The sequence below is a fragment of the Ornithinibacillus caprae genome, assembly GCF_009728145.1.
Lineage (GTDB): Bacteria > Bacillota > Bacilli > Bacillales > Amphibacillaceae > Ornithinibacillus > Ornithinibacillus caprae.
The window spans coordinates 1-46,292 of sequence record NZ_WOCA01000023.1; the positions used below are offsets into that span (position 1 = coordinate 1).

Genomic DNA, 46,292 nt, shown 5'->3' on the forward strand with positions numbered 1-46,292 from the left:
ATATAGATTACTATAATAACAAGCGAATTAAGGCAAAATTGAAGGGCATGAGCCCGATAAAATATCGAACTCATGCCCAACCAGCTGCCTAGTGAAATATTCTGTCTAACTTTATGGGGTCACTTCATAATTGATCGCCTTTTTCATTGTTAGTTATCTTTTTTAATTAGAATATTATGTTAATATTTAAATATGGATATATTTAGCTAATTAGCAACCGGTGTACGTTTACTAATTGATTTTGGTTTTAATAAACTAAAACTTCATCGTATTTTCGCGCAACCTGTGATCCGAGGAACCTTGCTTCTTCAATGGTGTTGGAGAAGGTAGGGATGATAAAAGAAGGCTAATTAAAGATGGGTGGCGGGATTCTTTATTATACAGAGTTTTGGAATACGAGTGGAAAAGATAATAACCTATATTTATTCCTAGCATAGCAGGTTAATAGAAGAGTTAAGAGAAATATATTTTATAGTGAAAAATCTTCGCTGTAAATGGGGGTGGTATTAATTAAAAATATTTTTAATTTGAACACGGTGTATATTATTGCAGTAATAATTGCCCTTGGTTCTTTACTCATACCTAAGGGAATTGAATTGTATAATCTTCAGGTACAGGGAATCAGTTATGTAGCTAATGACGTGGAAAAATATCATAATAATGCACATCCTGTGGAGGGGGAATATGCGGTTACGATTGATTTAAGTGATTTGGCGAGTAACGAAGGAAAAGTGCTGTTTGACGACGGGGAAAACAAAATATACTTGTCTGAAGTCATCGTACATAGTGAAGCGGAGTACGAATTTTTCTTTAGGTCACGTGGAAGGTATAGTTTAGGTGGTGCTTCGTTAGTTTCAGGAGTTACACACACATATTATAATGGTGGATTTAATAGTAGTTTGCAAGCTGAAGTAAAAGCATCATATAAAGGTGAAACTCATGAATTAAGTCCTTCTGGCTCTTCAGGCTTAAATTACCGTGATGGGGATGAGTTTGGGTTTTATTTGGATTTTACAGACGATATTATTCTTGATTTGAAAGAAGAAGTAATGGTTGATGTAACAGTTACAAACCTATTTGTTAATTTATGGGCAAAGAAAACAAGATAATTATGTTCAACTACCCGGGTGTAAGAGTTGTAAGGAAATAGAAAATGGGGAAGTATATGAAATTTGTTCTTATATTTGGACCTCAAGTAGTTGGAAAAATGACTGTTGGACTGCAATTATCTAAAATAACAGGCTTAAAACTTTTTCATAATCACTTGACGATTGATTTGATTAGTCATTTTTTTGATTATGGAACAAAAGAAGGGAAAAGACTGGTAAGTTTGTTTCTATGAGAAATATTTGAAGAAGTTTCAAATAATAATTTGTATGGAATTATTTTTCTTGTGGTTGGGCATTTGATAATGGATTTGAGAAAAGGGGAGAATTATGTGGGAACAATTGCTTGTAGACACAGAAAGAGGACGATTCGAAGTATTTGTTTCGGGGAGAGGTGAGCCTTTATGTGTTACTCATTTATATAGTGAGTTTAATGAGCTGGGGAGCTATTTCGCTGATATGTTTACGGATTCATTTCGTGTTTATCTTGTAAATCTAAAGGAAGCTGGTAATTCGAGTAAGGCCAAAAAGAACGATGAGTTAAGTATGTCAGAAACGGTAAATGATTTAGAAGCAATACGGGAAGCTTTAGATATAAAGATGTGGAATTTTGCAGGTCATTCAACAGGTGGAATGTTGGGATTGGTCTATGGCTTCAATCATCCACATTCATTGAACCGATTGCTAGTAGGAGGGGCTACCGCAACAAATGAATATATGGAACACGAAGACAGCATTTATAGTCAAAAGAATCAAAAAAATAAAAGACTAAAAGAGATATTTTCCATTCTTAAATCAAGTGAGTCTACGCGAACGGATAGAATAAAGGTAAGTAGAGAATGGACTGAAATGTCATTATATGACCCGAATCGATTTGATGAGTATTTTTCTAAACCAAGTAGTGGTAGGGTGGTTCAAAAACGATTGGATTATTACTCATATGAGGAACTACCAAATTACGATATTAGAGATAATATTACTAAAATTAAAACTCCAACAATCGTTTATTGTGGAAAGTATGATTCGCAATGTCCACTTGTTTATTCACAACAAATCCATCAACTCGTACCAAAATCAAAACTCTATGTTTTTGAAAAAAGTAATCATTCACCGTTCAGGGAGGAGAAAGAGCTTTTCAATGAGTTAATCAAGGATTATATCAACTTGGTTTGATTTTGTCTGAAATAGGGCAAATTGAAGAGACACAATATATTAAACTTATAGCTGGTGATAAGGTATTATGTGTTACGATTGATGGTAATTATCTGATGGAAGCCTTAACAGTTATACTAGAGGACAAGGTAAGTTTAAGCTTTAATGGTTCAATGAAACCTATTTTGATTGTTCCAGTTGGAAAATGACTCTCATCTGCAGCTTATTTCACCTGTAAGGAGCATAAGTAAGAGTATTTTTATGAGTTGCTTTAGTTGATAGCAATTCCATGATATAAGCGGATAGTTTGAATGTAGATTGATAACAGTATCTTCTGATTAGGAAGTAGGGTTATTTGGCAAGTTTCGATTGACTTAAAACAATTAATATTAGAGCGTGTTAAACGAAATGGTGTTTAACACGTTTTTTAATCTTAAAATATATTGAAACTTTTCCATTAGCAACGTGATCTAATGGTTAGAGAAAGGTGGGAAAGCATGTATCGATTAAAGCTAATAAAAAAAGCTAAATCTGGTGATACGGAAGCATTCGAGGAACTTCTAATGCTGTACAGTGCCCAATTATATCGTACAGCGTATCTTTATGCAGGTAATCATGAAGATGCTTTGGATATTGTCCAGGAAACTAGTTATAAAGCATACATAGCAATTAAAACGCTAAAAAAGAATAAGTATTTTTCTACATGGATAACAAAAATACTTATCAATTCCGCTTATGAGTATATAAAAAAGAGAAAAAGGGATATACCAATTGAGAATGTTGAACAACTATTAAAGAAGCAAGAGGAGTTTAATATTGAACAAATAGATTTATTCAGAGCAATTAATGAATTGCGAGAAACGTACCGTAATGCAATCATCTTATTTTACTTTCATGATCTTCCAATTAAAGAAATAGCAAGTATCATGGACATCCCTGAGAATACGGTGAAAACTTATCTCCATAGGGGAAAAGAACAATTAAAAACCATTTTAAAAGGGGCTGAGTATGATGAAAGAAAAATTATTACAGGAGGCTTATGAGCAAATTGAAGTTCCAAGAGAGGATGTCCAGCAAGCAATTCGGAATGGGGTACAAATGGGGGCAAAAAGTGGTAAAAGTAAGAGACCTTTATTTAGAATTTCAACTATTGCAGTTGCTTTACTTGTTGCATCTTTCGTTACCTTAAGTGTTGCTTTTCCTTCATTTGCAGAAAAAATACCATTTATGGACAATATTTATGAATTTTTCCGTGGTAATAATCAGGAGTTTGTATTTGAAGAATATGGGGATAAATCAACCGATATAAATCTAACTAAAGAGAGTAAAGGAGTACGTGTGACAATAACAGATGCTGTATATGATAGGGAAAGCATTACAATTGCATATAAAATAAAGAGTGATCATGATTTAGGTGATGATGCTGTTTTGAGTGGTGTAGAGTTAGAAATAGAAGAGATTATTAATCCCTTAAATGTTGGACAAATGCTTCCTAACAAAATTGGCGAGAATGAATATGCGGGTATACTAATTGCGACATTGGTGACCGGGCAAGAAGCAGATCAAGTTCATGTTAAATGGAAAGGAGATATAGTTCGATCTATTGAAAATCCAGAAATTTCCGTCTCGGGAGATTGGTCTTTTCAATTTACCCTAGATGCTCTTGAAAGTAAAACAAGTAGATTCACAGATGGAACATATCAAGTATATGAAAATGGATTTGGTATTGAATTAACTAGAATGACAACTACTCCAATCTCGTGGGATTTTCATTTTGCTGGGTGGGTAGATAAAAATCTAGACGGATTTGCAAAAGAAAAATGGGAAAGAGTTCTGTATGATTATAAAATATATGATGACTTAGGGAAAGAATATGAAGTGATATTTATGTCTAGTTATGGTGATAATAACGAATTTGGAGATAGAATCCGGACCACAATGGTTGATAAGAATGCATCTTCGTTAACAATTATACCAATGGTTGAAATTTATGACATAGATTGGAATTTGTTGGAAGAATCATTTGATCTTGAACCAATTAATGTTCCTTTAGATAAGTAACCAGTTTGATCATTTACGTTTTGTTTGCTAAATCAACCGATGTTGTAACTTACTAAGGGGTATTATTAACCATTAATTTAAGTTATTGCTTATCACTACTTTATTATGTGCTTCCAATGTTCGGGAAGTTCATGTGTTTCTAAGTGCTCATGCTCAAATAGTACCGCTTTTGCCCCTATTTCATAGGTTAGTCTATCTTTTCCAACGGATATGTGTGGACCAACAACAGGGATAATTTCAAGCGTAACTAAAAAACTAAACGAACGGTAACCGTTTACTCTTTTTACGTCCGTGATATCGACCATATAAGTATAAATAGTCGGTAAACGAGTGAACATTTTGGAGTAATAATCATCAATGAATTGATTGATATTGGGTAAGAGTAAACTGATAAACATATCATGATACAATTCTTCTCTTGATTCTTTTGGAGGAACAGGCATGTTGTCTGCCGAACCACTTGAAATTGGTATCAATAGTAAAGTGACGATAAATAAAAATATCAATATAAATCTCTTCAATGATATTCGCTCCTTTTATGCTTTATCATTCCTTAGAAATAAGCATTTGATGTATGTTATATGTTTAATAGATACAATTTTATTTGATTAAACAGCAATAATTTTAATAATCGAAACAAAAACACTTGCAACCATTACTGCAAGTGTTCTTGGCACTACATGATTCACTTTAAGTATCGATCTAGAAATTTTTTAATTGCTCGATAACCTGTTATTCTATTTTCTCGTTTGGTAAACCCGTGTCCTTCATCATCAAAAACAATATATTCAACTGGTACACCGTTTTTCTGAACAGATTCCACAATTTCATCTGATTCAGCCTTAAGAACACGAGGATCATTGGCACCTTGTAGCACGATTAGTGGCTTTGTAATTTTCTCTGCATGAAATAATGGAGAAATGCTGCGGATGTATGCTGTATCGGTAAATGGATTGCCGATTTTCTTGTAAAGTACATCGCGAACAGCTTCCCACCAGGATGGAATATTTTTAAGGGTTCGTTCCCAGTTGGAAACACCGAAAACATCAACTCCGACCTTAAATGCGTCTGGCTGGAAGGCCAATGCAGCAAGCGTCATATAGCCACCGTAACTTCCACCAATTATTCCGATTCGCTCTTCGTCAATTTTTCCTGTTGATACTAAAAACTTTTTCGACTCGACACAGTCTGCTAGATCAACTTCTCCATGCTTTAGATCAGCAGCTTTAAAGAATGTTTTTCCATAACCAGAGCTACCTCTGTTGTTAACTGCTAAAACCGCGTATCCATGATTCACTAGGTATTGGAACACCGGGTTGTAATTGACCATGGACTGGCCGCCTGGACCCCCATGTACCCAAACAAGAGCAGGTGCTTTTTCTCCTTCTTTTACATGTGGTTCGTAATATATTGCCGGAATAGAAAGGTCATCAAATGATGGAAAATGGACTACTTTGGCTTCAACAAGGTCATGTTGGTCAATTTCTGGATTTAGTGTATCGGTTAGACATGTTAATTCATTGCTTGCAATGTCAAATACATATAAATTTGATGGAGAATTAGAACTGTTTAATAGAAAAGCGATCAGTTTTTCACTTCTAGAAATTGTCACACCACTAATTTGACCATCTGGAAGTCCTGGTATCTCCACTGGTTTTCCCGTCTTTGTATCTAGTATTTTCATTTCTATTTTTCCGTTGTTGTTTATAAGATAAATGAGATACGTATAGTTTGGAGAGAATTTTGCCATTAAAATATCCCATTCTTCTACAGCGACTTTTTCCGCCGATTTAGTGTCTACATCGATTCGTTTTAAGTGAAGAAATTCATTATCCTCGTCTGTTACAAAGTAGAGATAGGACGAATCCCCATCAAACATTAGTGGATTATATTGGATATCGCCTTCATGTTTCGAAAGGTGTTCTACTCCGTGCTCAGCAGAAAATAGATACATATCCGAATTATTCGCTGTATTTGGCTTATGTAGTGCAATATATTTTTTGTCAGGAGATATTGCTTCAACCTGATAGCCTTCTTCATTTTGAAATAGCATTTTTGGAGTGAATGTTTCAATGTCCATTTCATAAAGATCCATGTAACGATCATCCCGTTTATTGGATTGGTAGAAAAAGCTTTTTCGGTCAGCACTCCAGCCTTCGAACATTACTTTTTCCTTTTCTCCAGGCGTTAAATCTTTTGTTTGTCCATCTTTATCTCGTACATACAGATGTGTGATTTCATTTCCTCCTTGATCACTTTGATATAAAAAGCGATGATCTTCTGGATAATAGGATATCGGGAAAATTGCGTCTGTCGTTGAATTTGTAAGTTTGTGGGATTCCGTTCCATCTCTTTTGATGGAGTAGGCATTGTACACCCCTGATTTATCACTACCATATAGAATGGACCCATCATTATGTGTAATGGATACACCTGCAAGACTTTCCGTATTCATAAACTGCTCAATCGTATACTTTGCCATCACAAAACCCTCTTTCTATTGATCTTCCTAACTATATTCTATTTCGAGTGCCTAAATACCTTTTTTATAGAAGAAATTCAACACGAATGTCGGTGCCTGTCACTTGTCGAATTTCGACAAGTGACAGGCACCGACATGACACATGACATGAATAGAATAGGAACACTTCTGTGGGTTTTCATATGATGTATTAATTAAATCGATGGAGGTGTTTACACTGATTCATACTGTAAGGCCTGGTGAAACGTTGAACCAAATAGCACTGGACTATCGTGTGGACTTAGCTACAATCCTACGGGCGAATCCTGGAATGAACCCTAATGTTATTTATCCAGGTCAATCTATAGAAATTCCAAGTTACCCTTCTCCAGATACAATTCCATACGAGATTGACATATCGATCAATAATCGATCATTAAGGTTATTAAGAAATGGAGTATTGCAAAAACAATATCCAATTGCGGTTGGTAGGATCCTACATGAAACCCCTGTTGGGGAATATATCATCATCAATAAAGCTCCCAATCCAGGTGGACCGTTTGGTACAATGTGGATGAGCTTATCCAAACAGCATTATGGAATTCATGGCACAAATGATCCTAGTTCAATTGGAAAAGCTGTATCGAGAGGATGCGTCCGAATGTATAACCAGGATGTTGAAGAACTAGCTAGTATTGTACCAATAGGAACTAGGGTAAGAATTCATCCGTAAAGATAAAAATCAAGGCGCAATCCACTGTTGAATTGCGCCTAATCAAGTATTTTTTCACTAAACTATCCCACTATCAATCGTTCTGTTGGATAATGATAATTTACATCTTCCAATCTTCTATGGAATATGAAAACAAATGATAGAATTCCAATTCTTCCTATAAACATGAGAGAAATAATAACAATTTTTCCTATAGAACTTAGCTCAGGAGTAATCCCCATTGATAATCCCGTCGTTCCGAATGCGGAGCTAACTTCAAACATAATTTCCATTAATGAAAAGGTTTCTGAGCGTGTTAGAATGACGACAGCTGTAAACCATAATACAATTGCTAAGAAGCTTACCACAACCGATCTCCGAATATCATCCTCATGAATCTCACGTTTAAATACTTTAATATGTTTACGTCCTTTTGAGTAGGACCAGATAAGTAAAATAATCACGGCAAACGTAGTTGTCCTTATACCACCACCAACAGAGCTTGGGGAAGCACCAATAAACATTAGAAAACATAGTGTTAATAACGTTGGAATTGAAAACTCACTAACATCCATGGTAGCTAGTCCACCATTTCTAGTTGTTGAAGATTGGAAAAATGCATAGAAAAATGATTCATGCCAGCTTTTATCAGCAAAAAAATAGTTTGCTTCAAAGATTAAAATGACGATCGTTCCAAATGCCATTAGTGAAAAAAATGTGATCGTTGTTAGCTTTGTGTACAATGAAAAATGTCCTCTATACTTACTTTTTTCTTTTATAAAATCCTTTACTTCAATGAGTACTGGAAAACCAATTGCACCTAGTGTCAATAAAATAATATTAATCATTTGCACAAAATAATCTTGTGCAAATGGAATTAAGGAGCTACCAGTAATATCAAATCCGGCATTTGTTGTTGCGCTCACTGCGGCAAATAATCCTTGTAAATATGCTTCCTGCCATGTTGGGAAATAGTGAAGGAAATAGGTACCTAAAATAATAGCTCCAACGAATTCGATCAATAGAATGATCGTTAAGATTTGCTTCATTAAATATACTAGTCCCGACAAATGCGATTGGTTTTGATCCGTACGAATTAGTGTACGCTCCTTTAGTCCAATCTTTTTACCAATTAGTAACCAAAAAAACGTACCGAGTGTCATAATTCCAATCCCACCGAATTGAAGGATAAATAGTAAAATAAACGTTCCAGGTGTGCTGAACGTATCTACAGTAGAAACAACCGTAAGTCCGGTAACACTTATGGCACTAACAGCTGTAAACACAATATCTAAAAATGACCAGTCTACACCAGGATTTGTTGTAATTGGTAAACTCAATAGACATATTGAAAGAATGACGGCAACTACATAAAATAAAACGATAATTTGTGCAGGACTTAATGGGTCCTTTTTTAAAAAACGTAACATGTATTTTTCTCCTTAATTCCTTTTCTATAATCCTTTTTCTTCAAACCGTTTAAGGTTATTATTTTTCCCCATAACTACGAGTATATCTTCTTGATTAACCATATCATTTGGGGAAGGGGAGATATTTACTTTTTCTCCACGCTTAATTGCAAGTATGGTACAACCATACTTGGCTCGGATATCCAAATCAACAATTGTTTTATTAGATATCTTTTTCGTAGCTACTAATTCTATAATGCTGTATTCTTTCGACAAACCGATATGATCTATGATTTTATCTGAATCTAATTGATTAGCAATTCGAATTCCCATCTCTTGTTCTGGTTGAATGATCCGATCTGCTCCAACTTTTTTAAGCACTTTTTTGTGTTGAAGGTTTTGGGCTTTTACCCAGACCTTCTTTACTCCCATATCTTTTAATATTAATGTACAAAGGATACTGGGCTGTATATTATCTCCAATAGCAATAATTGCATGGTCAAAGTTTCTTACTCCAAAAGATTTAAGAGCATTCTCATCCGTTGCATCAGCTAGTACAACATGTGAAGCAAACTCAGACATTTCTTTAACATGATCGGGATCATTATCAATGGCTAATACATCATGACCTATATTATGTAATTGACTACATACACTGCTACCAAATCGTCCTAGCCCAATAACTACAAATTGTTTTTTCATACTATCCCCTTATTTCTACTCCGTACACCATGAAAAAAGACCATCATAAAAAGAGTGGTCTTTGGCTCCTCTTAGACCTTCTCTCAAATAAATAAACGCTTACGAGGTTAGCTGTCGGATTAGGGACCTGAGAGTATCCCCTCTTATTTTCATAAGATTCACCCCAAGATAGATGCTCTATCCTAATTGGTTCCCCCGTTCAATCATTGATTCAGCGATAAAAGGTGATTGGAATTCATTTTGTAAATCTTAATCTACTCCTGTTAAATTAAATTGTCAATATTATTTTTGTAAAATCTTTGACAGAAAATAGTAATATTATATGGATACATAATAGAATTTTTCTTAGAGAAAATATATAAGGATGTTATTGAAATGGAGGGTAATAAATGGAAGAGCAAACCTTACATCAACAAATACAACAAGCGAGTCAACAAATTGCAGATGCTCAGCAGGCTTTTGCAAATGCTCAAGGTAACAATGTGGAATTACTAAAACATGCTAATGAGCAATTACAACATGCGGAACAAGCCTTACAAGATGCTAATAAGCTATCTGGAGAAGAGGCTACTAGGAATCCTCAGTTCCAACAAGCCTATCAACGATTACATGATACACGTCAACAAATGCAAGAAGCGAAGCAAAAATATAACTTTTAAACTAAACATACTAAGAGTTTAAAAACCAACTCAAACTAACGAGTTGGTTTTCAGTTTAATTTGTTGGTGATCCAGGTGGATAATAATATGGTGGAACCTTTAACCAACCTCGTTTACGCATGAGTGTTTTTAACGTGGTACCTAGTGTGACCCATTCTGAATAAAATTGTAGCCACATAATGGAAACATCGTTACGAATTGCATCAGCTTGTCCTTTCGCACATGTTTGCATACACGTAAGCAACTTAAACGCTATTCCGTTTGTAATCTCATCATCTGTTAACTTAACACCTAACGGAATCTCTTTGGAATTAGATTTTGGTTTAGCAGAAGCTACTTCAGGTAAGGGAATCCCTTCATCCCTCATAAAAGTAGTTATTCGTTTGACTTGCGATTCACATGTTTTGATAACATCATTAAGTAACTCAATAACTTCGTCGTCCGTACTAGTATTTAAACCAATTTCCTCATAGCGAATAAATTCCTCTATAACAGAAACATATTTCCAGCAGTCCCCGATTTCAATGACATTTAACGGGGATTTTGGTTCATTTGTATTATCTAATGTTGTCTTAAGTATGTTCCATACCGCCTCAAAAGGGTTTGGCATGCTAATCACCTCCTTATGTATAATCTTTCCTTATCATTTGCAAATAATGTAATTGTATGTTGGATTAAAAGAGCACAATTTAGGGGAGAAATGTGCTAGATTGCTTTTCATTATTCGGGTAAGCTTTTGAATACGTCTTTCATTAGAAATTCATTTTCAATAGTCGCTTCTTCCATTTCGATAATATCACGTGTTAGATAATAATTAACTTTTGAGAAGGGATCGTCTTCTACATATTGCTTTGCTAGCTCATAGGAAGGTGCATCAATAATCATGATTGCCGTATCATCCTTACATGGACCGCAAAAGGGGAGTACTTCTCGGTCCTTTAATTCTCTTAAATACAACGCGTGTAAGCGCATTAATTCCTTCGTCATCAATGATTTTTGTTTATTAGATAAACGTACAAAATATTTTTTCATCGTTCTTCTCCTTCAATTTGATTTTTGATCGTTCTCCTTAGTTCTTAATAAGGTAACAAATCTCATGGCATCATCAGTGCATATTTTTAAACCCTTCTCCCAAAAATCTTCCTTTGTAATATCTTCATGTAAATGTTTTTTGACTAATGCTTCAACTGGCATACTTCCAGAATCACGAAGTAATTGAAGGTAATTTTTTTCAAATTCTTTTCCGGTATCTTTTGCTTTTGCATATAAACTCATGGAAAACAAATATCCGAATGTATAAGGAAAGTTATAGAAGGGAAAAGTTGTTAGATAGAAATGTGGAACCCATGCCCATGAATGGATCGATTGATTTATAATGGATCCTTTATATGCCTCATTTATCGATTCGTTCATCAGTTCATTTAACCGCTTAGCTGGTACGTAACCACTTTTTTTCTCTTCAAGAAACCGTGTTTCAAATAAAAAACGTGAATGGATATTCATAAAATTCATGACACTTCGTTTTAACTTTTCATCGAGTAAGAATAATTCCTCTTCAAATGATTCGGCTTTTTTCATTGCAGCATCTAACACGATCATCTCAGAGAAGGTTGATGCAGTTTCAGCCATATTCAATGGATACTGTTTATTTATTGCGCTAATGGAGTTCATCGCATAGTTGTGGAATGCATGTCCTAATTCGTGCGCTAGCGTTAAAATATCAGTAATTCTACCACCATATGTCATGAAAATTCTTGATTCCTTTGATAACGGAAAGCTAGCACAGAATCCACCAGCTTGCTTATTTGGACGATCCTTTGCTTCAACCCACCCTTGATGAAAAGCGTGTCTTGAAAAGTTCTCAAGCTGTGAACCAAATTGGCTAAAATGTTCTAAAATAAAGTCTACACCATCTTGATAGCTCATCCGTTGTTTAGTTTGCTTCATTGGTGCCCAAAAGTTATGGGCTTGCATCTTTTCTGTATCAAATTGTTTAGCCTTTTGGTTGAGGTATTCTACAAAAGGTTTCTTATAATGATCGACGGCTTTCCACATCGCGTTTAGCGTTTCTCTTTGCATCTGATTATTTAGCAATGCTTCATCTAAAGTATTTTCAATTCCACGCTTCTTGTAAACTTCTATGCGAAAACCTGCAATGTGATTGAGTATTTTAGCTAGTATATCTTCATGCTTAGACCAGGTATCTTCAAGTGCATCGTGAGACTGTTTGCGAATTTGTTCATCTGGATGTGATCGTAGGTTAATTGCTTGCCCAATGGAAAGTTTTTTAACACCATGATCTATTAAGATAGGAACTTTAATTTTTCCAATATATGTTTTGTAAAAACTTCCCCAGGCATGGTAGCCATCCACTTGTAAATCGGAAATAATGTTTTCATTTTTTAGGGGAAGTTGATATCTAGCTTTTTTTCTCCATTGATCTAGAATAAATGTGTATTTTTTTAATGATGATTCTTGGAGTTTTTCCCATAGATGTTCATCAATGTCAGCGAGTGATTGCTGTGCCTTTTGTAAGGAATTCTCATAACGAGCACGGATCGTGTTGACTTTTTCTTGGAGTGTAATTGCGTGTTGGTCGTTGGAATTTTGTGCGATTAAGCAAGTAAGGAAAGACTTGGCTTGTGAAAGATTTGTACGAATATGAATGTGATGATCGATTATATTAGTGATCATTGTTGCGACATCATCCATTTCTATAGGTATCGATAATTCCTTTGTTACTTCCTCAAATGCAGCTGTCAGTTTGTCTAGTTTATTTATGTGGTTGCGAAACTGTGGTGAATGACTACCGCCATGGAATATGCTTTCTAAACTCCATTTTTCTTGATACGTAAGTTCTACCATTCATTTTCCCCCTTTAAAAAATAGTATTCCATATAAAGCGAACGTATGTTTGTGTTAGTTTAATATAATATTTCTTAATTGTCAAACAGAGTCTAGATGGAATGGGTATTTGTTTAAAAAATATACCGAAAGTAATGACTCTGCCTAGTCACGATCGACATCTATACATAGGCTATAGTGAAGCCAGTAAAACGATGGTTAATCTATGTAAAGGAGAATTCATATGTACGGAACGAATATGCCTATGTATAGAGATGATGATCCACGGTTATTTGCCACAGGAGGTGCTCTTGGTCCTCTAGCTACCGGACTTATTGGAGCAGGGTTAGGTTATTACATTGGTAGTCAGCCGGGGTACGGACCAGGGTTTGGTCCAGGGTACGGTGCAGGTTATGGATATGGACCTGGTGTTGCACCAGGCGGATTCGGTCAACCAGGTGTTCCAGGTTATGGATTTCACGGAGGATATGGACCTTATTATCCACCTCACGGCCAGCCCGGACCCGGATTTTATAGATAACTTAAATATGATTTGATTCGAGTGGTGCCTGTCACTTGTCGAAAATCGACAAGTGACAGGCACCTGTAATGTGTTGTATAGTAGTAATTGATTGATCAATCAATTATGAGGGGTGGTATTATGGCAAGGGCTCGTTCAAGTAAGAAAAGAGAAGATATATTTCAGGCGGGGTTAAAGCTTTTTTCACAGCATGGTTATTCGAAGACAACCATTAAGGATGTTGCAGAAGAGGCAGGTGTAAGCTTTGGAACAGTATTTACTTATTTTGAAACAAAAGATCAGTTATTTCATGCCTGTGTAACGGAACCATTAGTTGAATTTCGTGAGCATATTATGGAAATTCGTAACCGATTAGAAACATTGACACTCCAACAGTTAAAGCAGATTATTGACCAACATGTGGATATGTTTTTTGAAAAGGAAAGGGAAATAAGGGTCATTCAATATGTGATTGGACAACCGGAACGTTTTCAAGAAATGGAAGAGTTGGACAGTTTTGCAAATGAATTTACCCAGTTCATCCAAGATATTGTGGTAATTGGGATGAAGAAAGGTTTTCTACCTAATAGTAATCCAGAAGAAGTAGGGCATGGATATTTGGCATTTTTAATGGGGGCTCGATTAACCTATACTGACCATAAGAATGTACAGTTAACCAATGGATTCAAAAATCAAGCACTTCGACTATTTGGAATTGGTGTGTAATGGGGAGAAGAAGCGTATGAATTCATTTTTTCAGTTGCACCGTTCCATTAAGATTAGGTTGTATTTACAATTTTCTACTCATCTAGTAACGATGACCATTATCCCATACCTTGCTATTTATTTCAGTCATCTTGTTGGGACAACGATTACTGGTATTCTAGTTATATGTGTGATCTGCTCTGGTTTACTCGGGGGGTTAGTTGGAGGGCATTTAGCAGATCAAATAGGTCGTAAAAAACTATTAGTTCTATCTGAGTTTGGACTGGGTATTTCTTATTTGGCTATTGCATTTGTCAATTCTTCATGGGTTGTACTTCCTTACGTTAGCTTTGTGTTTTTTCTAATAAATATGTTTTGTAATGGGATGTATATACCAGTTTCGACGGCTATGATTCATGATCTAGTAAAGAAGAATGAAAGGAAATTTGTTTTTACGGCTATATATTGGCTATCCAATTTAGCAACTGCATTTGGGACTATTATCGGAGCATTCATCTTTCAGGACTATCATTTTTATTTATTCATCATTGTTGCAATCACTTCCATAATTTCTTCTGCGATTACATATCTATTTATTGGTGAAACGTTTACGAAAAAAGATGTGAATCGAGTCTCAACTAGCACTACATCCATTTGGTCCAGTTATCGAAGGGTTCTACATGATCGTACCTATGTTATCTTTCTTATTGCTACCTTACTGGTACTTTCCCTAGAAAGTCATTTAACAAACTATATTGCTGTTTACCTTAAGGAAAGCGTTAAAGAATCTTCTTTATTTGGCCATTTTACTGTTGATGGTGTTAATATGGTTGGTATTCTACATGCTGAAAATACACTCGTTATTGTTTTTACAGTTGGTATGATCACACGGCTGGTGAGGAATATGTCAGATCAACTCCGACTGATTGTGGGAATGCTATTATATGTTGTTGGATATTCGTTTCTAAGTTATGTAACGGCACCAATTTGGTTGATTGGCATTATGTTATTCATTTCTATTGGTGAATTAATGTACATTCCCATTCGCCAAAGTTTATTAGCAGATCTGGCCGATAAAAATTATCGTAGTTCCTATTTAGCGTTAAATAGCTTTATTGGGCAGGGGACGATGATTATTGCAGGAGCCGCAATTACGATTGGGGGAAAGGTACCAGCTTATGTAATGAGCGGAGGCTTTTTCTTGCTTGGTTTAATCGGGGTATTATTAATGGTTAATGTTATGAATCTGCGAACGCGGGAAGATTCAAGAGAAAAAATGATTGATTAATCAATTATTTAATCCGTTGTCTATGCAATACAATTGTAATATCCCTATAATCGAGCTGTTATTTTATCATGATATAGTAGGGGATATCTATTTATATACTTGATAGAATGGAAGCTACAAACTATCAAAGAATGATAATAGGGAGCGGGGAAAAAAGTTGACTAAAAAATTAACTGCAATTACCTTAGCTACTACGGTTGTAATTGGAAGTGTATGTTTTAGCAATGTAAGCTATGCAGAACCGAATAATGACTTAAAAAGCATTCAAGATCAGCGCGAGAATATTAAAGAAGATTTGTCAGAAGCGGAAAAGAAGGTAGCTAACGTTTTATCCGAGTTAGAAGAATTAAATAAAGAATATGACAAGGCAAATCAAGCATTACTTGAAAATGAAGCACAAATTGAGAATACAGAACAAAAAATCTCTGATACGATCGATGAGGTGGAAGCTCTTCAGGAAGAGATACGAGAGTTAGAAGCTGATATCGAAAAACGTTCGGACCTATTAAAAGAAAGAATGTCTTCCTACCAAAGGGCAGGCGGTTCGATTAGTTATTTAGAGGTTATTTTCGGCGCGAAAAGCTTTGGAGATTTGATTAGCCGCGTGTCTACAGTAACTAAAATTGCAGAGTCTGATGTATCTTTAATGGAACAGCTCGAGAAGGATATGAACAAAGTTGCTGATAATCAGGAGCTTGCATTTGAAAAGCTTGATGATTTAAACAAGATGAAGAGCGAACAGGAAGAAACATTGGCACTTATTAGTGAACAAAAAGTAGAAATTGAGAATAGTAGAGAAACGCTAGATCAAAAACAGCGTGAATTAAACATATTGGTTAAGGAATTAGAATCGAAGGATACTAACCTTGCTTCACTAGAAGCGGAAGCCAAACGAAGCATCGAAGCAGCAAAAAGAGAAGAACAAGCAAGAAAAGCAGCAGAGCGTGAAAAAGCAAAAGCAACTACAAATCAATCAAATCAAGGTTCTTCTGGAAAATTAGTTCAAACTTCTAAGGAAGAAAAGTCATTTACAGTCACTTCTACCGCCTATACTATTGATAGTGCCGGGGGAAGTGGAGTAACTGCTACGGGAATTAATTTACGTAAAAACCCCAATAAGAAAGTGATTGCAGTTGATCCTAACGTAATCCCATTAGGATCTGTCGTATATGTTGAAGGGTATGGCTATGCAATTGCCGGAGATACGGGTAGTGCAATTAAAGGCAAAAAGATTGATGTGTTCGTGTCATCCCAAAAAGAAGCAATAAAATGGGGCGTACGACGGGTTAAAGTAACGATACAATAATAATCGAATGGTGTATTATCTTGTCGACATTCAATTAAAATAAAAAAAGGGTATATATTTTTCTTTATTAGTGGTATACTAGTTATTAACTAATTGATGTTCGTGCTAGCGATACAAGATTTATGGGAAAGCTTTCTAGTGATTATCTTCGTCTTGAATTAATATCTTGAACAGAAATAGTAATAAATGTGCACAAAGCACCATGGAGGTATTTTATATGAACACAGGTTCAGTAAAATGGTTTAACGCAGAAAAAGGTTTTGGATTTATCGAAGTTGAAGGTGGAGACGACGTATTCGTACATTTCTCTGCAATTCAAGGCGAAGGTTTCAAAACTTTAGAAGAAGGTCAAAAAGTTACTTTCGAAATCACTGAAGGTAACCGTGGACCACAAGCAGCTAACGTTGAAAAAGCGTAAGTAATGCTATAAAAAAAGGCTGTCGAGAAATTCTCGACAGCCTTTTTTAGTTTCTTTGAAATAGGGGAGTAATTATCTTTTTGTTGCTTGATATTGCCACTTTTTATTATTGGTGGGGCAAGTAACCGTAATTCCAGCATTGGTTCACCTGATTGAGTAGGGGCAGACTGTACATTTACACGGCAAACGCTAGAGCCTATAACGGCAAATCACGCTTTTTAAAGAAAGTAATTGCTCCAATATATAGTACAATTGCAATGACCCCAAGTACTCCCATCCCAATATAAGCAAAGGCATCACCAGCAAATAATCGATCTGGTTCAAATAGTCCAAAAATGGATAGGTTTCCAATCCAGCTCACATTTTCAGCTGTATTACCAAGCATATCTAATACGACAAAAGCGATAGGAATACCTGCACCAAGGCCTAAGCTATACTTTGACTCATTGGAAATGGACGAAGCAAAAAAGCAAACGCCACTAATTGCAAAATAAAGAATTAATGCATACATATTTAGCATGATAAATTTACCTATTTCTAACTCACCTGGAAACATAGAAGATGCCACAAGGATTTGTACAACCGTAATCACCATGAATACTGATGCAATCGAAAGAAGGCTAAATAGAGCCTGAGTCATAACAATTTTCCCACGTGAATTCGATGTGGAAAGTAAATATGCCATACTCCCTTTATCTACATGACTTGCAATCAGTCGATGATTAACAATGATGGTAATGATTAGTGGAAATAAATATAAGAGCATCGAGTACAGAAACCCTGAAATATGAGTTAACAGTGTCGTTCCAATGGTAAATCCGAGGGTATCTAAAAGTTCTTTCGGCATCATTTCCATCATTTCTGCCATTGTTTCGGTATTTTCCGGATCAAACATTGTTACCAACATGACAGCATAGAACGAATAAATCACCGTAATGAGTATCCATATAAACCGATTAGCTTTCAAATTAGCTTTAAACAATGTCCATGACATGTTTGTTCCCCTCCTTGCCATAATAGCGCATAAATATTTCCTCTAGACTCTGTGTTGCAGCGTCCATGCTAATTACGTTACATTCTGCTAACGTTTTTACCAAGTTGTTATAATCCCCGCTAACAACAATCTCTACTTTGTTTCTGTCTTTCTTTTCATAATTCAATCCACTCGCGTTAATGGTAGCCATATCTTGTTCGTTGCCAAACGTAATTGTAAAGCGTTTTTGCAAGGTGGTCTTTAAGGTTGTGATGTTCTCAACTGCAACTAGTCTTCCATCACGAATAATTGCAACTCGCTCACAGGTGTTATCAATTTCATCAAAAATATGGGATGACATAAGAATGGTTTTCCCGCGACTTCTTTCCTCGTTGATCAGATCGACAAACTTTTTCTGCATTAGCGGATCTAACCCACTCGTTGGCTCATCAAGAATAATTACCTCTGGATCATGCATAAATGCAGCAATTAAACCTACTTTTTGTTTCATTCCTTTTGACATTTTACGAATCTTTCTATCGCTCTCTAATTCAAAACGTTCTGTAAGACTGTCTTGAAGCTTCTTATTATGAATGCCTCGCATTTCTGCAATAAACTTTAGAAACTGATTCCCTGTCATATTATCGAAAAAAGCGATCTCTCCTGGAACATAGCCTAGTTTTCGTTGAATCTCTGCAGCGTTTGTTCGACAATCTAACCCTGCTATCGAAGCACTACCGCTTGTGGGATTAATGAATCCCAATAAATGACGCATCGTAGTTGTTTTTCCTGCCCCGTTTGGACCAAGAAAACCAAACACCTCTCCATGATTCACTTGAAAACTTACATCAAAAATCCCTTTGCCATTAGCGTATTTCTTCGTAAGCGATTTTGTTTGAATCATCGTATTCCCTCCACCCTATATAAAGTTTTATAACAAAAATCAACTTCTGTTACATATTATCAAATTACATCTTCTCTGTCTATACTTTTTGTAACAATACATTTGATTTGTTACATAATTTTGTTTTAAAATACTATGGAGGTGTTTATCAGATGAATGGATATGAAAAAAGAAGAAACGAGAAAAAAAAGCAGATTATTCATGCGTTAACAGATCTTGTGGGAACGCGTAACTTGAGAGAAATTGGAGTACGGGAAATTGCAGAGCGAGCTGGCGTATCTCCAGCATCAATTTATAATTTTTTTGGTAGCAAAGAAGAGTTAGCGAAACAAGTATTTTATGAAGCAACAGAAGAAATCATTAAGGAGTTTCAGGAGCTTTTTGAAGATGTAGACATACCTTTTAATGAAAAAATCAATAAAACGTTAACTATATCATCAAAAAATCAAGAAATGCTGAATAGTGAAGGATTGAAAAACTTCATGTTTGAAGATTCTGACTTTAAACAATATATTGAAGAGCTATCTAAAGAAAAAATTATTCCAATGTTTATGAAATTAATTGAACAAGGAAAAGTAGAAGGTGTAATTAAACAAGGGGTTTCTGCAAAGGCTATTATCATGTATATGAACTCTTTAACTACGATGATGAGTAATCCTGAGATAAGAGAAAACCTAGACGTGGAATTACGAAAAGAAATGACATATTTATTTATGTATGGAATATTTGGCAGTGAACCAACAGAATAAAGGTGGCTTTTAGATCCCCCTGAAGTCACCTCTATTTCTTGTGGGAGAGATAAGTTGAACTACTAAGGCTTTCAGCAAGCTTTTTTAACTCGTTTGCTCGATTAGTCAAAAAAGCTTGCATATATTTTTTCAAAAACAGTTTGTCAGCGATGATACCAATAACGCCAAAGGGGGATCTATATTCAAACGTATCAATCATCCATGTTCCATCTTGATCTTCTATAAATTGGTGCTTGTGTGTAAAAGAATGAAATGCTCCTGATACCATGATATCGATAAACTCAGTCGGGGCTTCCATATGAATTACTTTAGCTGTTAATCTTTGTTTCACACCTAAGTGTGTAGCTTCCCATGTGACAATATCTCCTTCTACTAATAAACCAGATGTCACTCCAGCTACTGCTCTCTCTTTCGTCTTAGATGTTGTCCGTGTGTGAACTTCTACGTTTCTAGCAAGATCAAAGCATAGGTTGATAGGTGCTTGTATAAATTTTTTATGTATAATAATAGGCATGCATATACTCCTTAAAAGTAATTCGACTAAAATCTTATTAGTTAACTGTTAACTTAAGAGTCTGGTCACTTACGTCCTCCTATGAAGACATACTAGCATATTCTCCGTTGAAAATATAATATCCTCACTTGTCGGTGCCTGTCACTTGTCGAATTTCGACAAGTGACAGGCACCGACGAGAGGTTAGACACATTATTTTCAAGATTTAGGAAGTTTAGTTGGTAAGTTTTGGGGTACAATTTAATTGTAACGTGATACAAATAAATCCAATTTAGATGGAGGGAATCGTATGGAATTACAAGGTAAAATTGCTGTTGTAACAGGCGGAGCTTCGGGGATTGGACTAGCAACAGTAAAGACTTTTGTTGAAAAAGGGGCAAAAGTTGTAATTGCTGATTTTGATGAACAAAATGGAATGCAAGCAGAAAGTGCATTGAGGGAAACTGGAGCTGATGTTTTATTTGTAAAGGTGGATGTTTCGATTGAGGAGGCAGTTGAAAGCTTAATTGCTGAGACAGTTAAAACGTACGGAAAAATTGATATTATCGTAAACAATGCTGGTGTTGGTATTTTAGGTGAAGCACACGAAATGACTTATGAGGAGTATCAAAAGGTAATTTCCATTAACCAAGATGGTGTATTTTTTGGTGCTAAGTATGCGATCCGTGAGATGCTTAAAACCGGTGGTGGTGTCATCATAAACACGTCATCTATTTTAGGGTCAGTTGGTGAACCAGGTGCTTTCCCATATAATGCTTCAAAAGGTGCTGTTAATTTAATGACCAAATCGTTAGCATTACAGTATGCAAACAGAGGAATACGAGTAAATGCGGTAGCACCAGGCTATGTAGAATCTGGGATGGTAAATAAGGAAGCGCTAGGTGATTTTTATGATAACTTGGTAGCCAAACATCCCGTTGGGCGTCTGGGTAATCCAGAAGAAATCGCACATGCTGTTGTTTTCCTATGTGAAAATGAGTTTGTAACAGGTACTACCATTCTGGTTGATGGTGGATACACTGCTCAATAATACGAAACGAAAAATGGAGAAAAATTTGTTTTGGACAAGTTTTCTCCATTTTTTTATACACAGAAAATGGGGTAAACATCTTTAAAATGAAAGCATAAATATTTCCCTACCATATAAAATAACGTAAACTGTCCTTACGATTAGAAGTGAGGGAAAAATATGAACCATGTTTACAGTGATGTTATTCAATTTCGAGGTAACCATTTTCAATATGGATATATGCAGGGAGGGTTGTTAAAGAATTCACCTATTTTGCCAAATCGAGAGAAACAATGGGGACCGAAACGAAGGTATCATTTTACCATTGATGAACTAGAAGTGAAGAAAGCAATACGTACTTTTGCTCCTGGAATTTGGGATGAGATCGAGGGATTGGCGGATGCATTGCAGTGGAGGATGCATGATGCGATACGTGAGTTTGGTGGTTATTATTTAGAATATGGACGAAGTGGTTGTTCGATTTTTACAGGAATGGATTATATGATTCGAAATTATGATAACCATCCACTATCTTATGAGGGCAGATATATGTTGTATCAACCATCGGATCAAGGATATGCGATGATTGGCCCATCTATGCAGATTACGGGTAGAATAGATGGAATGAACGAAAAAGGGCTTGCGATGGGGTATAATTTTGTGAATCGGAAGAAATCAGGTAGTGGATTCATATGTAACATGATCGGTAGACTCGTCTTGGAATCCTGTGCCAGTGTGGAAGAGGCTGTTGCTCTGTTAAAGGAAATACCTCATCGTCATTCGTTTAGTTATGTGTTATTAGATAAGCAGGGTCTTTCCTATGTAGTGGAAGCTTCACCTCGAGCAGTAGATGTACATCAAAGCAATGCATGTACTAATCATTTTGAAAAATTAACTGGAGAAAATCGTTATCGAATGGATGAATCTCAATTTAGACAGCAAACTATACGGGAACATCAAGAAAATACAACTGATGCATATAAGGCTTTTCAGATCATGAACAATACAGATAAAGGAGTTTTTTCTCCAAAATATGGTGCATGGGCTGGAACACTGCATTCCTCTGGATACTTTCCAAAGGATATGAGAGCTTGGTTTGCTATTGGTGGAGATCAATATCCGGTGAATATAGATTTCGGAAGATGGCTTACAGGAGAAAAGCTGCTTGTGAAAAAAATAAAGGGGAAGCTAAATACGGAAGCTTCCTTTGTAAATATGGAAAGGGTAAGAAATTAAGGGAGGTAAGTTTACAGTCGCTATCGGCTGTTATAACTTATCTTTTTTTCTTAAGTGAGAGCTAAGGTATTGACAAGGATAAAAAAACACCTTAATATTATATTTAATTAAAGATACTTTAATTCAGAATAAATTAATTAAAAATAATATAGGAGTGATCGTGATGAAGAAAACTGCAGGAATCCATCATATAACTGCAATTGTTGGACATCCACAAGAAAATATTGATTTTTACGCTGGTGTGTTGGGACTCCGCATGGTGAAGAAGACAGTCAACTTTGATGACCCTGGCACCTATCATTTATATTTTGGTGATGAAGGAGGAAGGCCTGGTACGATTATTACATTTTTCCCATGGGCAAATGCGTATCCAGGTAGAATTGGTGATGGACAGGTTGGAGTGACTTCTTATGTTGTACCAACTGGAGCACTTTCTTTTTGGGAAAATCGACTGGAGAAGTTCCAGGTGAATTATGAAAAACTTGAACGGTTTGGAGAAACCTATGTAGTGTTTAGTGATCCTCATGGTCTAAGTCTAGAATTGGTTGAAAGAGAATCTGGTGAACAGAATAATTGGACGTTTGATGGGATAACTACAGATGTCGCAATTAAGGGTTTTGCTGGGGCTACACTATTTTCTTCTGAACCAATGAAAACAGCAGATCTACTAGAAAATATGGGTCTGCAAAAAGTAGGCGAAGAGAATGATTTAATTCGATATCAGTCTGATGGTGAAATAGGAAATGTGATTGATATAAAACGTAGCCATACTGGGCGCGGGCATATGGGAGTAGGAACGGTACACCATATTGCTTGGCGAGCAGAAGATGATGATGACCAATTAGATTGGCAAGACTATGTAGATAGCTTAGGCTTCGGAGTAACAGCAGTGAGGGATAGAAATTACTTTAATGCCATCTATTTTAGAGAGCATGGAGAGATTTTATTTGAAATTGCAACGGACCCACCAGGATTTGCTGTTGATGAGTCTTTCGAAACCATGGGACAGGAGTTAAAATTACCACCGCAATATGAGCAATACCGTGAACAGCTTAATCGGACACTTATACCGGTTGAAGTAAGAAAACTAATGAAATAGAATGGAGGGGTTTTTTGATTCCTATTGATCCACGAGGAAAATCAGCTAAGGAAAATTATAAATTATTAATTGGAAGTATTATTCCTAGGCCAATTGCGTTTGTTACTAGTTTGGCAGAGGATGGCATAGTTAATGGGGCTCCATTTAGTTTTTTTAATGTTGTTTCATCAAATCCACCGATGATCTCAATTTCTGTACAGAGAAGAGAAGGAGAGATAAAAGACACGGCTCGCAACATTTTGGAGAAACACGAATTTGTTATACACATTGTAGATGTTCAAAATGTGCAAACGGTTAATACGACAGCTGCGTCACTAGCTGCAAATGAGAGTGAAATTGAAATGGCTAATATGACAACGGTAGAGAGTGACGTTATTACTGTTCCAGGAGTAAAAGAGGCAAAAGTTCGAATGGAGTTTAAGCTGGAAAAACATATCGAATTAGGTGAAGGGGATTATATTGATACGGACTTCATAATTGGAAAAATTGTGAAGTATCATATGGATGACTCGGTTTATAATGCTGAAACAGGTAGGATTAATTATGATGCACTTGGTGCAGTGAGCAGACTAGCAGGATTCGACTATGCAAAAATAGGTGACATCTTTTCCATCGAACGACCAAAATAACAGTAGTGGTTTCCTTTATTCCCCAGGTGCCTGTCACTTGTCGAATTTCGACAAGTGACAGGCACTTTTTTTTACTCGGAATGAAACTTTCCTAGTACTTTGTAGGCTGATTGAAAGGTTGCTGCTGCTAGTTTGTATTTTCGATTTCTAAAATAATAATCGGCTAGAATGTTTAAATAAAAAGATTTTTCGTAGTAAAAATGCTTCTTGTCTAGAAATGGAATGACTTGTTTTGTAATTAAGTCTTCAAAAGAAGCTTGTTCCCCATTAATTAAGTGAGAATATACGTTAAATTCATGGACATATATGGAATCTTCTGGACTCAGTGGTTTAGAAACCTCTAAACCTTTTTCCAACCATACTCTAGCATGATGTAAATCTCCAAGTTCATAATACTCTTTCATGAGACTAGAGATTGGAATAATCTTTTTATGTGCGGGATAATTCTCCCGTAAACGGTAGCTTTTTTGATAATATTCAATTGCTTTGTCTTTTTGTTCCATTAAAGAATATAGCTTTCCAACATTCTGGTGACATAATGCAAGTATATTGTTGTCGTTTATATTTTCGGCAATGGTAGTAGCTAATTCATAGCTTTCCAGAGCCTTCATGTATTCGTTCGCCCGTTGGTAAGAGATTCCGAGTAAGATATGACAATTAGCACATCTTTTTAGGTGATAAATGCTTCGATAATATTCTAAAGCGTCTAGTGTATATACGATCGCAATGTATGTTTTTCTAATTTTGCTAGCAGTTGCTGCAATCAGAAAATATAAGTCTTTTTCCTCTGCTTCAGGGAAGTTGACTTTTTCAAGAGAAATATTTTTTTCGGCCTCGAGATAAAGGTCGAGAGCTTCTGCAAAGGATAAATTGATGTAATGATAATCTCCTGATGCCTTTAACCAATAGTAATATTCTTTTCCTTCAAAGTTCCCTGATAGTTTATGGAGAAAATCATATTGTTGCTCTGCCTTTGTTTTATCTTTAATTAGTATAAAATAGATTAGCTTATGTATTTCGAATAGATTTCTTAACCGATGATCGGCGATGTAATCGATATTGTTCGTAATTTTTTCATAAAGGTCTTTTGCCTCTGCTGTTTCTCTATTTAGCAGATGTTTAAACCAAGTTTCACACAAATGATTCATTTTATCATCTTCGATAACAAGAGGATCAATTCCAAGTCTTTCACAAAGTAATTCTCGAACTTCTTTAGTGACATTTACGTTTCCAGCTTCTATTTTTGATAAATAGGAAACCGATATTATTCCTCTTGATAGCTCTTCCTGTGTCATATTAGCTTTTAATCGATAGTATTTAATTTTTTCTCCGAAACCGTTTGCCATTTAAACAAAACCCCCTACACACATAGTATAAATTGAATAGGCTATTTTTACCATAAAAAAATCTATTGTCGGGATAGTTGTCGGTGCCTGTCACTTGTCGAAATTCGACAAGTGACAGGCACCGCTCGAATTTTAAAAAAATTTTTTAAGATGGATAAGTGTTGATGGGGCAATGGAGTATGCGTTTACATAGCTAACAGATTTGTTTGATAATTTTAAAAGAATCGAAAAACTGTATAGACAAAATATTTTCACGGTGTTATATTAATTAACATTATTTATAATTATTAAACATTTTGGATCATTAGAGGAGGGGTATTATGTTAAGCAATCCGCTTATCGCAACAGTATTTATTTTTGCATTAATCGCTTTTGGGGAATGGCTTTCTATTAAGTCTAAAGCAAGAGTACCTATGCTCTTAACGGCGATGGTAGGTTTTCTAGTCTTAACGTGGACTGGAATATTCCCGACTGACATTATGGAGAAGTCAACATTTGGAGCATTAGGAGCGATTTTAATTGGCCCAGCTATTTTACATATGGGTACAATGATTCCCTTCTCTTTATTGAAGAGTCAAATAAAAGCAGTATTTATTGCTTTGGGTGGTTTGGTTGTTTCAGGGGTATTAATATTAGCCGTTATCACCTTGATTTTTGACTATCCAACTGCAGTCGCTGGTGTTGGCCCTATCACTGGTGGAATAATCGCACTCATTATTACGACGGAAAGATTAACAGAAATTGGTTTAGCTAGTTTAGTCATTGTTCCAGCACTAGTTGTCGCGTTCCAGGGAGTAATCGGAATGCCTCTTGCGTTAAATTTAATGAGAAGATACGCGCTTAAACTACAAAAAGATATCGATGCTGGTTCATTTGTACCAATGGCAACCGATGAGGAATTAAATGGAAAAGAAATAGCTGCTACGAAAGAGAGCCCATTAAAGTCTAGTCAGACATTAAAATTATTCTTTGTTTTTGCTGGGGCTGCTGTTGGAGTCGCACTTGGTGAAGTAACACCAATTCATTACACATTATGGTGCCTTGCGTTTGGGATCGTTGGTCTCAAGCTTAAATTATTTGAACCAAAATCTCTTGAAAAATCAAATTCCTTTACAATAACGATGGTTGTCATCATTTTCGTTGCAGTTGGTTCCATGGCAGGTGTGACTCCGCAACAAGCATGGAGTAACTTACCAAGTGTTGTATTAATTCTTTTAATTGGTACATTTGGTCTTTCTCTTGGAGGTTATATCATGTCCAAGATCGTTAAATGGCACCCATTCAAGGGAATGCCTGTTGCTTTAACTGCTTTATTTGGATTCCCAGGAGACTACATCCTTTGTGAGGAAGTGGCTAGGAGTATCGGACGAGATAAAAAGGAAGAAAAAATAATTTTTAATGAGTTATTATCACCGATGCTAATTGGAGGCTTCACAACTGTAACGATAGCTTCTGTTGTAATAGCTGGAATATTAGTAGGAACATTATAATAGTTTATTGTAAACAATAGGAGGAAAGAATGATGGTAAAACAATTAATTAAAAATGGATTAGTAGTAGATGGAAATGGTGGAGAGCCGAAGAAAGATCATGTGGTAGTAACAGAGAATGATCAAATTGTTTACGTAGGACCTGAAAGTGGTTATTCCGTAACAGGGAAGGAAATTGTTGTCGATGCTGCTGATGGGACTATTTTGCCAGGCATGATTGATACCCATGTTCATATGATGCTGGAATATTCTCCAGTATCACAGCGTCTAGAAACTCCGTTTTCTTTCATGTACTATCAAGCTGCTGAATACTTGAAAAATACGTTACAAGCAGGGGTTACTTCGGTAAGAGATGCACTTGGAACAGATTTAGGGGTGAAAAAAGCAGTAGAAGAAGGCTTGATCCCTGGACCGAGATTACAGCTAAGTATCAATGCATTGACGATCACGGGAGGTCATGGAGATGGCTACCAAGTATCGGGTAATGAATTAGATTTGATGCCTTCTGGATATCCAGGAATGCCAAGTGGAAAATGTGATGGGGTTGCTGAAGTACGTAAGAAAACGCGCGAAATGCTACGTGCGGGTGCGGAAGTAATTAAAGTGCATGCTACAGGTGGAGTGTTAAGTGCGACAGACCATCCAGAATTCACCCAATTCTCTCTTGATGAATTAAAAGCAATTGTGGAAGAGGGACGCTTCCGTAAAGGTGTGAAGGTTATGGCACACGCCCAAGGTGCAGAAGGAATTAAAAATGCGGTCCGTGCAGGTATTCATTCGATTGAGCATGGTATTTTCATAGATGATGAAGCAGTTGAATTAATGCTAGAGAATGGTACCTATTTGGTACCAACATTACTAGCACCTGTTGCGGTATTAGAAACAGCTGAGGAAACCGGCATGCCTGACACTGCTGTGCAAAAATCAAAAGAAGTTATTGAAGCACATAAGGCAAGCTTTACGAAAGCATACAAAGCTGGTGTTAAAATTGCTATGGGTACCGATGCTGGTGTAATGAAGCACGGAACGAACTTAAGAGAATTAGGATTAATGGTGGATGCAGGGATGGCACCAATGGATTCCATTGTTGCTACCACCAAAACAGCAGCAGAATGTCTTGGCTGGGATGACAAGGTAGGAACGCTAGAACAAGGAAAACTAGCAGACATCATCGTTGTAAAAGGAAATCCACTAGAAGACATCTACTCCCTAGCAAACAACGACAACATCCAAGTTGTCATCAAAAATGGTAAGGTAGAGAAGAATATACTATAGTGGTGCCTGTCACTCCTCGGATTTTGTAGAACTTTGTCGGTGCCTGTCACTTGTCGAATGGGGAAGGTGAGATGGTGAAGCATTTGTTTTTATTTGGTGGGGTACCTCCGTTTACGTGTAGGATGGCTAAGGAGTTTGCAAAATTAGTAGAGAGATCAAAGAATCCATCTGTTACCATATTAACCGTTGAGAGAGAAGGCTGGGAGGATTATATTCCTAACTATACTCAATTACTTAAAAAGGAAGGAATTCATCGGTTTCATTTATGCCCACTACCCTCTACTCCAATTGTAGAAGTAATGGATCATGTGCGATCTAGTTCTGGAATTATTATCGGTGGTGGAAATACGAATCGATATGCAGATTATATTGTAGATACGCCCATTGCCAAAGTAATTGTAGAACGGCATGAACAAGGGATTCCGGTAGCTGGTTTTTCTGCTGGTGCCTTAATCAGTCCCAATCAATGTGTAATATCTGCCAAGGATAATGATAGCAAGGTATATCAGGAAAGAGAGGGACTAGGCTTACTTTCCAATGTGTTAATCGCTGTCCATTTTAGTCAGTGGCATGAAGAACAGCATCTTCGTGATGCAGTTCAACAGCATCGTAGGTTTAGAAACTATGGAATCGACGAACATACCTGTGCTTATTTTGTTAATGAAGAGCTTCGTGGTGTAGAGGGCGAAGGGGTCTATACGATACAAGGTCAACAATTAAATCGCTTGAATTAATCGTGTGAGCAACACAGAAGGGAACTAGTAATCGCTAGTTCCCTTCCTATTATGTAGAAAAGATTTCGTGGCAAGCAATGCAATGATTAGTATTAATTCAGCTAAGTTTGTCACTGCATTACTTTCAATGGGAAGCTTAACCGCACTGGCTATACCCATTAGTAAAACTGCATTGAATAACCAGATCCATTTTTGTTTTCTCCAAATAATAATAGAAGTAATGGCTAGAACAGTAGATACAATGATGATCATGAACGGTGAATCACCTGAAGGGTCAATATTTTCATAATTTATCACACCGTATTGCCATGATGGTTTAAGGGAGATTTTGAATACCACTGTGACAAGCTCTAGCAGGATCAACCCTATAGTAAATAAAAGAAATGAATATTTTACCCATTGTTTTTTTACCCAATTAACATGGGAGTTGATCAATAGATCCCAGGCAAATATAACAAGGAGAGGGGTTGCGAAAGCATGTAACCAATATCTTGCTAGATGAAGAATTTCCAGCATAGTTCCTTCACCTACATAACGTCCAAGCGCAAGAATACCGTTGTCATAAAGGAGACCAATAATTACAATGAAAATGGTATAAGCACGTATCGGCCATTGCTCTCTAATCGCAATTCGTATTCCAAAAATGAATATACAAATATAAATTGCAAAAAAAGAAATATATATAAACGCATCCACCCAAATCATACCCTTCATAAATAGATAACATTAGGATACCCTTATTTACCAGGATCATAATGGAATAAACATATATAATAGAAGAAACACAACCCATTCGACAAAATTCGGGAAGTGACAGGCACCAGTTAATATATTACAATGAAGTTATTATTGTTTTGTAAAGGAGTCTTTAACGTTGAAAATTGGTATAGACAAAATTGGATTTTATACACCGCATTTATACGTTGATATGAACAAATTAGCAGTTGAGCGAAATGTTGAACCGGAGAAATTTACAATTGGAATTGGACAGGAGAAAATGGCTATTCCTCCTATTACACAGGATTCGGTTACATTAGCGGCCAATGCTGCCTTGGAAATTTTGGATGATAACGATAAAGAACAAATTGACTTTGTCATTTTTGGTACAGAGTCTGGTATTGATCATTCGAAATCTGCTGGGGTTTATGTTCACGAGTTATTAGATATCAATCCATATGCACGTAGTATTGAAGTAAAGCAAGCTTGCTATGGAGCAACTGCTGCGATACAAATGGCAAAGGGACACATTGCATTACATCCTACTAGTAAGGTATTAGTATTAGGTTCTGATATTGCTAGATATGGGTTAAACACTGGTGGAGAGGCAACTCAAGGTGCTGGTGCAGTAGCAATGCTGATTAGTGCAGATCCGAAAGTAATGGTACTTGAGGACAAAACGGCATACTTAACAAAAGACATTATGGATTTCTGGCGTCCAGTGTATTCTGATAAAGCATTTGTAGATGGGAAATTCTCGAATGAACAATATATTGCATTCTTCCAACAAGTTTGGGAGCGATATAAAAAACAAACTGGCCTAGGACTTAGTGATTTTGAAGCAATTTGCTATCACTTACCATATACAAAAATGGGGCTTAAAGCATTACGTACCGTTTTAGATGAAACAACAGAAGAGGTACAAGAACGCTTAACTACCAATTATAAGGTCAGCACAACCTATAATCGAAACGTGGGAAATATATATACTGGTTCTCTATATTTAAGCTTACTTTCATTATTAGAGCTAAAAGAGGATCTACCAGAAGGTTCACGTATAGGGTTGTATAGCTATGGTTCAGGTGCAGTTGGCGAGCTATTCTCTGGGATTTTACAACCAAATTATAGAGAGCACTTATATGTAGAAAGACATAAGCAGTTATTTGATGATAGAACTGAGGTAACTGTTGCTGAGTATGAAGAGATTTTTCAACATACATTACCGACAGATGGATCTAATATTGAGTTGGATATAGGAAAAGACCCAGCTGCCATTTGTGTTTCTGGAATTACCGAGCATATGAGGCAGTATGTGAATAAGCATCGATAATAGGTAGCGTGTAGAATTTTTTCTACACGTTTTCTCTTGAAAAAAAGAAAATAGTGCAATTAAGGCATGGTGAATTTCTTCGTTTTATAAAATATTCTGATATTTTTATTTACTTATGTTTGCAAAAAGGATAATATAATAGTGTTAGGAAATTTAAGAGATAAGGAAGGTGATATTGTGTGTCAAACTAATTTTATATTTTTGAACAAGAAACTTACGATGTCCAATATAAACCTTCTGTCATGGAGTAATTAAAGACGAATATATAATTCTAAAGACCATCGTAATAAGATGGTCTTTTTTGTGTTTTCCCCTTGATGGAAGATTCACTTTATGATGCTTGAAGGTTTAGGTCTGTAATCCTAACTATTCTTGTTCGGAAACAATAGGAGGAAAAAAACAGATGATGAGGCTTTCGTTAATGAGAGATTTTCTTGCATTTGAAGGATCTAAAGCGTTGATCAGTTCAATTTTAGAAAAATGGGGGGGGAACGCTAACACGGTTCAATTAATTAGAGCAAGTAATAATTTTAGTTATGCATTTCAGGATCAACATGAAAGGTTTATTTTAAGAATAACACCTGAAGGTAATTGGTCTAGCTTAGAGGAGGAATGCAGCTTTCTACATTTTTTGTTGAATCAATCAATCTGTGTGAATAGACCAATCCTATCCAAAAACGGAAATACAGTAGAGGAATTTCATACAAAATTTGGCGTTCTTCATGCAGTGGTATTTAATTTTATACCAGGAGATAGTTTCGAGATTGAAGATATTTCTACGAATCATTTCTTCTTATGGGGAGAGTCATTAGGTGCGATTCACCAAGCTTCTAGGAATTATTTACCTTGTGGGAAAGTGAAGACTATACAATATGATCTGCTACAAGAGGTAGAGGAACTAATCCCAAACAATGATGTAGAAGCGATTAACGAGTTAGAACACTTAAAAGTTTGGTTGGATTCTTTAGAAATGAATTCAGATAATTATGGGAGGATTCATTTCGATTTTGAGTTAGATAATTTAATTTGGAATGACGACAAAGTCTCGGTAATCGATTTTGAAAGTGGTTTGGAAGGTTGGTATGTTGCTGATATTGCTTTTGCATTACGTGATTTATTTACAGAGCAAATAGACTTATCAAATCCGCAATTTAAGATGTTTATGAGTGGTTATAGAAGCAAGGTGAATATATCTGACGAGGAATTACGTAGAATACCGATGTTTTTAAGACTGCACGATTTAGTTCTGTATGCAACGTTACTCCGATCAATGGACATTGAAAAACATGCACATAATCCTGATTGGGTAAATGGACTTTATGATAAGTTGACGTATAAGGTAGAGGGTTATAAAGAAAAATGGAAAAAACTTCATAGATAATGTGATGAGGGTGTCGTAGTATTTCTAGCGACATCCTCATTTTTTTGGGGGGTTATTTTCAATACATACCAATGGTTTATCCTAGCCAAACTAGATGCTATGGAGGTGTGATACATGGGAAAAAATAAAAAGAAAGACAGCAGCTTTAGTGATGAGCAAGCAGTTAGAAAAAACTTATCACGTGAATTTGATCATGAATTTGCCAATGAACCACTAACCCCAAATGAAAAATACAATAATAAAAAAACGAAAAAACGTCAGTAGCTTTTGTCGGTGCCTGTCACTTGTCGAATTTCGACAAGTGACAGGCACCTTCCTTTTTTGGGGAAGGAATATCTGTTATGTATGGCGAAAGTATTTAAGAGAATCTGTAAAGGGGAGTGTATCATGCCATTTAAATTATCGAATAAAAACACGACAGCTTTAGCAGTTACGGTATACAACGAGGATTTTGCTGTGGTAAAGGAAAAAAGAAACATAGAGGGCTATAACGAAGAAGAATACGTTCATTACATGGATGTATCTGAAAAAATCGAAACGGACTCGGTAATCGTAAAAGGTTTAACCATTCAAGAACTAAACTTTGATTATGACTTAGTAGAAAAGAAAAAGTTACTTAAGAAATATATTGATCGAACGGTTTATCTGGTAGATCGCGAAAAAGACACAAAGCAGGAATATCGTTTACTCAGTGTGGATGATGGGCTTGTCCTAGAAGACTCGAAAACGAATGAGATCATTCTTGATCCAAAAGAGGAATTAATTTTGCCCAAATTACCAGATGGATTAATTGTTAAACCATCATTAATATGGAAGGTTAAACCATCAAAAACTGACCTCGTTGACGTTACCTATACTACCGGTGGACTGAAGTGGCATTCTAATTATGTTATTAACCTAAAGCAACATACGTTAGATCTTACTGGCTGGGTGCTACTGAACAACCAATCTGGAACGACCTTTGAAAATGCACAACTAAAACTAATAGCTGGTGATGTCAACCGAGTTCACGATAGTATTACTTCTTTATATGAAAAGGTTCCCTACGAAGCTTCCATGGTCGTTCAGTCAGAAGCTAATTTTGAGGAAAAGAGCTTCAATGATTATCATCTCTATACACTTCAGGGAAAAACAACTCTTAAAAATCACCAAGAGAAGCAAATTACATTGCTGGACAAAGAAAATATTTCCTTTAAGAGATACTATGAGTATTCGTTTGGCGAGGAACAAGCTGATATCATACTAGAATTTGCTAATACAAAAGAAAATCATTTAGGCCTACCATTGCCAAAAGGGAAGGTGAAGGTCTATAGCGAAGATGCGAGTGATAAAAGCTTAGAATTTATTGGAGAAGATCGGATTGAGCATACACCAAAAGAAGAGATTGTGAAGCTTTCTTTAGGTCAGGCATTCGATATTGTATGTGAAACCAGAAGTACGGATAAATATAAGGAAGGGAAGAATGAATATTTTGCTTATGAATATGTGATAAAAAATCGGAAGGATGAAGAAATAACTATGGTGATCGACCATCCGATTAGGCATATCCACTGGCAAATGGTTGATACAACACATGATTATAAAAAAATAAATGCCAATACCATTGAATTCAACATCCAAATACCAGCAAACCAACAAGCAACTATCCAATTTAAATATCGAGTAAATAAAAGTATCAATGTTAATCTTTAAAAAGAGGTGCCTGTCACTTGTCGAATTTCGACAAGTGACAGGCACCTTACAATTATTTCCATTAAAATGTTTTTCCGAAGATGTTTAGGTATCCTAGACAGTATGAAAGGAAGCCTACAAGGAATAGGCTGCCGATCATTACGCTTAAGAAGATCCAGTCTTTTTTTCTGACGGTCATTTTGTGGTAATGTGTTCGATTTACATCACCTTTAAACCCCTTTGATTCCATCGCGATAGCTACTCGTTCAGATTTACGAATTCCATTAGCAAGTAGTGGTACAGAATAGCGACGGAATTGATTTAACTTATCCCTTATCCCGCGTTCTCGTCCAACTCCACGGATACGATGTGCTTGCCTAAGAATTTGCAGTTCATTTTGAAAGGTTGGTAAAAAGCGATAGCCTGCCAAAACCCCATATGTGATTTTTGGTGGAAGCTTACATTGCTGCATGAGGCTCAACATAAATTTAGTCGAATCTGTTGTTAACACAAACAGTAACGATAGAGCTACAAAGCACAAAGAGCGTAATGCTAAACTGATTCCCACCATTACTGCCCCAGTTGTGACTTCAAACATCCATATTTCAAATAAAACTCTTCCTCCAGAAAAGCTGTCACTCGTATAAAGCATTGTCATCCAAGCAAACCCAAGCGCAACAAGTAGAAACGGAGCAAAGATTTTCATCCACCTTTTAAATGACACATCTGAAAAGCCAAATGTCACGACAAGTACAAATAGTAAATAAATCAGTGGTGTAAACATATCAAATGTTAAACTCAATAAAATACCTGGTACAAGAATCGCAAATGCCTTTATGGATGGGTTAATGGATGAGATCATAGTATTCACCTGCTTTTGTATGTTTGCGAATTCGATATGGCAAGCGTAAACGCGCTTTTTCTAGTAATTCATCTTGATCCCATAGCCCTCGTGGCTCTCCAGAGAATGCAATCTTCCCATCGTGCAGTACATATACGCTTTCACAGTAAGTATCAACAAGATCCATATCATGGGTAACAAACACGATGGACGTTCCATTGGTTTTTAAATCGAAAATCATATCCATCAATTCTGCTGTTGTATTAGCGTCCTGACCAAAGGTTGGTTCATCAAATAGTAAAATATCAGGTGTTTCATCGAGCATCGTTGCTACACTAAGCCGTCTTTTTTGACCACCACTCAATGAAAATGGATTACTGAATGTATGGTTTTCCAAATGGAACTGCCTCATTAGCCTATTTGCATTTTTATCCATTTCTGATTGGGTAAACCCATTTAACTTCAATCCAAACGTGAGTTCATCATATACGGTATCCGTAATAAATTGGTGCTCGGGATTTTGAAAAACATATCCTAATCGCTTGCGTAATTCACTTTCCTTCCACTTGGAGATGGGTTTTCCGAATAGGTCGATATCACCGCTATCCTTTTTTATTAATCCAGCGATTAGCTGTAATAACGTCGATTTACCAGCACCATTCTCACCAACAATCGCAAGGAATTCGCCTTGATGGATGTCTAAATCAATTCCTTGTAAAATTGGTTGTTTTTTACGACGAAAGGATAAATCCCGGATCGATAAGCAAACTTTGTCTTTAGCAACGGGAGAGGGGGAAGGACCATCAAAATCTAGAGAACGATCATATGCTTTCGGTAGAAAAATTCCTTCCTTCTCTAATACCTGTCTTTTTTCTGTGAACGCTATTTCAGGATGATGATCAGCGATTATATCCCCGTTGCGTCCAAGTACGATGATTCGATTAGTGATATCGAGCCAATCATCTGCTTGATGCTCAATAATAAAAATAGACATCTTGCGTTCTTTTTGTAACTGCTGGATGAGATGAATAAATTCTATGCTAGAAACAGGATCAAGATTGGCAGTAGGTTCATCTAGGATTAATAGTTCAGGTTCAAGGAGAAGAACTGCTGCTAAAGCAATCTTTTGTTTTTGACCACCAGACAACTCATGAATTTTTTCTTTTTTACATGATTCCATGTCAACCGCTTGAAGTACCTCCGAAATGCGTTTAGCCATTTCGGACGCAGGTACATTCAAATTTTCTAATGTAAAAGCAAGCTCATCTTCAACCGTGATCATACAAAACTGACTTTCAGGGTCCTGGAACACGATTCCGATTTCCTGGTTTAGTTTACCTTTAGGAAAGTCTTGAATATGTTTCCCTTGAAAATATATATCCCCTCTGGCAAACCCCTCCACAGCTTCAGGGTATAATCCGTTTAAGCAAAGTGAAATCGTACTCTTTCCTGAGCCACTAGCACCCATAAGTAGCGTTATTTCATTTTCATGTAATGTAAAGCTTAGATTATGAAGCAATGGATTTTTCAATGATTCATATGCAAAGGAAAAGTGTTCAACGTGAAGCAGTGGCTTCGATTCTTGATTAAGCTGCTTCTTGTTCACGTTTTTTTTGCAGCTCCTTTCCTAATGCATAACCTCGAAGAACTCCTGTTTTAGCTAGCTGTTCACTAATCCATTTTCCGAGTACGCCGGCTAATAATGCGCCACTAATTAAACGTACGATAAATGTAGTTAGGATGATCGCTGGTGCTAATGCGATATTTCCTGATGAGTATAGATGCCATAAAAAGCTGAAGAATGCTGCTGACATTCCTGCTAACATTAGAGTGAACAAACGATAGTTTTTATATTTGGTGGCAGCAAAAACGAGCTCAGCTCCTGCACCTTGAATAATTCCAGTGATAATTAATGCTGGACCTGCTGGTGAACCAAGTAATACTTGGACCGCTGCTGCGATCACTTCCGATGTAAAAGCAACACCGGGTTTGCGAATGATATAAGCAGCGATAATTGAAACAATAAACCATATTCCAAAAATAATTTCATAACCAAAAGGTGCGAGACCAAATGGGGTTAGGAAGTTTCTGATTCCTTGACCGATGAAGAAAAAGAGTAAATATACAACGGCGAAAACGACTCCTAAAATAGACATAAGAACAATTTCTTTTAATTTCCATTGATTAACCATGATTGGATATCTCCTTTTTATTTGTTAGATGGGCTATTTGCCGAAATACTAAATGTCATTGTTACATGGGATACGACTTCCTGAACGCTCACGAACGATTCCTCCATCGCTCGGAAGATATGGTGAACATCTCCGTCTAGTCGAGTTGCATAATGGGAATGGCTTACCTCCACACCACGACTTTTAGAAAGATCGATTTGCTCATAAATCGCATCCATATAATCTTCTCTTCCCATTGGATAGAGTGCGAATTTACATCCAGCTTGCTGGTTGATTGACGCTGCCTTTTCTTCATTTAATGGGTGATCTGTTTCATCCATGTAAACATCAGCGTCGGTATCACCAGGACAACCGATCGAAAACGTTCCACTCATAGCTACATGTTCACCAGTTTTGGCAGCATGTAGAAAGATTGCTTTTGTTACATCGAAAATATGTACCATTTTCCCACGGATACATGTGCTCACATCGTCGGTGTCCTTCCAAACCTTTGATGTGTCCACCTCATTAAGCGCAGACAGAATAATGTCTACAAAGTTGTCACTCATTGGATATAGTGTGAATTGGCAGCCTGCGATTCTGCTTGTTCCGCAATAATTGTTCATAATAAATTCCTCCTAAATAAATTTGGATAACAAAAAAACTGCACTCCCATGGGAATGCAGTTCAAGTATGTAATCTACAGATTGAAATATTCATAGACATACGAACGAACTGCACTTCCCCACGCTAGTATTATCTAGATCGGGTAATAAGGGTCAGGCATTGCCTTCTCAGCCACAAAACGTAGCTCCCCTAGTGCTATTTCGGATATGCAATTAAATTTGTTCCACCAATAGAATAACAGATTTGTCGGTGCCTGTCACTTGTCGATTTTCGACAAGTGACAGGCACCTGTAGATAAAACGTCATAAAATAGTGTTAGATATCTATTGAAAACCAATGTAGGAATCACTATAATAAGTCTATCTAAAATAAGGTACCTGTTATTTGGCATTCGACAAGTGACAGGCACCTGTCGAGAGAGTCAGAGGTGCAGAAGATGGAGTTTAATATTGGCCCGCGTATGGTGAAGACGGGTCTCGCGGTTGCTTTGTCATTGTTGGTTACAGGAGTGCTAGGACTTGAATTGGAGATTGTCGCGGCAATTGCTTCTGTCTTGGCGATGCAGCCATCGATTATGCGGTCCTATGCCTACATTAAAGAGGTTGTAATTTCTAACAGTGTTGGGCTCGCATTTGCGTTATTTGGATATTTTCTACTTGGAACGCATCCACTATCGGTTGGAGCGGTTGTTATCATATCCATTGCCATAAACATTAAGCTAGGGTTAAACAAAACCGTAAGCTTAACTGTATTGACTATTATTACCATGATGTTAGGTCATGGTGATGGAATAAGCTTCGTTTACATCGTGGAGCGATTATCCCTTGTAGCAATTGGAGTATTGTCCGCATTCATTATAAATGTAGTCGTATTTCCACCAAATCATGAAAAGAACTTATTTAAAATGATTAAAAAGGCAAGCGAGAAAACAAATTTTTTACTTCGCGTCATTCCAAATAAAACAATGAGTATTCCGCAGATGAAAGCGGAGAATGAAGAAATTGATAAATTAATTGACCAGACAAAGGATTACTTTGAAATCATTTCAGATGAGAGAAACCGAATTTTTATTAAAAACCGGATAGGTTTTTTCCGCAATATTATTATTTACAAGCATATGATTCAAGTGTTAATTAAAAAGCAAACATTGATTAATCATTTAGAAAAAAATCTGCTAGAAATTGAAAATAGTAAAAGTAATAAGTCGTACCTTATCAAAAAGCTTGTCAATGAAATTAACAGTTATAGCGAAAACATTCTCTTATTATATGAAGATAAAATTGTCTTAGATAGAGATTTACAGAAGGAAACAAGGCAAGCAATGCAAGTTACCATTAACAATTTAATTGAAGAATTACAAGGGTCCGAGTTTTCCAAATGGAAGTATGTTTTTCCAATTGCGAATAGTATTATTGAGTTAATTTCGGAGTTGAATAAGCTAGAGCGTTTTGTGCGAGTAAAGGAACTAAAAGAGAAAAATATTTGCTAGGATTGGTTATGGGAAGACAAAATTATTGAGATTTTGTCTTCTTTTTTATAATCATTTTTAAAGATTTTAAATCATCTAGCAATATATGTTACTATTTTGATGAGGTGCTGAATAAACTCTGGGGTGGATAGAAGCATGAAAAAATTTGCAGCCATTATATTATTCTTACAGAGCTTATTACTACTTCCAGGATTAACTTCAGCAAATGGTACAAGCTATTTCGAGGACTCCGAGTTTCCGACCGGGCATGTTTTACCATTAGATGATGGGATTGTAAGTATACTTCGTGAGGAGCTATTCATTGATGTGAAGCAGGATTCTTCAGGATTTTTCAATCTAGAAAATCCGACATTACGTGCAGATATAGAGGTACATTACGAAATGTTTAATGAAACGGACGAAGACCTCACTATGCCCATTGCTTTTCCGCAACCGGGTCAATCTGACCAATGGAACATCACATTGGATGGAAAAGAGGTAGCTTTAACTGGAACGATCAACATACACCAGCAGGAATTGATGGGAAGTGATAGGCATGACGATTGGATTCAACCGCGTACAGGGGAGACATATCCATTCGAAGGATTCAATGTTTTAGAATGTGTAAAGAATTTCGAATCGAAAACTTTTGATGTAGTTCTAAAAGCAGGGAAAACTCATTCTCTAGTAGTTCAGTATGTAGCGTCTTTTGGTCAGGATGAGCGTGCAAGCTTACATCCGGTTTATCGATTAGATTATCTTCTGCATCCAGCATCCTATTGGAGTGATTTTAACGAATTAACGATTCAAATAGATGTTCCATCAAGGTCGAGTGTTCATGTTAATTTACTAATGGAAAAAGAAGGGAGTTATACATTTAAAGGTAATTTTGATAACCTTCCTGAAGAGGATATTGTCTTGTTTATTTCACCTAGCTCAGGATTATTTATTGATCTATTTAATACTAGAATTTCCCCTTTTTTGTTTTTAATAAGTTTGGTAGTTGTTTTTTATATTGCAATGCAACGGAGTGTTTTACAAAATAAGTGGTTCTCCATTTGCTTACTATTAGTATTTTCCTATGCTGGTTATGATATCCTTAGCCATAAAATCCTCGGGTATCCTTTTACTGCTATTCAATATTTTATTTTTATCGGATATATATTGATTCTTCTAGTTATTAGTCTAATAAAGATGAAAAGGATAGATTTAAAAAGGGGGAATTAGATGAAGATTATAAATGAAATTATATATTATCTCATAGTCGTTATAATAGGAGGCTTAATGGGGGGAGTTGTTTTATTTTTATATTCCAAATTTGGAATAGATGGTGATGCTTTCTATGTGAAATTAGGAATGGTTGGGGTATTCATACTACTATTTGTGATTGAACAGAACAAATTGAAATTCACACGGTGGAGTCCGAGCAAAAATAGTGAAGAATTATCGCATAAATCTACGAAAATATTAAAATTAATCTCGGTTGCTTTGATTACCATCCCAATTGTTATCCACTTTGCAATTTGAGTAGGATTTTCAATTAGAAAGTGATGTAACTTTTGTTATACTATGAAAATACAATTCCGACTAAAGAAAAATTCTTTCAGTTATTATGAGACTACTGGTTGTAATAGGTTGGGTACCTAGTTAGCCGATGAATAAAAATAGGCAATACACTATCACGTGTATCGCCTGTTTTCAATAGTTAAATTTCAAACTCCATTCCATCTTCAGCAATGTTAAATCCTTTTTCTTCAATTATATGACGTATTTTGTTTTCAGATTCTATTGCGGGGTTTGAATGATTGACATGTGTAAAGAATATCTCTGTTTCTTCTACCAAATCACTTAACCGACCCATTGTCTCGGTCATAGGTGGATGTGGGATTTCACGGTAATCTCTATGAATATGCTCGAAGTCCTTTGCTGAATAAAAGGTACCGTCTAGTAAACAAATGTCTGCTTCCCGACAAGCTTGATAAATATCAACGCTCCATTCTTCCCAACGGTCGATATCAGGAATATAAAGTACTTTCTTATTTGGACCAACTATCCAAAAGGCAAACGTCTCCGTGAATTCATTCCGATGTGGAACCTCAACAGGAATGACAGTAACATTTTTGGAAATAGAACAATGATCTCCGTTTTCGATCTCATTAACCACTATATTGTTCAACTGAGTTAATTGACGCCAAGGTGCTTCCGTTTCTAATAGAGTTTTCATTTTTTTACCAGCAAAAACAGGTAACTCTCTTGTGTTGATCATTTCGCGACCTAAAAATAATAAACCAGGAAAATGTCCAGTATGAGCATGGGTTAAAAAGACGCTATCCATGATTTTACCTTTTAGATTATGCTTCATTTGTAATTTCACCATTTGCTCTTTCAGGTCTGGAGTCGCATCAATTAAATGCCACTGCTGATCCTCTGGTAGTACAATCGCCAATGATGCCGCGTTCCTTTTAAACTGAGGATCGTAAATAGCTTTGCTGCAATTTTTACAAAAGCAGTTCGGATGCGGAATCCCACCATCTTGCGCAGTTCCTAATAGATATAAACATACTCTAGTCATACTATTTGCTCCTCTTTTTCAGTAGTAGTTAATTCATTACTGTAATCCTTTTTAGCGATCGTCCAACCAGTAAAGCCAAATAGAATATTAACTAAGGGCACAAGGAAAACAAAGAATGCATACGGAATAAATTCCCCAGGGCTAAGTCCGAATATACCAGCTATGAATACTGCTGGGACACCCCAAGGCACGAGGTTGATCCCTACCGTACCAGCTGATTCCACAGCACGTGATAGATTTTTTGTATCAATGCCCATTTCCTTGTATTTCGTTACGAATGTTCTAGCTGGTAGAATGATTGCTAAATATTGTGCACCACTGGCGAAAGATACAACAAATGTCGAGAGTATACTCGAGCTGATTAACGAACCTGTCGTTTTTACTTTCGTCATTATTTTTCGGGTTAGAACTTCAAATGCACCAGATTTTTCTAATACCCCACCTAAGGAAGTGGCTAAGATTACTAATGCAACAGTACCCAACATCGATGTAAGTCCACCACGGTTTAATAAGGAATCCAGTGTAGCAACGCCTGATTCACTTACATATCCGTTTGTCATAACTTGAACAATGGAAGATATAGATCCTCCTTGTATGACCACTGCTAAAACAGCCCCTAATAAAGCAACTCCCATCAGTGCTGGGACTGCAGGTGTGCGAAACATCATTAACAAGATCGTTATAATAGGAACTAGCAATAGATGCGGATGGATGGTAAATATCGCTGCTAACCCCTCTTGAAGTTCATTTATTGTATTTGCATCTGCCGTACCACTAATAGCACCAGTGTTACTAACAATCCAAAAGAGGAGGATGGATAGTAAAAATGCAGGCAGTGTATCCCATAGCATATGTTTAATATGACTAAATAAATCAGTTTCTGCCATTACAGGTGCGATATTCGTTGTATCGGAAAGAGGAGATAATTTATCACCAAAAAATGCGCCGGATATGACAGCTCCTGCGATTAGACCAGGAGGAAATCCAAGTCCTTGCCCAATTGCCATAAAGGCAAGCCCTACGGTTGCGATTGCAGTGAAAGAACTACCCAATGTTACAGCTACAATCCCAGTTACGAGTGCAACAATAGGTATGAAGATCTCTGGTTTAATAATGGATAAACCATAGAAAATAATCGTCGGAATAACTCCGCTAGCAATCCAAGAACCAACAATTGTTCCTATAATAAGGAGTATAAATATTGCAGGTAAAGCCATGGAAACTCCTTTTACCATCATTTGTTGAACATCATTCCATGTTGAACCACAAATCATTGCGATGCTCGCTGCAGCAATGATCCCAATCATCAATGGAAAATGCATGCCAGCCTCCCATACCAATATAGAAAACGCTGCTGCAACCATAAGCGCAAGTATTGGAATAATTGATAAACCTATTGTCATTTCTTTCTTCATATTTGTTTCCTCCTAGTTATTTAAAAAAATATATAAAAAGAGCTTCCATCCCCAAAAAGGGACGGAAGCTCCGTGGTACCACCCTAGTTAACAGATTAACTCTGTTCGCTCGATTAGATAACGGCCGAAACCGGAAAAAGTCAGCTCCCTATTTGTACTTCGCTATACATCTTGCCTAGTTCGCACCAACCACTAGGTCTCTGAAATTCAATGGATGTATAACTACTGGAATAGTTCAATACTTTTATGATATGGAATTTTATGAGTGGAAGGTAATAAAAAAAGAGCCTCCATCCCCGAAAGGGACGGAAGCTCCGTGGTACCACCCTAGTTAGCAGATTAGATCTGCTCGCTCAATTAGATAACGGCCGAAACCGGAAAAGTCAGCTCCCTATTTGTACTTCGCTTATACACCTTGCCTGATTTGCACCAACCACCAGGTCTCTATATTTCAATGAATGAATAGGCTACTATAATAGTTCAACGCTTTTACGTATTAAAGTTAAATAACATATTAGTAGATAAATAAAAAAGTGTCAAGAGGAATTTTTTTTATATACAGGTGCCTGTCACTTGTCGAAATTCGACAAGTGACAGGCACCGACATTGGTGGTAGGAATTTAATGGTGTTATTCGATGGAAGCATTGTTCTATTAAGGAAACACACTAATTTTAGGTGCTTGTCATATTTTGAAAGCCACCTTATTTTTTTTTGAAACCTTATTAAATAATAGTACGTCTTATATATTGGGGGTGTCGTATTTTGATGTATAGAGATAGAAAGTTTACTATATTGTTTGCTATTGTATTATTTATTACTGGATGTGCAACGAATACCACAAAGGAAGAAGCGGAAGAAAATGCAACACCGAAGAAGGATTCACCGATTGATTGGCAAGTTCGAAATGATTATTTAGATGATCATGGTCAAATTCTTTTTAGCGTGTTACCTGATCCAAATTTAACAGCGGATAAACCTTATAGCTATGTCTTTAATTTTAAGGAATCATTTGATGCGTATAAAAATAAAGAATTAACGATATATGCCTACCATAAAGAAAAAGAAGAACGTATAACGGCTTTATCTCCAAAAAAAATTTCTGATCCAAGCCCAGGTTATTCTAGCTTAGAAGAGTTTACTACAGTTATTGAATTACCCCATAGTGGATTGTGGAGGTTTGAAATCGTATTTGATGAAGAGGTTTATGGAGATGTCATTATAGAAGTAGATGATTGAATATAGTTGAAAACAATGTTTAAATGATTGAAACCATTCTAAAACTAGAATGGTTTTTTGATTTCAGATGAGCATGAATGGGGAATGTATCGGTTAATCTAAATATTGGTATCATTATTAATAAAAAATATAACAAGGGGGATTCCAGAGTGAGAAAGGTTACTTTAAAAGCCATTTATCAACATCCAATTACGCAAAAATATGTAAGACGTTCTGGAATGGCTCATGCTATTTCTGTAGCGTATCATGCATTTGGTCTTGCAAAAGAGTATGATGTCAATCCAGACTGGGCCAGTAAGGCAGGATTTTTGCACGATATTGGGCATTATGAATGGTATAGTGATGGGGAGTGGGATTATCAACTGTATCGGAATTACGATATTCATCCCATCAAAGGAGCAGAACGAGCTCATAAGTTACTTGTGCGATTAGGTGAAGATAAACTTGCAGCAAAGGAAATTTCTCATGCAATTCTTTTTCATACCGATTCAGCTCTGCCAAGTGGTAATTATGAATTGAGCCCATTACAAAAAGTTGTCCACTTAGCGGACGAAAAAGACAAGCAGCCAGATAATTTACATCATTACCGAAATATAGATTCTCTAAAGGAATTGTTATTAATTGAAGAACTAGATAAAAAAATAGAGCTAATATTATCGGAAGAATAAAGTAGACCTTTAAGAAAACATTTGTAGTTGTTGTAAGTTATTAACAAAAATCATACATTATGTCGAGATGGTTGCATATACTATATAGAAGAAATTAAATAGTAATCTATTTTATAGGTTACATGATGGATTGTTTTGAAAAATTGGAAAAAACAAGAATGAAAGAGTTGTTGACTTTTATTTGCAACCGATGTATGATGAATATCCGTTGTTCAACAAGAGGTACTATTGCTTCGGTTCGACGGAGAATCATGTTCAACAGATTGTTTCTTTTATTATACTTTAATAACAAAAAGTTATATGACGTTAATAAACTATTAAAAATATGTTGACATTCATTTTAGAAATATGATATATTATTTCGGTCGCCTTTTTCAGAAGCGACATCAAACATCCTTGCTTCTTTTAAATAAATTTTAAAAAAGTTATTGACTTTAGTTTGGTAGTTTGATATAATATAAAAGTTGTTGCTAAAAACGACACGTTAATATTTGCTCTTTGAAAACTGAACAAAACAACTAGTATGTTTAGCGAAACTTAACTTTCCGACTTTACGGAGAAAAGTTTTAGTTGAGCTTATGCAGGATTGGAAAGTTGAACTTTTCAACCTGCCAAGAAAAGCAACCCTGTTTTTCTTATTATTAAATCTAGAAGCTAGTGTTTCTAGTAGCTAAGAACTTTCATGTGATTGATTGGTGTTAATCACATACAAACTTTTTTGGAGAGTTTGATCTTGGCTCAGGACGAACGCTGGCGGCGTGCCTAATACATGCAAGTCGAGCGCGGGAAGCAAGTGATCGCCCTTCGGGGCGTGAACTTGTGGAACGAGCGGCGGACGGGTGAGTAACACGTGGGCAACCTGCCTGTAAGACTGGGATAACTCGCGGAAACGTG

The 46,292-nt window shown here is 36.3% G+C and carries 48 protein-coding genes, 1 rRNA gene, 1 pseudogene, 2 riboswitches and 2 other annotated features; of the genes and pseudogenes, 32 read left to right on the forward strand and 18 right to left on the reverse strand.

Annotation, left to right across the window (positions count from 1 at the left end):
• The 7 genes and pseudogenes from GMD78_RS19420 to GMD78_RS19445 form a co-directional block, all read left to right on the forward strand.
• On the forward strand, window positions 1-92 hold a 92-nt coding region (locus GMD78_RS19420), incomplete at its 5' end, for an IS3 family transposase (protein WP_155670827.1).
• Window positions 93-500: 408 nt separating this feature from the next.
• Window positions 501-1,109 (forward strand): hypothetical protein, encoded by a 609-nt coding sequence (locus tag GMD78_RS19425; protein ID WP_343042447.1) that lies wholly within the window; start codon window positions 501-503, stop codon window positions 1,107-1,109.
• A 56-nt stretch (window positions 1,110-1,165) separates the two neighbouring features.
• Window positions 1,166-1,441: pseudogene (locus GMD78_RS22000) on the forward strand (DEAD/DEAH box helicase family protein); the annotation flags it as partial.
• Window positions 1,437-2,279 (forward strand): alpha/beta fold hydrolase, encoded by an 843-nt coding sequence (locus tag GMD78_RS19430; protein ID WP_155671375.1) that lies wholly within the window; start codon window positions 1,437-1,439, stop codon window positions 2,277-2,279. The pseudogene GMD78_RS22000 and the gene GMD78_RS19430, both read left to right, overlap by 5 nt.
• Window positions 2,276-2,467, forward strand: a complete 192-nt coding sequence (locus GMD78_RS19435; RefSeq protein ID WP_246187716.1) for a hypothetical protein — start codon at window positions 2,276-2,278, stop codon at window positions 2,465-2,467. The genes GMD78_RS19430 and GMD78_RS19435 overlap by 4 nt, the downstream gene beginning before the upstream one ends.
• A gap of 288 nt (window positions 2,468-2,755) precedes the next feature.
• Window positions 2,756-3,301 carry a sigma-70 family RNA polymerase sigma factor gene (locus tag GMD78_RS19440; RefSeq protein ID WP_155671377.1) on the forward strand — a complete coding sequence of 182 codons (546 nt, stop codon included), beginning with the start codon at window positions 2,756-2,758 and terminating at the stop codon, window positions 3,299-3,301.
• Entirely contained in the window at window positions 3,267-4,319 is a 1,053-nt protein-coding gene (locus GMD78_RS19445; RefSeq protein WP_155671379.1) for a DUF4179 domain-containing protein, read from the forward strand. The genes GMD78_RS19440 and GMD78_RS19445 overlap by 35 nt, the downstream gene beginning before the upstream one ends.
• 95 nt (window positions 4,320-4,414) lie before the next feature.
• Here the strand turns inward: GMD78_RS19445 and GMD78_RS19450 are convergent, their stop codons facing one another.
• The gene (locus tag GMD78_RS19450) at window positions 4,415-4,840 is read right to left on the reverse strand and encodes a DUF3888 domain-containing protein (protein ID WP_155671381.1); all 426 of its coding nucleotides are present in this window, start codon (window positions 4,838-4,840) and stop codon (window positions 4,415-4,417) included.
• Between the two features lie 164 nt (window positions 4,841-5,004).
• The gene (locus GMD78_RS19455; protein WP_155671383.1) at window positions 5,005-6,801 is read right to left on the reverse strand and encodes a S9 family peptidase; all 1,797 of its coding nucleotides are present in this window, start codon (window positions 6,799-6,801) and stop codon (window positions 5,005-5,007) included.
• A 217-nt stretch (window positions 6,802-7,018) separates the two neighbouring features.
• Between GMD78_RS19455 and GMD78_RS19460 the strand changes: the two genes are divergently transcribed.
• Complete coding sequence (locus GMD78_RS19460) at window positions 7,019-7,513, forward strand: L,D-transpeptidase family protein (protein ID WP_155671461.1); 495 nt, start codon at window positions 7,019-7,021, stop codon at window positions 7,511-7,513.
• A gap of 62 nt (window positions 7,514-7,575) precedes the next feature.
• On the opposite strand, the gene GMD78_RS19465 is transcribed toward GMD78_RS19460, so the two are convergent.
• Window positions 7,576-8,922: a TrkH family potassium uptake protein gene (locus tag GMD78_RS19465; protein ID WP_155671385.1), complete on the reverse strand. Its 1,347-nt coding sequence runs from the start codon at window positions 8,920-8,922 to the stop codon at window positions 7,576-7,578.
• A 24-nt stretch (window positions 8,923-8,946) separates the two neighbouring features.
• Window positions 8,947-9,603: a potassium channel family protein gene (locus GMD78_RS19470; RefSeq protein WP_155671387.1), complete on the reverse strand. Its 657-nt coding sequence runs from the start codon at window positions 9,601-9,603 to the stop codon at window positions 8,947-8,949.
• A gap of 80 nt (window positions 9,604-9,683) precedes the next feature.
• Window positions 9,684-9,830: riboswitch (cyclic di-AMP (ydaO/yuaA leader) on the reverse strand.
• A gap of 162 nt (window positions 9,831-9,992) precedes the next feature.
• Between GMD78_RS19470 and GMD78_RS19475 the strand changes: the two genes are divergently transcribed.
• Window positions 9,993-10,262 carry a hypothetical protein gene (locus tag GMD78_RS19475; RefSeq protein WP_155671389.1) on the forward strand — a complete coding sequence of 90 codons (270 nt, stop codon included), beginning with the start codon at window positions 9,993-9,995 and terminating at the stop codon, window positions 10,260-10,262.
• 55 nt (window positions 10,263-10,317) lie between these two features.
• Here GMD78_RS19475 and GMD78_RS19480 read toward each other — a convergent pair whose 3' ends face one another.
• The 3 genes from GMD78_RS19480 to GMD78_RS19490 all read right to left on the reverse strand — a co-directional run bounded on the left by GMD78_RS19480 (window position 10,318) and on the right by GMD78_RS19490 (window position 13,127).
• Window positions 10,318-10,872: a DUF3231 family protein gene (locus GMD78_RS19480; protein WP_155671391.1), complete on the reverse strand. Its 555-nt coding sequence runs from the start codon at window positions 10,870-10,872 to the stop codon at window positions 10,318-10,320.
• A gap of 110 nt (window positions 10,873-10,982) precedes the next feature.
• A complete protein-coding gene (locus tag GMD78_RS19485; protein ID WP_155671393.1) occupies window positions 10,983-11,294 on the reverse strand; it encodes a YciI family protein in 312 nt (103 codons plus the stop codon).
• 12 nt (window positions 11,295-11,306) lie between these two features.
• Window positions 11,307-13,127 (reverse strand): M3 family oligoendopeptidase, encoded by a 1,821-nt coding sequence (locus GMD78_RS19490; RefSeq protein ID WP_155671395.1) that lies wholly within the window; start codon window positions 13,125-13,127, stop codon window positions 11,307-11,309.
• A gap of 223 nt (window positions 13,128-13,350) precedes the next feature.
• On the opposite strand from GMD78_RS19490, the gene GMD78_RS21780 reads away from it, so the two are divergent.
• From GMD78_RS21780 to GMD78_RS19515, 5 genes are all read left to right on the forward strand, one after another.
• Window positions 13,351-13,647, forward strand: coding sequence for a hypothetical protein (locus tag GMD78_RS21780; protein WP_155671397.1), 297 nt, complete (start codon window positions 13,351-13,353; stop codon window positions 13,645-13,647).
• 120 nt (window positions 13,648-13,767) lie between these two features.
• The gene (locus GMD78_RS19500) at window positions 13,768-14,352 is read left to right on the forward strand and encodes a TetR/AcrR family transcriptional regulator (RefSeq protein ID WP_196493873.1); all 585 of its coding nucleotides are present in this window, start codon (window positions 13,768-13,770) and stop codon (window positions 14,350-14,352) included.
• A 16-nt stretch (window positions 14,353-14,368) separates the two neighbouring features.
• A complete protein-coding gene (locus GMD78_RS19505; RefSeq protein ID WP_155671401.1) occupies window positions 14,369-15,619 on the forward strand; it encodes an MFS transporter in 1,251 nt (416 codons plus the stop codon).
• 157 nt (window positions 15,620-15,776) lie between these two features.
• Window positions 15,777-16,925: a PcsB-like coiled-coil domain-containing protein gene (locus tag GMD78_RS21785; RefSeq protein ID WP_155671403.1), complete on the forward strand. Its 1,149-nt coding sequence runs from the start codon at window positions 15,777-15,779 to the stop codon at window positions 16,923-16,925.
• Between the two features lie 217 nt (window positions 16,926-17,142).
• Complete coding sequence (locus tag GMD78_RS19515; protein ID WP_155671405.1) at window positions 17,143-17,343, forward strand: cold-shock protein; 201 nt, start codon at window positions 17,143-17,145, stop codon at window positions 17,341-17,343.
• A gap of 196 nt (window positions 17,344-17,539) precedes the next feature.
• Here the strand turns inward: GMD78_RS19515 and GMD78_RS19520 are convergent, their stop codons facing one another.
• Both GMD78_RS19520 and GMD78_RS19525 read right to left on the reverse strand, forming a co-directional pair.
• Window positions 17,540-18,337: an ABC transporter permease subunit gene (locus GMD78_RS19520; protein ID WP_196493874.1), complete on the reverse strand. Its 798-nt coding sequence runs from the start codon at window positions 18,335-18,337 to the stop codon at window positions 17,540-17,542.
• Window positions 18,318-19,220 carry an ABC transporter ATP-binding protein gene (locus GMD78_RS19525; RefSeq protein WP_155671409.1) on the reverse strand — a complete coding sequence of 301 codons (903 nt, stop codon included), beginning with the start codon at window positions 19,218-19,220 and terminating at the stop codon, window positions 18,318-18,320. Before GMD78_RS19525 ends, GMD78_RS19520 begins: the two co-directional genes overlap by 20 nt.
• Window positions 19,221-19,372: 152 nt before the next feature.
• On the opposite strand from GMD78_RS19525, the gene GMD78_RS19530 reads away from it, so the two are divergent.
• Window positions 19,373-19,969 (forward strand): TetR/AcrR family transcriptional regulator, encoded by a 597-nt coding sequence (locus GMD78_RS19530; protein ID WP_155671411.1) that lies wholly within the window; start codon window positions 19,373-19,375, stop codon window positions 19,967-19,969.
• Between the two features lie 31 nt (window positions 19,970-20,000).
• Here GMD78_RS19530 and GMD78_RS19535 read toward each other — a convergent pair whose 3' ends face one another.
• Entirely contained in the window at window positions 20,001-20,483 is a 483-nt protein-coding gene (locus GMD78_RS19535; protein ID WP_155671413.1) for an SRPBCC family protein, read from the reverse strand.
• A gap of 289 nt (window positions 20,484-20,772) precedes the next feature.
• Here GMD78_RS19535 and GMD78_RS19540 point away from each other — a divergent pair, with 289 nt between their 5' ends.
• The 4 genes from GMD78_RS19540 (at window position 20,773) to GMD78_RS19555 (ending at window position 24,456) form a co-directional block, all read left to right on the forward strand.
• The gene (locus GMD78_RS19540; protein ID WP_155671415.1) at window positions 20,773-21,513 is read left to right on the forward strand and encodes an SDR family NAD(P)-dependent oxidoreductase; all 741 of its coding nucleotides are present in this window, start codon (window positions 20,773-20,775) and stop codon (window positions 21,511-21,513) included.
• A gap of 159 nt (window positions 21,514-21,672) precedes the next feature.
• Complete coding sequence (locus GMD78_RS19545) at window positions 21,673-22,728, forward strand: C45 family autoproteolytic acyltransferase/hydrolase (protein ID WP_155671417.1); 1,056 nt, start codon at window positions 21,673-21,675, stop codon at window positions 22,726-22,728.
• 163 nt (window positions 22,729-22,891) lie between these two features.
• Window positions 22,892-23,827, forward strand: coding sequence for a ring-cleaving dioxygenase (locus tag GMD78_RS19550; RefSeq protein WP_155671419.1), 936 nt, complete (start codon window positions 22,892-22,894; stop codon window positions 23,825-23,827).
• Window positions 23,828-23,841: 14 nt separating this feature from the next.
• Window positions 23,842-24,456 (forward strand): flavin reductase family protein, encoded by a 615-nt coding sequence (locus GMD78_RS19555; RefSeq protein WP_155671421.1) that lies wholly within the window; start codon window positions 23,842-23,844, stop codon window positions 24,454-24,456.
• A gap of 71 nt (window positions 24,457-24,527) precedes the next feature.
• Here the strand turns inward: GMD78_RS19555 and GMD78_RS19560 are convergent, their stop codons facing one another.
• Window positions 24,528-25,802: a helix-turn-helix transcriptional regulator gene (locus GMD78_RS19560; RefSeq protein WP_155671423.1), complete on the reverse strand. Its 1,275-nt coding sequence runs from the start codon at window positions 25,800-25,802 to the stop codon at window positions 24,528-24,530.
• A 320-nt stretch (window positions 25,803-26,122) separates the two neighbouring features.
• On the opposite strand from GMD78_RS19560, the gene GMD78_RS19565 reads away from it, so the two are divergent.
• The 3 genes from GMD78_RS19565 (at window position 26,123) to GMD78_RS19575 (ending at window position 29,300) form a co-directional block, all read left to right on the forward strand.
• Window positions 26,123-27,292 carry a hypothetical protein gene (locus GMD78_RS19565; RefSeq protein ID WP_155671425.1) on the forward strand — a complete coding sequence of 390 codons (1,170 nt, stop codon included), beginning with the start codon at window positions 26,123-26,125 and terminating at the stop codon, window positions 27,290-27,292.
• A 32-nt stretch (window positions 27,293-27,324) separates the two neighbouring features.
• Window positions 27,325-28,566, forward strand: coding sequence for a metal-dependent hydrolase family protein (locus GMD78_RS19570; RefSeq protein ID WP_155671426.1), 1,242 nt, complete (start codon window positions 27,325-27,327; stop codon window positions 28,564-28,566).
• A gap of 71 nt (window positions 28,567-28,637) precedes the next feature.
• Window positions 28,638-29,300, forward strand: a complete 663-nt coding sequence (locus GMD78_RS19575; protein WP_155671428.1) for a Type 1 glutamine amidotransferase-like domain-containing protein — start codon at window positions 28,638-28,640, stop codon at window positions 29,298-29,300.
• Between the two features lie 24 nt (window positions 29,301-29,324).
• On the opposite strand, the gene GMD78_RS19580 is transcribed toward GMD78_RS19575, so the two are convergent.
• Window positions 29,325-29,996 (reverse strand): hypothetical protein, encoded by a 672-nt coding sequence (locus GMD78_RS19580; protein ID WP_196493875.1) that lies wholly within the window; start codon window positions 29,994-29,996, stop codon window positions 29,325-29,327.
• Between the two features lie 178 nt (window positions 29,997-30,174).
• Here GMD78_RS19580 and GMD78_RS19585 point away from each other — a divergent pair, with 178 nt between their 5' ends.
• The 4 genes from GMD78_RS19585 (at window position 30,175) to GMD78_RS19600 (ending at window position 34,420) form a co-directional block, all read left to right on the forward strand.
• Entirely contained in the window at window positions 30,175-31,347 is a 1,173-nt protein-coding gene (locus GMD78_RS19585; RefSeq protein WP_155671432.1) for a hydroxymethylglutaryl-CoA synthase, read from the forward strand.
• Window positions 31,348-31,750: 403 nt separating this feature from the next.
• A complete protein-coding gene (locus GMD78_RS19590; RefSeq protein WP_155671434.1) occupies window positions 31,751-32,728 on the forward strand; it encodes a phosphotransferase enzyme family protein in 978 nt (325 codons plus the stop codon).
• Window positions 32,729-32,842: 114 nt separating this feature from the next.
• Window positions 32,843-32,992 carry a small acid-soluble spore protein O gene (gene sspO / locus GMD78_RS19595; protein ID WP_155671436.1) on the forward strand — a complete coding sequence of 50 codons (150 nt, stop codon included), beginning with the start codon at window positions 32,843-32,845 and terminating at the stop codon, window positions 32,990-32,992.
• Window positions 32,993-33,115: 123 nt separating this feature from the next.
• A complete protein-coding gene (locus GMD78_RS19600) occupies window positions 33,116-34,420 on the forward strand; it encodes a DUF4139 domain-containing protein (RefSeq protein WP_196493876.1) in 1,305 nt (434 codons plus the stop codon).
• A 61-nt stretch (window positions 34,421-34,481) separates the two neighbouring features.
• Here the strand turns inward: GMD78_RS19600 and GMD78_RS19605 are convergent, their stop codons facing one another.
• The 4 genes from GMD78_RS19605 to GMD78_RS19620 are packed head-to-tail and all read right to left on the reverse strand — an operon-like array spanning window position 34,482 to window position 38,037.
• Window positions 34,482-35,261: an energy-coupling factor transporter transmembrane component T family protein gene (locus GMD78_RS19605; protein ID WP_155671440.1), complete on the reverse strand. Its 780-nt coding sequence runs from the start codon at window positions 35,259-35,261 to the stop codon at window positions 34,482-34,484.
• Window positions 35,245-36,846, reverse strand: coding sequence for an ABC transporter ATP-binding protein (locus tag GMD78_RS19610; RefSeq protein ID WP_343042449.1), 1,602 nt, complete (start codon window positions 36,844-36,846; stop codon window positions 35,245-35,247). Before GMD78_RS19610 ends, GMD78_RS19605 begins: the two co-directional genes overlap by 17 nt.
• On the reverse strand, window positions 36,827-37,432 hold the full coding sequence (locus GMD78_RS19615) for an ECF transporter S component (protein WP_155671442.1): 606 nt from the start codon (window positions 37,430-37,432) through the stop codon (window positions 36,827-36,829). The genes GMD78_RS19610 and GMD78_RS19615 overlap by 20 nt, the downstream gene beginning before the upstream one ends.
• A 17-nt stretch (window positions 37,433-37,449) precedes the next feature.
• Window positions 37,450-38,037 (reverse strand): YkoF family thiamine/hydroxymethylpyrimidine-binding protein, encoded by a 588-nt coding sequence (locus tag GMD78_RS19620; protein ID WP_155671445.1) that lies wholly within the window; start codon window positions 38,035-38,037, stop codon window positions 37,450-37,452.
• A gap of 99 nt (window positions 38,038-38,136) precedes the next feature.
• Window positions 38,137-38,239, reverse strand: a riboswitch (TPP riboswitch).
• A gap of 235 nt (window positions 38,240-38,474) precedes the next feature.
• On the opposite strand from GMD78_RS19620, the gene GMD78_RS19625 reads away from it, so the two are divergent.
• From GMD78_RS19625 to GMD78_RS19635, 3 genes are all read left to right on the forward strand, one after another.
• Window positions 38,475-39,527, forward strand: coding sequence for an aromatic acid exporter family protein (locus GMD78_RS19625; protein ID WP_155671447.1), 1,053 nt, complete (start codon window positions 38,475-38,477; stop codon window positions 39,525-39,527).
• Between the two features lie 135 nt (window positions 39,528-39,662).
• The gene (locus GMD78_RS19630; RefSeq protein ID WP_155671449.1) at window positions 39,663-40,733 is read left to right on the forward strand and encodes a hypothetical protein; all 1,071 of its coding nucleotides are present in this window, start codon (window positions 39,663-39,665) and stop codon (window positions 40,731-40,733) included.
• Window positions 40,734-41,033 (forward strand): hypothetical protein, encoded by a 300-nt coding sequence (locus GMD78_RS19635; RefSeq protein ID WP_155671451.1) that lies wholly within the window; start codon window positions 40,734-40,736, stop codon window positions 41,031-41,033.
• 178 nt (window positions 41,034-41,211) lie between these two features.
• Here the strand turns inward: GMD78_RS19635 and GMD78_RS19640 are convergent, their stop codons facing one another.
• Both GMD78_RS19640 and nhaC read right to left on the reverse strand, forming a co-directional pair.
• Entirely contained in the window at window positions 41,212-42,078 is an 867-nt protein-coding gene (locus GMD78_RS19640) for an MBL fold metallo-hydrolase (protein ID WP_155671453.1), read from the reverse strand.
• Window positions 42,075-43,493, reverse strand: coding sequence for a Na+/H+ antiporter NhaC (gene nhaC, locus GMD78_RS19645; protein ID WP_155671455.1), 1,419 nt, complete (start codon window positions 43,491-43,493; stop codon window positions 42,075-42,077). The genes GMD78_RS19640 and nhaC overlap by 4 nt, the downstream gene beginning before the upstream one ends.
• A gap of 54 nt (window positions 43,494-43,547) precedes the next feature.
• Window positions 43,548-43,741: a binding site (T-box leader), on the reverse strand.
• 50 nt (window positions 43,742-43,791) lie between these two features.
• Window positions 43,792-43,986: a binding site (T-box leader), on the reverse strand.
• A 270-nt stretch (window positions 43,987-44,256) separates the two neighbouring features.
• Between nhaC and GMD78_RS19650 the strand changes: the two genes are divergently transcribed.
• The 3 genes from GMD78_RS19650 to GMD78_RS19660 all read left to right on the forward strand — a co-directional run.
• Window positions 44,257-44,730 (forward strand): hypothetical protein, encoded by a 474-nt coding sequence (locus tag GMD78_RS19650; RefSeq protein WP_155671457.1) that lies wholly within the window; start codon window positions 44,257-44,259, stop codon window positions 44,728-44,730.
• Window positions 44,731-44,879: 149 nt separating this feature from the next.
• A complete protein-coding gene (locus GMD78_RS19655; RefSeq protein ID WP_343042450.1) occupies window positions 44,880-45,398 on the forward strand; it encodes an HD domain-containing protein in 519 nt (172 codons plus the stop codon).
• 715 nt (window positions 45,399-46,113) lie between these two features.
• Window positions 46,114-46,292 (forward strand): 16S ribosomal RNA (locus GMD78_RS19660); the annotation flags it as partial.

What these genes read in the sequence shown, in the direction of transcription:
- GMD78_RS19470 (WP_155671387.1), bottom strand. Translation starts at nt 9,603, where the DNA reads ATGAAAAAACAATTTGTAGTTATTGGGCTAGGACGATTTGGTAGCAGT.
- GMD78_RS19590 (WP_155671434.1), top strand. Translation starts at nt 31,751, where the DNA reads ATGATGAGGCTTTCGTTAATGAGAGATTTTCTTGCATTTGAAGGATCT.
- GMD78_RS19570 (WP_155671426.1), top strand. Translation starts at nt 27,325, where the DNA reads ATGGTAAAACAATTAATTAAAAATGGATTAGTAGTAGATGGAAATGGT.
- GMD78_RS19480 (WP_155671391.1), bottom strand. Translation starts at nt 10,872, where the DNA reads ATGCCAAACCCTTTTGAGGCGGTATGGAACATACTTAAGACAACATTA.
- GMD78_RS19625 (WP_155671447.1), top strand. Translation starts at nt 38,475, where the DNA reads ATGGAGTTTAATATTGGCCCGCGTATGGTGAAGACGGGTCTCGCGGTT.
- GMD78_RS19620 (WP_155671445.1), bottom strand. Translation starts at nt 38,037, where the DNA reads ATGAACAATTATTGCGGAACAAGCAGAATCGCAGGCTGCCAATTCACA.
- GMD78_RS19600 (WP_196493876.1), top strand. Translation starts at nt 33,116, where the DNA reads ATGCCATTTAAATTATCGAATAAAAACACGACAGCTTTAGCAGTTACG.
- GMD78_RS19605 (WP_155671440.1), bottom strand. Translation starts at nt 35,261, where the DNA reads ATGATCTCATCCATTAACCCATCCATAAAGGCATTTGCGATTCTTGTA.
- GMD78_RS19560 (WP_155671423.1), bottom strand. Translation starts at nt 25,802, where the DNA reads ATGGCAAACGGTTTCGGAGAAAAAATTAAATACTATCGATTAAAAGCT.
- GMD78_RS19440 (WP_155671377.1), top strand. Translation starts at nt 2,756, where the DNA reads ATGTATCGATTAAAGCTAATAAAAAAAGCTAAATCTGGTGATACGGAA.
- GMD78_RS19500 (WP_196493873.1), top strand. Translation starts at nt 13,768, where the DNA reads ATGGCAAGGGCTCGTTCAAGTAAGAAAAGAGAAGATATATTTCAGGCG.
- GMD78_RS19530 (WP_155671411.1), top strand. Translation starts at nt 19,373, where the DNA reads ATGAATGGATATGAAAAAAGAAGAAACGAGAAAAAAAAGCAGATTATT.
- sspO (WP_155671436.1), top strand. Translation starts at nt 32,843, where the DNA reads ATGGGAAAAAATAAAAAGAAAGACAGCAGCTTTAGTGATGAGCAAGCA.
- GMD78_RS19615 (WP_155671442.1), bottom strand. Translation starts at nt 37,432, where the DNA reads ATGGTTAATCAATGGAAATTAAAAGAAATTGTTCTTATGTCTATTTTA.
- GMD78_RS19535 (WP_155671413.1), bottom strand. Translation starts at nt 20,483, where the DNA reads ATGCCTATTATTATACATAAAAAATTTATACAAGCACCTATCAACCTA.
- GMD78_RS19515 (WP_155671405.1), top strand. Translation starts at nt 17,143, where the DNA reads ATGAACACAGGTTCAGTAAAATGGTTTAACGCAGAAAAAGGTTTTGGA.
- GMD78_RS19540 (WP_155671415.1), top strand. Translation starts at nt 20,773, where the DNA reads ATGGAATTACAAGGTAAAATTGCTGTTGTAACAGGCGGAGCTTCGGGG.
- GMD78_RS19575 (WP_155671428.1), top strand. Translation starts at nt 28,638, where the DNA reads ATGGTGAAGCATTTGTTTTTATTTGGTGGGGTACCTCCGTTTACGTGT.
- nhaC (WP_155671455.1), bottom strand. Translation starts at nt 43,493, where the DNA reads ATGAAGAAAGAAATGACAATAGGTTTATCAATTATTCCAATACTTGCG.
- GMD78_RS19545 (WP_155671417.1), top strand. Translation starts at nt 21,673, where the DNA reads ATGAACCATGTTTACAGTGATGTTATTCAATTTCGAGGTAACCATTTT.
- GMD78_RS19455 (WP_155671383.1), bottom strand. Translation starts at nt 6,801, where the DNA reads ATGGCAAAGTATACGATTGAGCAGTTTATGAATACGGAAAGTCTTGCA.
- GMD78_RS19485 (WP_155671393.1), bottom strand. Translation starts at nt 11,294, where the DNA reads ATGAAAAAATATTTTGTACGTTTATCTAATAAACAAAAATCATTGATG.
- GMD78_RS19430 (WP_155671375.1), top strand. Translation starts at nt 1,437, where the DNA reads ATGTGGGAACAATTGCTTGTAGACACAGAAAGAGGACGATTCGAAGTA.
- GMD78_RS19635 (WP_155671451.1), top strand. Translation starts at nt 40,734, where the DNA reads ATGAAGATTATAAATGAAATTATATATTATCTCATAGTCGTTATAATA.
- GMD78_RS19550 (WP_155671419.1), top strand. Translation starts at nt 22,892, where the DNA reads ATGAAGAAAACTGCAGGAATCCATCATATAACTGCAATTGTTGGACAT.
- GMD78_RS19520 (WP_196493874.1), bottom strand. Translation starts at nt 18,337, where the DNA reads ATGTCATGGACATTGTTTAAAGCTAATTTGAAAGCTAATCGGTTTATA.
- GMD78_RS19630 (WP_155671449.1), top strand. Translation starts at nt 39,663, where the DNA reads ATGAAAAAATTTGCAGCCATTATATTATTCTTACAGAGCTTATTACTA.
- GMD78_RS19640 (WP_155671453.1), bottom strand. Translation starts at nt 42,078, where the DNA reads ATGACTAGAGTATGTTTATATCTATTAGGAACTGCGCAAGATGGTGGG.
- GMD78_RS19490 (WP_155671395.1), bottom strand. Translation starts at nt 13,127, where the DNA reads ATGGTAGAACTTACGTATCAAGAAAAATGGAGTTTAGAAAGCATATTC.
- GMD78_RS19525 (WP_155671409.1), bottom strand. Translation starts at nt 19,220, where the DNA reads ATGATTCAAACAAAATCGCTTACGAAGAAATACGCTAATGGCAAAGGG.
- GMD78_RS21780 (WP_155671397.1), top strand. Translation starts at nt 13,351, where the DNA reads ATGTACGGAACGAATATGCCTATGTATAGAGATGATGATCCACGGTTA.
- GMD78_RS19445 (WP_155671379.1), top strand. Translation starts at nt 3,267, where the DNA reads ATGATGAAAGAAAAATTATTACAGGAGGCTTATGAGCAAATTGAAGTT.
- GMD78_RS19465 (WP_155671385.1), bottom strand. Translation starts at nt 8,922, where the DNA reads ATGTTACGTTTTTTAAAAAAGGACCCATTAAGTCCTGCACAAATTATC.
- GMD78_RS19505 (WP_155671401.1), top strand. Translation starts at nt 14,369, where the DNA reads ATGAATTCATTTTTTCAGTTGCACCGTTCCATTAAGATTAGGTTGTAT.
- GMD78_RS19475 (WP_155671389.1), top strand. Translation starts at nt 9,993, where the DNA reads ATGGAAGAGCAAACCTTACATCAACAAATACAACAAGCGAGTCAACAA.
- GMD78_RS19565 (WP_155671425.1), top strand. Translation starts at nt 26,123, where the DNA reads ATGTTAAGCAATCCGCTTATCGCAACAGTATTTATTTTTGCATTAATC.